Consider the following 55,143-nt stretch of genomic DNA (forward strand, 5'->3'; position numbering starts at 1 on the left):
GCCGCGGGCCTCGTCTTCGGCATCCTGGGCCTGCGGAGGGAGCCGACCGGCCGCACGCTCTCGATCTGGGGCATCGTGCTCAACTCCGTCATGCTCGGCCTCGTCCTGCTCTTCGCGATCGCCGTGCTCGTCGTGGTCGTGCTCGTGCCGCTCGCGGCCCTCGCGTCGGGCAGCGACTACCGCTGATCCGCCGCTTCCCGCGTCCCGCGCCTCCTGTCCGCTCCGGCGGCGGGAGGCGCGGTCGTTCCGCGCCCGCCGAGCGGACGCTCCGCGCCCGCGTCCGCCGCCGCCCCGCGCCCCGGCGATAGGCTGGCCGCGCAGTTCGCGAGCCCCCTGCACCCTCCGGGGCCGCACGACGACAGCAACGGAGCTGGACGTGACCCTCGCACCGAGCACCCTCCCCGACCGCGACCCGGAAGGCAGAGCCCTGGACGACACCGAGACCCCCGAAACGCGCACCGAGAGCGACTCCCTCGGCTCGATGGAGATCCCCGCCGAGGCCTACTGGGGCATCCACACGGCGCGGGCCCTCGACAACTTCCCGATCTCGAAGCGCCCCATCTCGATCTACCCCGATCTCGTCCGGTCCCTCGCCACGGTCAAGCTCGCGGCCGCCCGGGCGAACACCGAGCTCGGCAGCCTCGCCCCCGCCAAGGCCGAGCTGATCGACGCCGCGTGCCGCCGCATCATCGACGGCGAGTTCCACGACCAGTTCGTGGTCGGCGTGATCCAGGGCGGCGCCGGCACCTCGACGAACATGAACGCGAACGAGGTCGTCGCCAACGTCGCACTCGAGATCGGCGGCTTCGAGCGGGGCGACTACGCGCACCTGCACCCGCTCGACGACGTCAACCGCAGCCAGTCCACCAACGACGTCTACCCGACCGCGATCAAGATCGCGATGACCTGGTCGCTGCGCCGCCTGCTCGACGAGCTGGCGCTGCTGCGCGAGTCGTTCTCCCGCAAGGCGGTCGAGTTCGGAAGCGTCCTGAAGGTCGGCCGCACGCAGCTGCAGGACGCGGTGCCGATGACGCTCGGCCAGGAGTTCCACGGCTTCGCGACGACCCTCGGCGAGGACCACGCCCGTCTCTCCGAGACCATCTGGCTGCTCGCCGAGGTCAACATCGGAGCCACCGCGATCGGCACAGGCATCACCGCCGATCCGCGCTACGGCGCGGCCGCTGTCCGCCACCTCAACGAGATCACCGACCTCGACCTCGAGATGGCGCAGGACCTCGTCGAGGCGACGAGCGACACCGGCGTCTTCATGTCGTTCTCGAGCGCGCTCAAGCGCTCCGCGATCAAGCTGTCCAAGATCTGCAACGACCTGAGGCTCCTCTCCTCGGGCCCGCAGGCCGGCTTCGGCGAGATCAACCTGCCTCCGCGCCAGGCGGGATCCAGCATCATGCCCGGCAAGGTGAACCCGGTCATCCCCGAGGTGGTCAACCAGGTCGCCTACTCGGTGGCCGGGGCCGACGTCACGGTCACGATGGCGGCCGAGGCGGGTCAGCTCCAGCTCAACGCCTTCGAGCCGGTGATCGCGCACTCGCTGCTGCAGAGCATCACCTGGATGACGCAGGCCTGCAGGACGCTCCGCGAGAACTGCATCGACGGCATCACCGCGAACGTCGACCGGCTCGAGGCCATGGTCGCCTCCTCGGTCGGGGTCGTGACGGCGCTCACGCCGAGCATCGGGTACACCGCGTCCGCCGCCCTCGCGAAGGCCGCCCTCGCGACCGGCCGCAACATCGCCGACCTGGTGGTCGAGGCGGGGTTGATGTCGCGCGAAGAGGTCATGAGGCTCATCTCGCCGGCCCGACTCTCGGGCATCGAGGCGATGACCGCGGCGCTCCCGATCATCGACCCCGCGCCGGAGGCGTGACCGCGGCCGCGAGGCGCGCCCCGGCGTAGCTGCGCCAGGGCGCCCAGCGGCGCCCGGCCTCGGCCAGCCCGCGTTCGCCGGCGGGCAGGCCGAGCGCCGCCGCGCCCCGCCGGAGCACGGGATCCCCTGTGAGCAGGACGTCCGGATCTCCGGTCGCCCGCTGCGCCACCTCGGCCGCCGTGGCCGCGTCGATCCCGGGGACCGCCAGCAGCTGCTCGGCGAGCTCCTCCCGGTCGGCGTCGAGCCGCAGGGCTCCCTCGGCGAGCAGCGTGCAGGTCCGCACCAGCACGTCGGCGGATCCGCGGAGCACGTCGGCGGCGTGCTCGGCGATCACCGCGGGGGAGGGGAAGGCGCGTGCGATCGATCCGCTCGCCACGGACTCCGGGAGCGTCGCGCCGAGCGCCGCGACCAGCCGTGCGGCCTCCCGCCGGCCGAGCAGCGCGCGCACCAGCGTCTCGGCCGGATCGACGGAGCCGGGCACGCGGACACCGGGGCGGGCGGCGACGCTCGGAGCGAGTGCGGGATCGGCCGCGAGGGCCTCGTCCACGGCGCGGGCGTCCGCGTCCAGGTCGAGCAGCCGCCTCACCCGGGCGACCAGCGGCCCGACGTCGGCGACGGAGACGAGCGTCGCGCTGCAGCGGACGCTCTCCCCGTCCGCCGCCAGCCGGATCAGCGCCGCGCCCCCGGGCAGGACGAGCGAGCGCGCGTAGCCGCCGGGGGACGCCTCCTCGATGCCCGGGAGCGCGGTGCCGCCGAGCACGTCGAGCACCCCGGGATCGAACGGAGCCCGCACTGCCAGCCGGAGCTCCAGCGTGGTCGCGCCGTCGTGGACGCTCGCCTCGGAGCGCGTGCCGCGGGCCGAGGCGCGCAGGGCCGTCGGGGTCCGCTCGTACACCTCCGCCAGGGTCGCGTTGAACTGCCGGATGCTCGTGAAGCCGGCGGCGAAGGCGACGTCGGACACGGGCAGGTCGGTGCTCGTGAGCAGGAGCCGGGCGGTCTGGGCGCGCTGGGCGCGAGCGAGGGCCAGCGGAGGCGCGCCCAGCTCCTCGCGCAGGATGCGGCCGAGGTGGCGCGCGCCGTAGCCGAGCCGGGCGGCCAGCCCCTCGACCCCCTCGCGGTCGACCACTCCGTCGGCGATCAAACGCATGGCGCGCGCCGCCGTGTCGTCGCGCAGGTTCCACTCGGGGGAGCCGGGGACGGCGTCCGGCAGGCAGCGCTTGCAGGCGCGGAGCCCCGCCTCGTGCGCGGCGGCGGCCGTCGGGTAGAAGCGCACGTTCGCGCGCCGCGGCGTGATGGCGGGGCAGCTCGGACGGCAGTAGATGCCGGTGGAGTGCACGCCGGTCAGGAACCGCCCGTCGAACCGGGAGTCGCGGGAGGCGACGGCGCGGTAGCGCTCCTCGAAGAGCGGATCGGAGTCGGGCACGCCTCGAGCCTCGCACGCGGCGACGTCGAGCAGGAGCGGGAATCGGACACGGGCGTCCGCACCCCGGCCCTCCTCCACGCGCCCGGCGCGTGTCAACCGCCGACAGCGCACCCCGCCCGTGCCCTACTGTCGGCCCCATGAGCGCCTATCCGCCGCCCGCACCGCCCGCCACCGCCCGCCCCTCCGTCGTGCCGACCGTGCTCGGCTCGATCGGCGTGGCGCTCCTCGGGATCCTGCTGCTGCTCGTGCTCGCCTACGTGGTCCTCGGACTCGGCGTCAGCGCCGCGGGGATCTGCGCGGTCATCGCCCTCGTCCCGCTGACCGTGGTTCTGCTGGGCGTCCGCTGGGTCGACCGGTGGGAGCCGGAGCCCGCGCTGGGCCTGTGGTTCGCGTTCCTCTGGGGTGCGGCCGGATCCGTCGCGATCGCGCTCCTGGTCGACCTCGGCGTGCAGATCGCCGTCTACGCGTCCGGGCAGCAGCCGAGCGGATCCGACTTCGTCGGCGCCGTGATCCAGGCGCCGCTGGTCGAGGAGACGGCCAAGGGGATCGGCGTCCTCCTCGTCCTGCTGATCTGGCGCCGGACCTTCGACGGACCCGTCGACGGCATCGTCTACGCGGCCGTCGTCGCCTCCGGGTTCGCCTTCGTCGAGAACATCCTCTACTTCGGCAGCGCGCTGGTGGAGGGCGGTCTCGGCTCGCTCGCCGTGACCTTCTTCCTCCGTGGGGTGCTCTCGCCCTTCGCGCACGTGCTCTTCACCGCCTGCACGGGCGCGGCCCTCGGCTTCGCCTCGAACCGGCCCGCCGTTGCGCGGCTGCCCATCGCCCTGCTCGGGCTGGCGCTCGCCGCGTTCCTGCACGCGCTCTGGAACGGCTCGTCGTTCCTGGTGTCCGACTGGTTCGGCTTCTACGGCGTGGTCCAGGTGCCGCTGTTCGCGGTCGCCGTGGTCGTGGTGGTGCTGCTGCGCCGGCAGGAGCGGCGCGTGACGCTCCAGCGGCTCGACGACTACGCCGTCGCCGGCTGGCTCTCGCCGGCCGAGGTGCGGATGATCGGCACCGCGGAGGGGCGCCGCACCGCCGCCCGCTGGGCCCGGAGCGCGGGAGGGGACCGGCCGCGGGCGATGCGGGACTTCCTCCGCTCGGCGACGCGGCTCGCGCACCACCGGCAGCACCTCCTGCTCGGCCGCGGCGGACGCACCGGAGCGGTCGACGAGCAGGTCCTGCTCGACGAGCTCGTCGCCCGCCGGGCGGTGCTCACCCGCTGAGCCGGGGCCGCCCCCGCTCAGCCCCGGCGCGCTAGGCGGAGGCGCTGCGCACGCGGCGCTCGCCGGCCGTCACGGGCACGCCGAGCCGGTTCTGCGCGGGCGGCAGCGGGCAGTTGTAGTGGGGCGAGAAGCCGCACGGCGGGATGTAGGCCCGGTTGAAGTCCAGGAGCACCGGACCGGGGGTGCCCGCGTCGGCCGCGCCGCCGATCCGCTGCACGACGAGGAAGCGGCCGACGGGGTAGCTCGCGAGCTCCGGGTCGTCGCTGCGGTTGGTCGGATCGCCGAACGGGACGAGGAGCGTGCCGCCGTCGTCGAACGCCGCGACCGTGTACTCGCGGGCGCGCCCGTCGTCCACGAGCGAGAAGGTGATGTCGCCGGGCACGACGAGCTCGCGGGTGGCGCCGTTGTCGCGCAGGTGCTCGAACGGGACGGTGCGGTCCTCGGCGACCGGCTCGAACCACGCCTCGAGCACCCAGGCGGCGTCGAACGGGAAGGTCTCGATGGCGTCGAAGGAGCGGATGCCGTCGGAGGCCGCGTCCCAGACGCGGTAGCCGTACTCCGGCTCGCCGGTGTCGAGGTTCTCGCGGCGCATCCGCGTCAGGGTCGCCGAGGGGCCGTAGCCGGCCAGCGCCTGCTCGTCGTCGATGCTCTCGGCGGGCTCGAGCCAGCGCGTCTCGACGAGGGCGAGATCGCCCCGGGGTCCGGTGACGCGCTCGACGCGTCGGGCGAGCCACGACTCCCAGCCGGCGCGCGCCGACTCCGTGAGGTCGATCGAGGCGCGGGAGGGGGCGGTGACGCTGCTGCTCGGAGTGGCCATGGAGCGTGCAACGCGGGGCCGTCCGGTTCTCTTCCCGGTCGATGACCGGACGGCGGACGGCTCCCGCGAGAAAGAGCTCGACGCCCTGCGGCAGCGGCAGGGCCGGCTGCTCGGACGGGGCGTCGAGCTCTTCGTGAGAGAGAGGATGCTCCTCCGCGGCGCCGAGCGCAAGAGGCATCCGGATCCCGCTGTCGGGACGGGCCGCTTCGGATCGCTCGGTAGACTGGACCGCCTGTTTTCCCGCGGCCCCCGGAGCGCATCCCGCGCCTCCCGGCCCGCGGCGGCGGACCCTCGGAAGGCGGACGATGACGGACGGCAGCACTGTGCAGGCCACCGAGCTCTCTCGGGAGCGCGACTACGTGGCGGCGCTCTACGCCCGCCTCGACGAGCTGATCGCCCAGGCCCGCGAGGCTCTGGACACCGTTCGCATCGAGAGCGTCGGCGGCAACCACCAGAGCCGCTCCGAGCGCGACGCGTACGCGCGGCTCTACGAGGACCGCATCCGCTCGCTCACCGGCGCCGACGACCGGCTCGCCTTCGGCCGGCTGACGCTCGCGGACGCCGACGCCGAGCACCGCTACATCGGCCGGATCGGCCTGAGGGACGAGGAGCAGGACACGCTGCTGCTCGACTGGCGCGCCCCGCAGTCGGCCGCGTTCTACCAGGCCACCGCCGCCCGGCCGATGGGGACGCGCGCCCGGCGCCACCTCACCACTCGGGGCCGCGAGGTCCTCCGCTTCGAGGACGAGGTCTTCGACGAGGAGCTGCTGCGCGAGGGCACCGTGCTGCAGGGCGAGGGCGCGCTCATGGCGGCCCTCGGTGCGCAGCGCACCGGCCGGATGCACGACATCGTCGCGACCATCCAGAGCGAGCAGGACCGCATCATCCGGTCCGAGCTGCGCGGCGTGCTCGTCGTGCAGGGCGGGCCGGGCACCGGCAAGACCGCCGTCGCCCTGCACCGGGCCGCCTACCTCCTGTACTCCTACCGAGACCGCATCGCCTCCTCCGGCGTGCTCGTGGTCGGCCCCTCACGCTCCTTCCTCCGCTACATCGAGGCGGTGCTGCCCTCGCTCGGTGAGACGGGCGTCGTCCTCTCGACGCTCGGCCAGCTCTACCCGGGCCTCGACCTCGTCGAGGAGGACGTGCCCGCGGTCGCCCGCGTGAAGGGCTCGGCGCGGATGGCGGAGCTGCTCAAGCGCGCGGTCCGCTCCCGCCAGACCGTCCCGGCCGAGACCCAGGTGCTCGACGTCAACGGCGAGAAGCTCCGTCTGGAGCCGCAGGACGTGGAGCGCGCGATCACCCGGGCGCGCGACACCCGCAAGCCGCACAACGAGGCGCGCGTCTCCTTCGTCAAGACGCTGCTCTCGCAGCTCACCCGCCAGCTCGCCGATCAGCTGCGGAGCCACGGCAGCACGGTCGACGAGGCCGACGAGGCGGTGCTGCGCGAGGACGTGCGGACCGCCCACGACGTCCGCGTCGCTCTCAACACCGCGTGGATCCCGCTGACCCCCGAGAAGCTGCTGCAGGACCTCTACGCCCGTCCGAACTGGTTCGCGACGCTCACGCCGCGCTGGAACGCCGCGCAGCGCTCCCTCCTCCGCCGCGACCGCGACGCTCCGTTCACGGTCTCCGACGTACCGCTGCTCGACGAGGCCGCGGAGCTGCTCGGCGCCTACGACGACCACGCCGACGCCTCGAAGAAGGCCGAGAAGGAGCAGCGCAAGCGCGACGTCGAGAACGCGGAGGCCGCCATCCGCAACATGGGCGTCGACGGCCTCGTCAATGCCAAGGACCTCGCGGCCGGCTTCGCCGAGCGCTCGGTGCTCGGCACCACCGCCGAGCGGGCCGCGGCCGACCGCACCTGGACCTACGGGCACGTCGTGGTCGACGAGGCGCAGGAGCTCTCGCCGATGCAGTGGCGGGTGCTGCTGCGCCGCTGCCCGATGCGCTCGTTCACGATCGTGGGCGACGTCGCGCAGGCGTCCGGCGCCTCCGCCGCCTCGAGCTGGGACGCCGCGCTCCGCGACACCTTCGGCCGCCAGGGCCGGGGAGTGGAGGCGGCGCCGTGGCGCCTGGAGGAGCTGACGGTCAACTACCGCACGCCCGCGCAGATCGTCGCCTTCGCCGAGCGGACGGCGCGCGAGAACGGGCTGGAGATCACGCCGGGGGAGGCCGTGCGCTCCACCGAGTGGCCGGTGCAGACGATCCGCGACCGCGGCGACGCGAGCCTCGCCGAGCGGGTGCTGGGGGCCGTCGTCGAGGACCGGGCGATCGAGGCGGAGGGGACGCTCGCGGTCATCGCGCCCGACGACGACCTCGCCCCGATCGCCGAGCGCCTCGAGGAGCGGTTCGGCCGGGAGGTGGGCCGCGGAGCGACCGGGCTCGACCGCGCGATCGCCGTGCTGTCGACGAACGACGCCAAGGGGCTCGAGTTCGACTCCGTGATCATCGCCCGGCCGCGCCTCATCGCGCAGACCGGCGAGCGCGGCGCCGCATCGCTTTACGTCGCGATGACCCGGCCGACGCAGCGCCTCACGCTCGTGGAGTGAGTGCTCGCAGCCCGCTCCCAGACTCCGCTCCCGAGCGCCGTAGGATCGAGGCATGAGCAGCGAGAACCTGACCAAGCCCGAGGTCGACGCCCCTGAGGGCCCGGCCCCCGACACCCTCGTCGTCGAGGACATCGTCGTCGGCGACGGCGCCGAGGCGCAGCCCGGCTCGACCGTCGAGGTCCACTACCTCGGCGTCGAGTACGACACCGGCGAGGAGTTCGACTCCTCCTGGAGCCGCGACCAGTCGATCAACTTCCCCCTCAACAACCTCATCCGCGCCTGGCAGCAGGGCATCCCGGGGATGAAGGTCGGCGGCCGCCGCAAGCTGATCTGCCCGCCCGCGCTGGCGTACGGCCCGGCCGGTGGAGGGCACCCGCTCTCCGGCAAGACCCTGATCTTCGTGATCGACCTGCTCGGCACCGAGTAGCTCCGAGCACACGACGAAGGCGCAGCTCCTAACGGGGCTGCGCCTTCTTCACGCGGTCGACCAGCTCGCGCCAGGCTCCGTCGAGCTCGGTCTCGCCGAGGCGGACATGGTGCGTCTGCACACGGATCTCGTAGACGAAGCGGTCGGCCCGGCCGGGGGACTCGCCGTCGGCGGCGTCCCAGGGGAGCGAGCCGAGCAGGTCGCGCCAGGCGCGCTCGTCGGGCTGCTGCTCGACGTCGACCCGCCACACCCGGCGGAGGCCGGCGACTCCGCCGCTGCGCGACACGATGACGTCCATGCGCGCGATGCTACCCGCCTCCGCCCTCGAGCGGACCGGCTCAGGCGGACAGCGTCACGCCGACCGTCGTCCAGCCGGTGCGCACGGCGGCCTCGACCTCGGAGCCGGATCCGTAGCGCTCGGCGGCGGCCCGCACGGTGAGCGCCGCGAACGCCTCGAAGTCGGCCGTCGCGGTGAGGACGCCCCCGGTCAGCACGTCGTACCAGACCTGCCCAGCGCGCTCCCACGCCTTCCCGCCGAGGGTCGTCGCCGCCACGGCGAACGCGCGGTTGGGGATCCCCGAGTTGATGTGCACTCCGCCGTTGTCGTCGTCGGTCTCGACGTAGTCGGCCATCGAGCCCGGCTGCGGGTCGGAGCCGAGGACGTCGTCGTCGTAGGCGGTGCCGGGGGCGATCATCGACCGCAGGGCCGTGCCCTGCACCTCGTCGGTGAAGAGCCCCTCGCCGATCAGCCAGCTCGCCTCGTCGGCGCTCTGGCCCGCGCCGTACTGCTCCAGCAGGGCTCCGAACACGTCCGAGACCGACTCGTTGAGCGCTCCGGACTGGCCGCGGTAGACGAGGTTCGCCGTGTACTCGGTGATGCCGTGGGCGAGCTCGTGGCCGATCACGCTCTGCGAGACGGTGAAGCGGCGGAACACCTGGCCGTCCCCGTCGCCGAAGACCATCCGCGAGCCGTCCCAGAAGGCGTTGTCGTAGTCGTCGCCGAAGTGCACGGTCGCGTCGAGCGGGAGCCAGGCGTCGTCGATCGAGTCGCGGCCGTACGCACCCTGCAGGAAGGCCGACATCGCGCCGAGGCCGTCGTACGCCTCGTCGACGGCCGCGTCCCCCGTGGCCGCCTCGCCCTCGCGGCGGACGACCGTGCCGGGCAGGGTCTCCTCGGTCCGCGCGTCCGCGATGGTGCGCTGGAGGGACTGCACGCGGGTGCGCGGCGAGGACGTCGCGGCGGCGGTCGGCGCCCCGCGGTCGGGCGCGGGCTCTCCGGGCCGGACGCGCCGGAACGGCACGTCCTGCTCGAGCGAGCGGCTCGCGGCCCGCGCGGCCCGGGCGAAGGCCGGATCGTCGAGGCGGGCGATGCGGACGAGGAGGTACGGCGGCACGACGGTTCGTCTCATGCCCCGATCCTGGCACCGACGTCCGACACGGTCCCGGGCTCGCCCGGCGGGCCCGCATGCGGTAGCGCCGAGCGGTAGCGTGAGCGCGACGAGCGGTTTCCAGCGATCCGGGGCCAGGCCCCGAGGACGACGAGGGCGGACATGGGCATCATCACGCGGGGCTTCTTCGGCAAGAGGGAGACGGACCCGGACCTCCCGCCGGGCCAGCACCTCGAGAACGGCTTCCCCGTCCTCTCGATCGGGCCCACCCCGAACATCCACGAGTGGGCCTTCTCCATCGACGGCGGCCCCGCGGGCGTCCGCCGCTGGAACCGGGAGGAGTTCGACGCGCTTCCGCACGAGGACGTGCACACCGACATCCACTGCGTGACCCGGTGGTCGAAGCTCGGCACCAGCTGGCGCGGCGTCTCGGTCGACACGCTGCTGGAGGGCCTGGAGACGGACGCCGGCTTCGTCATGGCGCAGAGCTTCGGCGGCTACACGACGAACCTCCCGCTCGCCGAGATCCGAGGCGGCAGGGCCTGGGTCGTCACCGAGTTCGAGGGGAAGCCCCTCGCGGCCGAGCACGGCGGCCCCGCCCGGCTCCTGGTGCCGCACCTCTACTTCTGGAAGAGCGCGAAGTGGGTGCGGACGCTCCTTCTGATGCCCGGCGACGAGCCCGGCTTCTGGGAGCAGAACGGCTACCACATGCACGGGGACCCCTGGAAAGAGGAGCGCTACTGGTGATGTGGACGGAGGCGGTGGCCGAGTCGGTCGCGCCGCTCACGCCCACGTCGCGCCTCCTGGTGCTCCGCGTGCCCGGGTGGCCGGGCCACCTGGCGGGGCAGCACCTCGACGTGCGCCTCACCGCGCCAGACGGCTACCAGGCGAGCCGCTCCTACTCGATCGGCGCCCCGGCCGACGGGGAGCGGGTCGAGCTCGCGGTCGAGCGGCTGGACGACGGGGAGGTCTCCCCGTACCTGGTCGACGGCCTCGAAGCGGGCGACCGGCTCGAGATCCGCGGTCCGATCGGCGGCTGGTTCGTCTGGCGTCCGGAGCAGGCGGAGCCGGTGCAGCTGATCGCGGGCGGGAGCGGCGTGGTGCCGCTGATGGCGATGGCGCGCGAGCACGCCCGGTCCGGGAGCGCGGCGCGGATGCAGCTGCTCTACTCGGTCCGCTCGCCCGTCTTCGCCTACTACCGCGAGGAGCTGGCGGCGCTCGCCGAGCTGCCGGCCGCGACGGGCGGAGTCGCGGTGGACCACGTCTTCACCCGGGTGGCGCCGGCGGGAGCGGCGCGTCCGGCCGGCCGCGTCACTCCGGAGCTGCTCGCCGAGGCGGCTCTGCCGGCCTCGCTCGAGCCGACCGTCTACGTGTGCGGCCCGACCTCGTTCGTCGAGGCCGTCGCCACCGCCCTGGTCGAGCAGGGCCACGCGCCCGAGCGCGTCCGCACCGAGCGCTTCGGCGGCGCCTGACGCCATTCCCCGCGAGGCGCCGCGCCCCGGCGGCGCCCCGGGGGGAGGGATCACTCGAAGGAGACGGTGCGGTTCTCGCCGATGTCGGGCTGTCCGCCGGTGACGGCGGCCTTGAGGACCTTGAACAGCACGACCGGACGCGGCTCGTCGGTCGCCCACAGCTCGACGGTCTCGGCCTCGACGCGGATCAGCGCGACGGTCGGGTCGTCCTTGCCGTCGGGGAACCAGCCGGCGACGGCCGGGGACCACAGCTCGTCCACCTTCGCCGGGTCGTGCACGACGGTCGCCGAGCCGGCCACCGACAGGTAGCCCTTCTTCGACTCGAACGCGACGTTGACGCTCGGGTTCGCGCGGATGTCGTCGACCTTGGGCGACGGGTCCTGCGTGAAGAACCACAGTTCGCCGTCGAAGTCGATGTCCTGGGCCTTGAGCGGACGGCTGACGAGCTGCCCGGTGGCGTTGACGGTGGTGAGGAGCCCGATCCCGGCGCTCTTCACCATCTCGGTGATCTGCTCGCGGTCGTCGGAGTCGGCGGGAGTGATGTCGGTGTCGGTCATGGTGCCGACGCTACGCGGACCGTGCGCCGCCGCAAGGGGTGGCGACGCCTCCCCGCGCGTGTCTAGCGTCGAGGCATGGACACCGAATCGACGTACACCGCCATCCTCGACAGCGGAGCGGAGCAGGAGAGCATCCGCCTCGAGATGATCGACGGCTCCCCGCAGCGCTCCTTCACCCGCCTGGCCGACATCGACGGCGAGGAGGTCGAGGTGGTCTGGGAGCTGGAGCCCGACGACGACGGCTTCCACGTCTACCGCCCGGTGCGGGTCGAGGGCCGCGACGACGACAGCGGACTGGTCTCGGACGACCGGCTGACCGACGGCGGCGGCGCCGACGCGGCCTCCGGCGACTGATCCCCGGCGCGCCCGTCCGCCGGCCTGAGCCGAGCGGGCGGGCGCGCTGTCCCATCCGGCTCGAGGGAGACGCCCCTCCGCTCAGGCCGTCGGGTGCAGGGCGTCGTACCCACGGAACCCCGGTCGGAGTCGCAGCACCGCGGCGAGGATCGCGATGATCGCGAGCCCGCCCGCGAGCGGCGGCAGCCAGAGCAGCGCGAGCGAGGCGAGCAGTCCCGTGTAGAGGTCGCCGACCCGCGGGCCGCCCGTCACCACGACGATGAACACGCCCTGGAGCCGACCCCGCATGTTGTCGGGGACCGCGGTCTGCAGCATCGTCTGCCGGAAGATCGAGCTGACGTTGTCGGAGGCGCCCGCGCCGGCCAGGGCGACCGCCGCCAGCGCGATGAGCACCGCGTTCGGCGCCGACGCGTCGTGCTGCACGAATGCGGCACCGAGCAGGACCGCGCCGAACGCGACCACGAACGCTCCGTACACCTGGATCGAGCGGCCGATCGCGAGGCCCTGTCGGCGGACCCCGGTGAGCCGGCCGGAGAAGACGCCGCTGATCAGCGCCCCGACCGCGAACGCGGCCGTGAGGGCGCCCACCGTCACCGCGCCTCCGCCGAGCAGCACGGCGGCGGCGGCCGGGAAGACCACGCGCGGCTGTCCGAAGGTCATGGCCACGATGTCGACCAGGAAGGACATCCGGATGTTCGGGGCGCCCTTCAGGAAGCCCAGGCCGTAGCGGAGGGACTCCAGCCCCGGCCGCTGCCGCTCGCCCTCGGGCACGAGCGCCGGCAGCCCCGCGATGCCGAGAAACGCGGCGAGGAACAGCACGACGTCGATCGTGTACGTGATCGCGAAGCCGGAGGAGGCGACCAGCACGCCGGCGAGGGCGGGCCCCACGGTCACCTCGACTCCGCTCGCGATGCCGCCCAGCGCGGCGGCGGCGGGGACCAGCTCGGTGCGGAGCAGCCGCGGAGCCAGCGTCATCCGGATGGTCACGATCACCGTCGTCGCCACCGCGTTCACGGCGGTGAGCACGTAGAGGGAGAGCGGGGTCTCGGCGCCGAGCCAGGCGAGGGCCGCGATCCCCGCGGTCGAGCCCCAGGCCACGACCGCGGCGAGCAGGAGCACCAGGCGGCGGTCGAACGCGTCGGCGAGCATCCCGCCGTAGAGGCCGGCGATCACGGTCGGGACCAGCGCCACCACGCCGACCAGCGCGACCGCGAGGGTCGATCCGGTGAGCTCGTAGATGTGCAGGCCGACCGCGACGATCGTCATCTGGCCGCCGATGCCCGAGACCACGTTGCCGGCCCAGAGCCGGGCGAAAGCCGGGGACTCGCGGAGGGGGGAGACGTCGAGGACGTGGCTGCGCCGGGGGGCGCGGGGGGTCTGGCTCACTCGCTCCATTCTGCTGACTCCGCCGCCCCGGCGGGCCGCGTCGCGCCGATCCGGGGGCTCAGGGGTCATCCCCTAGGGTGAGAGGCATGAGCACGTCATCCGACGGCGCGCCCGGGCGTCAGGGTCCTCCTGCCCCGCGAGCAGCCGGAGCCGCCCCCTCGCGACGCTCGATCCGCACCGCCGCCGAGGCGGGCGCGCGTCGCGCGGCGGCCGCCACGGGCGGTCGGCGCAGCTCCACGGGCGGCGTCCGCGCCGGAGCCGCTCGGACCGGTGCCACGGCCTCGGGAGCTCGCGGGTTCCTCCGCCGCTACGGAGCCGGGATCGTCTCGGTCCTCCTGGCCGTCCTCGCGGTCCCGCTGTCGTTCTTCGTCTGGTACGCCCTGATCTCGCTCGGCGCCTACCCGGGCGACCAGGCCGTCAGCGACCTGCTGGTCGGCGTGCTCTACACCGCGCTCGTGCACGCGGTCCTGCTCGCCGGGATCCTGCTCGCCGTCTCCACCCTCCGCGCCCGGCGTCGCGAGAAGCGTCCGCCGATCGCCGGCTGGATCGGCGTGGTCCTCAACGTCCTCGTGCTCGTCTACTGGCAGCTGCTGGTCTCGCCGTGGCTCGTCGTACTCTGGAACCGGGCCACCGGCTCCTGATACCGCCCTCCCTCTGGTAGAGTCGTCCGGTTGCCGTTCGACGGCCGCGGATCAAGAGAGCCCACGCATCAGGCGCCGGGCACCGCGCAACGAGAGAGAGGGGATCCCATATATGGCACTCGAAGCAGATGTCAAGAAGGCGATCATCGAAGAGTACGCGACCCACCCCGGTGACACCGGATCCCCCGAGGTGCAGGTGGCCGTCCTGACCAAGCGGATCAAGGACCTCACCGAGCACCTCAAGGAGCACAAGCACGACCACCACTCGCGTCGTGGTCTGCTGCTGCTCGTGGGTCAGCGTCGTCGACTCCTCGGCTACCTGTCGGATGTGGACATCAACCGCTACCGCTCGCTGATCGAGCGTCTCGGTCTGCGCCGCTAGCTCCTCCCGGAGCAGGGCGCGGTCTCGATGACACCGCGAACTTCTTGCCGAACGGGCCGTCCTCCTCGCGGAGGGCGGCCCGTTCGCGTTCCCGGGCGGACGAGGCGCGCGGCGCCGGTCAGGGCAGGGGAGCGGGGCGGTCGACCCCGCCCCACGAGTAGCCGCTCGAGGCCGAGAACCAGTCGGCCGCGGCCCGCTGGAGCGCCGTGTCCTCCTCGGGGCGGCCGGGAGCCTCCACGGCGTCGACGAGCCCGGGCAGGGCGATCCGCCAGGCCGCCGCGCTGCGCTGGGCGCGGCCCCAGTCGCGCGCGCACACCGGGTCCTCGGCCGCCGCGGCGAGAGCCCGCGGCGAGGTCACCCGCCAGCCGGTGTCCGACTCCGCGACCACGACCGCGCAGGTGAGCGCGGCGCCGCGGATGATGCTGTCGGGACCGGCGGAGGGGCCGATCGCCTGATCCTGAGCCGCGACCACCGCGGTGAGCGCGAGCTGCAGCCGGGTCGAGGGCTCGTCGGGCCGCGGTCGGATCCTCCCCTCGCCGGCGGAGACCGAGGCCGCCGATCCGGGTGCGAGGAGCAGCCCGGAGGAGGACTGCGACGCGTGCAGGCTCAGCAGACCCGTCACTCCGTCCGTCCCGCTCGTCACGCCCCGCACCGAGGAGTCGCCGAGACTCCAGACGACGGGGGTGCGGTTGTGGATCGTGAGGCGCCGGTGGTCCTCGTCGAGGCAGGCCACGAGGTGGCCGGCCGGCACGCCCGCTCCGCCCTCGAAGGCGGACGAGGCGGCCAGCAGCTCCCGGGCGTCGTCGCACTGGGCGGGGGCGTCAAAGGCGGCGGCGGCCTGGTCGGCGACCGGCGCCCAGGGGGCGAGGGAGCCGTGCACGCCCGCGACCGCCGCCGTGGTGAGCGCCGCGGCGGCGAGGAGGAGGACCACGCCGCGCCTGCCCATCCTCCGCACCTCCTGGTCGGAGGCTAGCCCGGCACGGGCGCTCGGGCCAGCGCCGCGAGGGGCCCTCGAAGCGTCCGGCAGGAATTCTTTCGAGGAATCTCAGACCGGGTGCATCCGAGGAGGCGCCTCGGGCGGAAGTAGTGGTGAAGGCCCTTCTCGACCACCCCCCGACCCCTCGCGGGTCCCATCGTGAAAGAGGAACACCGTGACCACCTCCCGCTTCTCCCGCAGCCTGCTCGCCGGTGCCTGCATCGGAACCCTGGCCGTCGTCGGCATCGCCGCCACGCCCGCCGCCGCCGCCGACGCCGACTCGGCCGACCTCTCGGTCCTGCACGCCGTCCCCGACACCCCGGTCGACGTCTACGTCGACGGCAAGCTGACGCTCGACGACTTCACCCCCGGCTCGCTCGCCGGCCCGCTCGACCTCCCCACCGGCACCTACAAGGTCGCCATCACGGCCTCCACCGCCGCGGACGCCAGCGCCCCCGTGATCGGCCCGATCGACATCAGCCTCGAGGCGGGGAAGAGCTACACCGTCGCGGCGCACCTCAAGCCCGACAACACCCCCACCGCGACCCTCTTCACCAACGACATCTCGAAGACCGCCGCGGGCGAGGGCCGGCTCACGGTCCGCCACATCGCCGCCGCTCCGGCCGTGGACATCCTCGCCGGAGGGTCGCCCGTCCTGACGAACGTGACGAACCCGAACGAGGGCGTGCTGAACCTCGCCCCGGCCACGATCTCGACCGTGGTCGCCGCGACCGGGACCACCGCGCCGGTCATCGGCCCGGCCGACGTGCAGGTCCAGGAGGGCGTGAACACGATCGTCTACGCCTGGGGCAGCCTGGAGAAGGGCAACCTCGCTCTCGCGACGCAGACCATCGACGGACTGCACTCCTCGCCGTCGGGCGTCCCCGCCGGTGAGGCCGGCCTCGCCGCGGACAACCGCCCCGACGCCGCCGCGGGCTGGTGGGGCGGAGCACTGCTCGCCGCCCTCGCCGCCGCCGGCGCCGTGCTGATCGGCCGCCGCACCGCCGCCTCGCGTCGCTGACCCGAGGAACCGACCGCCGGGTCGGCCGTGCTGGAGCGCGGCCGTCCCGGCACCCCCGACCACGACCCAGGAGGACGCCATGAGCCGGAGCCCCTTCCCTCTGCGCGTCCTCGCCGTGGTCGGGCTGATCGTGGCCGGTGCCGGTCTCGCCGGATGCGCGGCGCAGGAGTCCCGGGTGGAGCCCGCTCCCGCCGCCGTCTCCTCGGCGCCCCAGCAGCCGGTGCCGGCCACGGTCCCCTCCTCGCCCACGGCGGCCCCGCCGGAAGCGGTGCCGTCCGTCCCGGTGGCGGACGCCCGGCTCGGCGCGACCCCCGCCCCCACCGCGCTCGCTCCCGAGCGGCTCGTCGTCGAGGGGCTCCCCGTCGACATGGCCGTCGAGCCGGTCGGAGTCGCGGACGACGGCACGATGGAGCTCGTGCCCGACACGCAGGTCGCCGGCTGGTACCGCTTCGGCGCCGGCCTCGACGAGCCGGAGGGCACGGTCGTGATCGCCGCGCACGTCGACTCCCTCGCCTACGGCCTCGGGCCGTTCGTCGAGCTGAAGAAGGCGGTCCCGGGCCAGACCGTGACCCTCACCGGCGCGGACGGCGCGGAGAGCGCGTACACCGTCTCGACGGTGGAGACCACGGAGAAGACCACGGTCGACCTCTCGGCCGTGTTCGCCGCCGACGGACCGCCGCGGCTGGTCCTGATCACCTGCGGCGGCGACTTCGACTACGACACCCGCCACTACCTCAGCAACGTGGTGGTCACGGCCGTCCCGGCCGGCTGATCCGCCCGCCCGAGCCTCAGCGACGTACGATGAGCCTCGCAGCGCCGCACGCCCCCGGGCGGCAGCGCTCCCCGCAGCCCTGGAGGGATCCCCTGATCGAGACCATCGAGCCCGCCGACGGCGCCGAGGCCGACAGCGCTCTCGTGGCCCGGCTCGGCCGCCGCTTCGCCGCAGGGGAGGAGGCGGCGCTCGCCGAGGCGTACTCGCGCTGGTCGCCGCTGGTCTTCACGCTGGCGCTGCGCTCGCTCGGCGACCGCGGCGACGCGGAGGACGTGGTGCAGCGCGTGTTCGTCTCGGCCTGGACCTCGCGCTCGGGCTTCGACCCCGGACGGGCGGCTCTCGGAGCCTGGCTGGTCGGGATCTCCCGGAGGAGGATCGCGGACGCGCACGAGGCCCGGGCGCGCGAGCGGAGGCTCACCGAGGCCCTCGTCGCCGTCACCCCGGTCGAGGAGGGGGAGGCCCCTGTCGACCTCGAGGCGCGGATCCTGATCGCCGACGAGCTGGCCCGCCTGGATCCCGTCCCCCGGCGGGTGATCGGCCTCGCCTTCTACGAGGACCTCACCCACACCGAGATCGCCGAGCGCACCGGCCTGCCGCTCGGTACCGTCAAGAGCCACATCCGCCGCAGCCTCGACCGGCTCCGCTCCCGCCTGGAGGTGAGCAGCACATGACCCACCTCGATCCCGACGAGCTCGCCCTGCTCGCCCTCGGCGAGCACTCGAGCGACGCCGAGCAGGCCCACCTGCGCGACTGCCCCGACTGCGCCCGGCAGCTGGTCGAGCTCGGCCACGCCGCGGGCCTGGGCCGTGCGAGCCGTGCTGTCGAGCTGGAGGCGCCGCCCGCGATCGTCTGGGACCGCATCCGCGAGGAGCTCGCCCTCGGCGACCTCGGGCCCGGCGCCCTTCCGTCGTCGGCGGCTGCCGTGCCGCCTCCGCTCGCACTTCCCCGGGGACGGCACCGTCCCGCGCGCCGCCGCCGGCCCCGCGCTCTGAGCGCCGTTCTGGCAGCTCTCGGCGCGCTCGTCATCGGGGTCGCGGGCGGAGCCTGGTGGCAGGCCTCGCGGAGCGACGACACCGCCGCCGTCGTGGCGCGCGCTGATCTCGCCGCTTTCCCCGACTGGCAGGGAGCGAGCGGAACCGCCGAGCTGGAGGACGCCGACGGCACCCGCCGCCTGCACGTGCACCTCGATGCGCAGAGCGCGGACGACTCGTACCGGGAGGTCTGGCTCCTCGCCGCCGACGCCTCCGGGCTGGTCGGGCTCGGCGTGCTCGACGGGACCGACGGCGTCTTCGCCGTGCCCGATGACGTCGACCTCGCCGAGTTCCCGCTCGTGGACGTCTCCCAGGAGCCGTTCGACGACGACCCGGAGCACTCCGGCGACTCGATCGTCCGCGGCCCCCTGCGCGAGGGCTGAGGCCTAGGCCGAGCGCTCCGCCAGCACGGCCGTGAGCGCCTGCACCGCGGCGGAGGGGCGCGGCGCCGTGCAGACCGAGAGCTCCCAGACCAGCCCCGGCCAGTCGAGCGCGAGGGCCGTGACGCCCTCCAGCGGCTCGACGCCCGCGCGCGGCACGATCGCCGGACCCAGCCCCGCCTGCACGAAGCGGGGGATCCCCGGCAGATCGGCGACCTCGGTGGCCACCCGGCGCGACGCCCCGGCCTCGCGGAAGGCGAGGTCGACGGCGACCCTGTTGCCGAAGCCGGCGGGCGTGTCCACGAAGGTGAGCCCGTCGAGGTCCTGCGGGGAGGGCGGTCCCGCCGCGGCGAGCGGATGCGCGCTCGCCACCAGCAGGACGTAGTCGCTGCGCACGAGCCGCGTCACCGCCAGGCCCCGCAGCTGCGTCGCCGGCAGTGCCAGCAGAGCGGCGTCGAGCAGGCCGCGGCGCAGGTCCTCGGCGAGACCGGTGGAGCCGGTGGTCGAGGTGCGCAGGAGCAGGTCCACCAGCGGGTGCCGAGTGCGGAAGACGCCGAGCGCGCCGGGCAGGTCGACGAGGTCGAGGGCGGAGAAGGTGCCCACCCGCACCCGCCCGCGGAGCCCCGCCGCGTCGTCGGCCGCGAGCGAGCGCATCCGGTCGAGGCTGTCGATCGCCGATCGGGCCGAGGGCAGGAGCGCCTCGCCGACCGCGGTGAGCGCCACCCGCCGGGTCGAGCGGGCGAACAGCGGCGAGCCGAGCTCCTGCTCGAGCGAGCGGATGCTCGCCGAGAGGGTCGACTGCACGACGAACAGGCGCGCGGCCGCCCGAGTGAAGCTGAGCTCCTCGGCGACGGCGACGAAGGCGGCGAGCTGGCGGTCGTCCATCCGCCCATTATCCAGCAGGGACGATCAATCCAACCGAGATCCTCCGTTGGACACGGATGATGGGGCGGAGCACTGTGGACACCGTGACCACCACCGAGCGCTCCCTCCCGTCCGTCCACCGCCGCGAGCTCCCGCACCGCCACGGCTTCTGGGTGATCGCCGTCGCCTTCCTCACGGTGATGGCGTTCTCGACCGTGCCGACACCGCTCTACGCGATCTACCAGCAGCGCGACGGGTTCCCGGCCTTCGTCGTCACCGTGGTCTTCGCCGCGTACGCGGTCGGAGTCGTGGCGAGCCTCTTCCTCGCCGGGCACGTCAGCGACTGGCTCGGCCGCCGCCGGATCCTGCTCGCGTCGATCCTCGTCGAGGTCCTGGCGGCCGCCGTGTTCCTGCTCTGGCCGGACGTGCCCGGGCTGATCCTCGCCCGCCTGCTGACCGGGCTCGGCGTCGGCGCGCTCACCGCGACGGCCGCCGCCCACCTCTCGGAGCTGCGCGCCGTCGCCCGCCCGGAGGAGGGCCCCGGCACCTCCCGCGCCGTCTCCGCCCTCGTCAACATGGGCGGGCTGGCGCTCGGCCCGCTCGTCGGCGGGGTGTTCGCCGTGACGGTGCGCGAGCCCCTGGTCGTCCCGTACGCCGTGTTCCTCGTCCTCCTGGTCGTCCTCGGGATCGGCGTCGCGCTCGTCCCCGAGACGGTCGAGCGGCGCGAGGTCCTCCCGGCCTACCGTCCGCAGCGCCTGGCCGTGCGGGCCGCCTCCCGCGGCGTCTTCCTCTCGGCCGCGGTCGGCGCGTTCGCCGGGTTCGCCGTGTTCGGCCTCTTCACCTCGCTGGCGCCGACCTTCCTCGCCGGGCGCTTCGGCGAGACCTCCCACCTCGAGGCGGGCGCGGTCTCCTTCGGGGTCTTCGCCGCCGGAGCCGTCGCGCAGCTGGTCTCGATCCGGCTGTCCTCGCAGACGGCGCTCCGCCTCGCGGCCGTGGCGCTGACGGCCGGGCTGCTGCTGGTCGCGACCGGCGCCGTGATCGTCTCGGTGTCCGCCTTCATCATCGGCGGGGTGCTCGCGGGAGCGGGCGTGGGCCTGCTCTTCCGCCTGGCGCTCGGAGTCGCCGGCTCGCTCGCCACCGACGAGACCCGCGGCGAGGTGCTCGCGGCCGTGTTCCTCGCCGCCTATCTCGGCCTCGCGGTGCCGGTCCTGGCGATCGGTGCCGCGCTCGCGCTCCTGCCGGCCGTCCCGGTCCTGCTCGGCTTCGTCGCCGTCGTGCTCGTCCTGGTGCTCGCGGCGATCGCCCGGATGCGGCGCACCGCCTGACGCGAGCGGGGGAGGGGCCGCGCGCTGGACAATGGAGGCATGAAGCTCTTCCCGTTCGGACGCGGCGACGCGAACCCCCTCCCCTCCGACGACCGCGGCTCGGGCAAGCTCGACGACTACGACTACGAGCTGCGTCCGAAGTCGCGGCGCGGCGACACCCTCCTCCGCCTCGCCGACTCCCGGCCGCACCAGGACGAGATCGCGCGGGTGCTCGCCCTCGGCGAGGACGAGGTCACGGCCGTGATCCCGCGCCGCACCGCGGAGGAGGAGCGCGTGGACGCTCCGATGCCGGTCCGCCTGTTCGCGGCCCAGCGCCCCTCGGGGCTCGTCGGCCAGGTGCCGCGCGGTCTCGAGAACGTGGTCGAGGCCGCCCTCGCCCGGCTCTCGGAGGCGGGGAGGTCGCCCCGCGTGCCGGCCCGCATCGTGACGGTGAGGGGCGGGCTGCGCGTCGAGCTGCTGATGCACGAGACGCGGGGCTGACGGGCGGAGGGCCCGCCGGGTCGGCGCGGTCCATGGAGGAACCGCACCGCGGCTGATAGCATGAACCGGTTCCGAATCCGAAAGCGACCGCCGGTCGACCCAGGATTCGAGCCACGGAGCAGGCCGGCAGGAAGCTGGTCCTCGGTGGTGGAGTCCCGGACGGCGGCAGCGTGCGACAGAGCGCGGGCCGCCGCGGCACGAGTCGCAGGCGGCACGTCCCGCTCGCGGCACAGGTCGCGACAGCCCGGAGCTCTTCTACTGGTGGCCAGCACGAACGCCCTCCACACGACGGCACGGCGCGAAGCCCTGCCGTGGGATCGTCTCGATTCCTGACCGGACCGCTGCTCCGACGAACGCCGGCGCCCAGAAGGGGCGCCGCTGCAGACGTTAAGGAGACAGACCTCTTGGAAGGTCCTGAAATCACATTCGCCGAAGCCGTTCTCGACAACGGCTCGTACGGCACCCGCACCGTCCGCTTCGAGACCGGCCGCCTCGCGCAGCAGGCTCAGGGCGCCGTCGCCGCCTACCTCGACGAGGACACCATGCTCCTCTCGGCCACGTCGGCCTCGAAGAACCCGAAGGACAACTTCGACTTCTTCCCGCTGACCGTCGACGTCGAGGAGCGCTCCTACGCCGCCGGCAAGATCCCCGGCTCGTTCTTCCGCCGCGAGGGCCGCCCCTCCACCGAGGCGATCCTGGTCTGCCGTCTGATCGACCGGCCGCTGCGCCCCTCGTTCGTCGAGGGCCTGCGCAACGAGGTCCAGATCGTCATCACGGTCCTCAGCATCGCGCCGGACGAGTTCTACGACGCCCTCGCGATCAACGCCGCGAGCGCGTCCACGCAGATCTCCGGCCTGCCGTTCTCCGGCCCGGTCGCCGGCGTCCGCCTGGCGCTCATGTCCGACGGCTCCGGCAACGACCAGTGGGTCGCCTTCCCCAAGGCCTCCCAGCTGGAGAACGCCGTCTTCGACCTCACCGTCGCGGGCCGCGTCGTCACCAACGAGGACGGCTCCTCGGACGTCGCCATCATGATGGTCGAGGCCGAGGCCACGGAGTCCTCCTGGAACCTCATCAAGGCGGGTGCGACCAAGCCCAGCGAGGACGTCGTCGCCGAGGGCCTCGAGGCCGCCAAGCCCTTCCTCCGCGCACTCGTCGAGGCGCAGGCGAAGCTCGCCGCCGAGACCGCGAAGCCGGTCAAGGACTACCCGGTGTTCCTGCCCTACGCGCAGGAGACCTACGACAACGTCGCCGAGCTCAGCTACGACGAGCTCGTCCGCGTGTACCAGATCGCCGACAAGGTCGAGCGGCAGGACGCCGACGACGCCCTCAAGGCGCGCGTCAAGGAGCAGATCGCCGAGCGCATCGCCTCGGGTCAGCTGTCGGCCGAGGCCTACAACCAGGTCGGAGCGGCGTACAAGTCCGTCACGAAGGTGGTCGTCCGCGGCCGCATCCTTCGCGACGGCGTGCGCATCGACGGACGCGGCCTCGCCGACATCCGCCCGCTCGACGCCGAGGTGCAGGTCATCCCGCGCGTCCACGGCTCGGCCATCTTCCAGCGCGGCGAGACCCAGATCCTGGGCGTCACCACGCTGAACATGCTCAAGATGGAGCAGCAGATCGACTCGCTGTCGCCCGTCACCAAGAAGCGGTACCTGCACCACTACAACTTCCCGCCCTACTCGACCGGTGAGACCGGCCGCGTCGGATCGCCGAAGCGTCGCGAGATCGGGCACGGCTTCCTCGCCGAGCGCGCCCTCGTGCCGGTGCTGCCGAGCCGCGAGGAGTTCCCCTACGCGATCCGCCAGGTCTCCGAGGCGCTGAGCTCCAACGGCTCGACCTCGATGGGCTCGGTCTGCGCGTCGACCCTGTCGCTCCTCAACGCCGGAGTGCCGCTGCGCGCCCCGGTCGCGGGCATCGCGATGGGCCTCGTGTCCGACGTCGTCGACGGCCAGACCCGCTACGCGGCGCTGACCGACATCCTGGGCGCCGAGGACGCGCTCGGCGACATGGACTTCAAGGTCGCCGGAACCGCCGAGTTCGTCACGGCCATCCAGCTCGACACCAAGCTCGACGGCATCCCGTCGTCGGTGCTCGACGCCGCGCTCAAGCAGGCCAAGGACGCCCGCACCACGATCCTCGCGGTGCTCACGGCGGCCATCGACCAGCCCGACGAGATGGCCCCGACCGCGCCCCGCGTGATCTCGGTGCAGATCCCCGTCGACAAGATCGGCGAGCTGATCGGCCCCAAGGGCAAGACGATCAACGCGATCCAGGACGAGACCGGCGCCGACATCTCCATCGAGGAGGACGGCACCGTCTACATCGGGGCCGTCGACGGTCCGTCGGCCGAGGCCGCGCGTGCGCAGGTCAACGCCATCGCGAACCCGACCAACCCCGAGGTCGGCGAGCAGTTCCTCGGAACCGTCGTCAAGCTCGCGACCTTCGGCGCGTTCGTCTCGCTCCTCCCCGGCAAGGACGGACTGCTGCACATCAGCGAGGTCCGCAAGCTCGCCGGCGGCAAGCGCGTCGAGAACGTCGAGGACGTCCTCGGAGTCGGCCAGAAGCTGCTCGTCCAGATCACCAAGATCGACGACCGCGGCAAGCTGTCCCTCGCGCCCGTCGTGGCCGAGGAGGCCGAGGCCGAGGCTCCCGCCGAGAGCTGATCCCTCCTGCACGACCGTGACGCCCGTCCCACTCCGGTGGGGCGGGCGTCCGTCGTCGGCGGGGGCATGGGGTACGGTGGCGGGACCGCGCCGCACCGCCACGACCGGAGGACTCCGTGACCGACCCGACGCCGCTGGCCACCGAGCCGGAGACGCCCCTCCTCTCGCGCACCCTGGGTCGGACCGGCCTCCCCGTGCATCCGCTCGCCCTCGACGGCTCCGTCTTCGGCTGGGCCGCCGGGATCGACGACACCACCGAGGTGCTCGACGCGTTCGGCCGCCTCGGCGGCACCCTGATCTCGACCGCGGACCACTACGCGACCGGTCGGAGCGAGTACATGATCGGCCGCTGGCTCGAGCAGAGCGGGCTGCGCGAGCGGATGCTGGTCGCGACGAAGGTCGGCCGGCACCCGGACGCGCCGGGACTCGCCCCGGAGGACGTCCGCATCGCGATCGAGGGGAGCCTCGAGCGGCTCGGCACCCGGATCGACCTGCTCTCGTTCGACAGCGAGGACCCCGGGATCCCCATCGCCGACAGCCTGGCGGCGGTCGCGCCGTTCCTGGCGGACGGCTCGGTCGGCGCCCTGGGCGCCGCGCACTTCAGCGGAGCCGCGATCACGGCGCTGCACGAGACGGCGACCGCGTTCGCGCTGCCGTCGCTCTCGGCCGTCGTGTCGGAGTACAGCCTGATGGAGCGCCGGACCTACGAGACCGACGTCGCCCCCGAGGTGGTGCGGCTAGAGCTCGGCACCCTCGCGCGGCTGCCCCTGGCGAGCGGCTACCTCACCGGCGCCCTGCGCAGCCGCACGGACGAGCCGGAGTCGGCCCTGTTCGAGGCGGGCCTGGACTACGTCGGCCGCCACGGCTCCCGCGTGCTCGCTGCCCTCGACGAGATCGCCGGCGCCCACGGCACGGAGCCCGGCGTGGTCGCGCTCGCCTGGGTGCTCTCGCACCAGGAGGTCTCGGCGGCGATCGTCCGGGCCCGGAACGCCGCGGAGCTCGAGTCGCTGTTCGCGGCGGCCGCGCTCCCACTGACCCGGAGCGACATCGCCCAGCTGGACCGCGTCTCCGCCTGAGGCTCTCGCCGGCTGGTCCGCCGCCGTCGGGCGCCGCGCCCCGCGCCGGGCTCGGAGCGGGGCGCGGCGAGGTTCAGCGGCGCAGGATGCGCGCCTCCCACGGGCCGAGCGTCGACCCGGTCGCACCGGCGACGTTGCCGAGGACCGTCTCGGCAGCCGCCCACTCCTCGAGCAGCGGCACCTCGAGCGGCTCACCGGACACGTTCCCGACGACGAGCAGCTCGCCCGGTCCGGTGCGCGTGAAGGCGAAGAGCGCGGGGTGCTCGGGCTCCAGCAGCGCGAAGCGGCCCAGCTGCACCGTCTCGTCGGCGTGCCGCAGCGCGATCAGCGCCCGGTAGTACTCGAAGACCGACCGCTCGGCGGCCCGATCGGCGGCGACGTTCACCTCGGCGGCGTTAGGGTTGACCGCGATCCACGGCTCGCCGGTCGTGAAGCCGGCCTGGAGGCTGTCGTCCCACTGCACCGGCGTGCGGGCGTTGTCGCGGCTCTGCGCGCGCAGCCCGGCGAGCACGGTCGCCGGGTCCTCGCCGCGCTCGCCGACGGCCTCGGCCCAGTAGTTCAGGGACTCGACGTCGCGGAAGTCCTCGATGCCGGCGAACGGGACGTTCGTCATCCCGATCTCGTCGCCCTGGTAGATGTACGGCGTGCCGCGCTGGAGGTGGAGGAGCGTCGCCCAGAGGGTCGCGGACTCGTAGCGGTGCGCGCCGTCGTCCCCGAAGCGCGAGACGAGACGCGGCTGGTCGTGGTTGCCGAGGTACAGGCTGTTCCAGCCGCGCTCGGCCAGGCCGTCCTGCCAGCGCGCGAGGTTGGCCTTCAAGGCGACCAGGTCCAGCGGCACCGGGTGGAACTTGTCGACTCCGTGGTCGATGCCGACGTGCTCGAACTGGAAGACCATGTCGAGCTCACGCCGCTCGGGATCGGTCACGAGCACCGCCTCCTCGAGGGTGACCCCGGGCATCTCGCCGACGGTGAGGAAGGAGCCCTCGCGGTGCGCGAACACGGCCTCGTGCATCTCGCGGAGGTACTCGTGGAGCCGCGGACCCACCCCTCCGACGATGCCCGCGCCGCCCTGCTCGCCGTCGACGGCTCCGACGTCCTTCGAGACGAGGTTGATCACGTCCATCCGGAAGCCGTCCACTCCGCGGTCGAGCCAGCGGTTCATCATCGCGTGCACCGCGTGCCGCACCTCGGGGTTCTCCCAGTTGAGGTCCGGCTGCTGCACCGCGAAGAGGTGGAGGAAGTACTCGTCCGTCGCCGGGTCGAGCGTCCAGGCAGGGCCGAAGAAGTAGGAGCGCCAGCCGTTCGGCTCGGCGACGTCGAGGCCGGCGCCGGCGGCCGCCTCGAGCTCGCGGCCGGGCTCGGCCGAGCGGCGCCCGCGGCGCCACCAGTACCAGTCGCGCTTCGGGTCCTCCTGCGAGGAGCGGGACTCGACGAACCAGGCGTGCTCGTCGCTCGTGTGGTTGACCACGAGGTCCATCACGATGCGGATGCCGCGCTCGTGGGCCTCCGCGAGGAGCAGGTCGAACTCCTCCAGCGTCCCGAACCGCGGGTCGATGTCCTCGTAGTCCGAGATGTCGTAGCCGTTGTCGTGCTGCGGCGACGGGTAGACCGGCGAGAGCCAGATCACGTCGACCCCCAGGTCGGCGAGGTGGTCGAGCTTCGAGCGGATGCCGCCCAGGTCGCCGATGCCGTCGCCGTTCGAGTCCGCGAACGAGCGCGGGTAGATCTGGTAGACGACGGCGCTCGTCCACCAGGGCGCGGACGTCTCCCGCTCGGGGGAGTCGGAGGTCGGGGCGGCGGTCTCGGAGGGGGTCGGGGCGGCGGAGTCCATGGTCGCGAATCTAGCCCGGACGGCCGACACGGAGGGGCCCGCCGCACCGCTCGCCGGCGCGAGTCGACCCCGCCGGCGGCGCCCGTGTAACGATCTGGTGAACCGTGCGCGACCCGGCGGAGTGGCGGCTCCGGCGCTCGGATACTCTCTCCCCTGGCGGGACCCGAGCCGCCGCAGGGAGAGTGGTGGCGTGCCCAGGGACAGGACCGGCGTCGTCGTGCGGGCTCCCCGTCACAGTGCCGTCCCGCTCCCGCCCGCGGCGTCCCGCGCAGCCTCCTCGAGCGGCGTCCTCGCCGAGACCGGCCCCGTCGAGCCGACCGCCGTCGCACCCTCGCACCGCCGGCCGATGGGCGACTCCGGCCACGACCTCTTCCCCTTCGTGCTCGACGCGGCGGCCCTCGGCCGCGACGACGGTGCCGCGCTGCTCGAGCGCTACGCGGCGTGGGGCGGCAACGGCGTCGTCGTCACCGACTCGAGCGTCGCGGAGGGCGTCGGCGGCTGGCCCGCCGGACACCGCGACCGGGACCGCTTCCTCCTGATCGGCCGCTTCGCCGCTCCGGTCGGCGCCCCCGCGACGCCACGTGCGCTGGTGGACCGTGTCGAGGGGGCGCTGCGCCGCCTCCGCACCGATCGCCTCGATGTGCTGGCGGTCCGCCCCGACGGGGCCGGACGCCTCGACGAGCTCCTCAGCGCTGTCGACGTGCTGCTGGCGCGCGGGCTGGTGCGGTCGGTGGTCGCCTCCGGATTCTCCCCGGAGGAGCTGTTCGAGGCGCGCGTCCTGGCCGCCCACGGGCTGCCCCGCCTCGCCGGCGCGGAGGTCCGCTGGAACCTGCTCGAGCGGCCCGGCTCGGAGGGCGACCTCGGCCTCGTCGCCGCCGGCCAGGGACTCGCCCTGCTCGCGACCGTCCCCCTCGCCCACGGGTTCCTCCGCGGCGCCGAGCGCACCCGCCGCGAGCTCGGCCGCCTGCCCGACGGGGCACTCGCCGCCGCCCACCTCGGGCGCCGCGGACGCCGGGTCCTCGCCGTCCTCGACGCGATCGGCGCCGAGCTCTCGGCCGTTCCCGCCGCCGTCGCCCTGGCCTGGCTGCTCGGCCGGCCGCGCCTGACCGCCGCGACGGTCGCCCCGCGCTCGCCCGCCGACGTGGACGCGCTGGTGCGCGCGGTCTCGCTCGAGCTCGACCCCGGACACCTGGCCGCGCTGGAGCGCGCGCGCCGCTGACCGCGCCCGTCCGCGACGCCCCAGGCACCTCTCCCGCCACGGCGCGACAGCCCGGCTCGGGCCGCCGTCGCGGTGGCCTAGGGTGGGCACGATGAACCACGGAGTCGCACTGCCCCTCGACCAGCCGGAGACGTCAGTCCGGGCCGCAGGCGGATCCACGGTCCGCCGCTCCGTCCTCCCGAGCGGTGTCCGCATCCTCAGCGAATCGGTGCCCGGCGCCCGCAGCGCCACGATCGGCTTCTGGGTCGCCGCGGGTTCGCGCGACGAGCGGCCCGGCCGCCCCGCGACCGCGGGCGAGCCCGCCGTGCCCTCCAACGTCGGCTCGACGCACTTCCTCGAGCACCTGCTGTTCAAGGGCACGCAGAAGCGGTCCGCCCTCGACATCGCCGTGTCCTTCGACTCCGTGGGCGGGGAGCACAACGCTCTCACCGCCAAGGAGTACACCTGCTACTACGCCAAGATCCAGGACCGCGACCTCCCGATGGCGGTCGAGGTGATCGCCGACATGGTGACCTCGAGCCTGATCGATCCGGACGAGTTCGAGACCGAGCGCGGGGTCATCCTCGAGGAGCTGGCGATGGCGGACGACGATCCGGCCGACGTGGCGGGCGAGAAGCTGTTCGAGGCCGTGTTCGGCGACCACCCGCTGGGCCGCCCGATCGGGGGCACCGCCGCGACCATCGGCGAGGCCACCCGGGACGCGGTCTGGGCGCACTACCGCGCCGCCTACCGCCCGCGAGACGTGGTGATCACCGTCGCCGGCGCCGTCGACCACGAGGCGCTCGTCGCGCTGCTCCAGCGGGTCCTCGTCGCCGACGGCTGGGACCTCGGCACGGCGGCCCCGCCCGTCGAGCGGCGCGTCGGCGGCCGTGCGTCCTACACCCGCGGCAGCGCCCTGTCGGTGGTGCACCGCCCCACCGAGCAGGCGAACCTGCTGGTCGGCTTCCCCGGTCTCGCCGCGGGCGACGAGCGGCGGATGACGATGGGCGTCCTCAACTCGATCCTCGGCGGCGGCATGTCCTCGCGGCTGTTCCAGGAGGTGCGCGAGAAGCGCGGCCTGGCCTACTCCGTCTACTCCTTCGCCCCGTCCTACTCGGACGCGGGCCTCTTCGGGCTCTACGCCGCGTGCACCCCGGCGAAGGCGGGGACGGTCGCCGAGCTCCTGCTCACCGAGTTCCACCGCCTCGCCGAGGACGGCGTCACCGACGACGAGCTCGCGCGCGCCCGCGGCCAGCTCTCGGGAGCGGCGGCGCTCGCGCTGGAGGACTCCGACACCCGGATGTCGCGCCTCGGACGCGCCGAGCTGACCTTCGGCGAGTTCGTCGACCTCGACGAGAGCCTGCGCCGACTCGCCCTCGTCGGCGCGGAGGACGTCCAGGCACTCGCGGCAGACTTGGCCCGGGGGCCGTCGTCGATCTCGGCCGTCGGCGCGGTCGACGAGTCGGCCTTCGCCGGGATCGCCGGGATCGAGAGCGCCTCCGCGATCTGATCCGATCGTCGAACGCCCGCTGACCGCGCACCGCCGCGCCGCACCAGGGAGGACCCCGTGTCCCACTACATCTACCTCGTCCGCCACGGCGAGCAGCAGGACGCCGAGCACGGCATGCCGGACGGCCCGCTCTCGGCCCGTGGTGAGCGCCAGGCGAGGCTCATCGCCGAGCGGCTCGGCGGAGTCCCCTTCACCGGAGCGTGGCACTCGCCGCTGCGCCGGGCCGAGGAGACGGCCGCGCGCTTCCAGACGCTTCTGCCGAGCCTGCCGCTCCAGCCGTCCTCGCTGCTGTTCGACTGCATCCCCTCGGGGCCGACCCCGGACATGCCCAAGGCGTTCGAGCCCTTCTTCGGCAGCGTCACCGCGGCCGAGATCGAGGCGGGGCACGCGCAGATGCAGGACGCGGTGGCCGAGTTCCTGGCGCCGTCGCGCGAGGACCGCCACGACCTCCTCATCACCCACAACTTCGTGATCGGCTGGTTCGTCCGCCACGTGTTCGACGCTCCCGACTGGCGGTGGCTGGGCCTCAACCAGGCCAACTGCGGGCTGACGATCATCCGCGTCCGCTCCCGCAAGCCGCCGGTGCTCGTCGTGCACAACGACCTCTCGCACCTGCCCGTGGAGCTGCGCACCGGCCTGCCCGAGGCCCAGCCGTACTGAGCTGCGGGCTACGCTGAGTCGGTGACTACCTCCGTCGCCGTGGTCGGCGCGTCCGGCCGACTCGGCTCGTTCACCTGCTCGCTCATCGAGGCGTCGAGCGAGTTCTCGCTCGTCGCGCGGCTCGGCTCGCGGAGCGATCCCGCCGAGATGCTCGCGGCCGACGTCGTCGTCGACATGACCGCGCCGGCCGTCAGCCAGCAGATCGTCGACTTCGCCGTAGCCAACGGGAGGAAGGTGCTCGTCGGCACCTCCGGCTGGACCGGCGACCGGATCGCGGCCCTCCGGCACAGCGTCGCCGAGCAGCCGGAGGCCGGCGTCGTGATCATCCCCAACTTCTCGCTGGGCTCGGTGCTCGCGACCGCGCTGGCCACCGTGGCCGCGCGCTTCTTCGACGCCGCCGAGATCGTCGAGACCCACGGCGCCCGCAAGGTCGACTCGCCCTCCGGGACCGCGGTCCGCACGGCCGAGCTGCTGCTGCGCGCCCGGGCCGAGCTCGGTCCGGTGCAGGCTCCGCACACCGACCAGCGGGCCCGCGGCCAGCAGGTCGCGAGCGTCCCGGTCCACAGCCTCCGCCTGCCCGGAGTGGAGGCGCGCCAGGAGGTCGTCTTCGGCGGTACCGGCGAGACGGTCACCATCCGGCACGACACCACCTCGCAGGCGTCCTACGAGCAGGGCGTCCTGCGTGCTCTCGACGCGGTCCGGACGACCTCGGGCGTGGTAGTGGGCCTCGACGCGCTGATCGACCTGCGCGCCGCCTTCGACGCCGCGCCTCTCGCCGAGCGGCCGGTCGACGAGCAGCCCGTCGTCGACCGGGCTCCGTCCGGCCAGGCCGCCGCAGCGACGAGCACCCCGTGAGGACCCGCGTCGGCGTCGTCCTGATGGCGGTCCTGCTCGCCCTCTACCTGTTCGTCTGCCTGCAGTACTCCGTCGTCGCCTTCGCCGCGGCGACGGTGCCCGGCATCGTGATGGGCGTCGGCCTGCTGATCCTCGGCGCCGTCGGCGTCTGGGGGCTCGTGCGCGAGCTGCTGTTCGGGCTCCGCGCCGAGAAGCTGGCCCGTCGGCTGGAGGGCGAGAACGCGCTGCCGCAGGAGGTCCTCGACTCGCGGGCCAGCGGGCGTCCGCTCCGGGAGGAGGCGGACGCGCTGTTCCCGCAGTACGCGGAGGAGGTCGACGCGCAGCCCGGGAGCTGGCGCGCCTGGTACCGCCTCGGCCTCGCCTACGACGCCAGCGGCGACCGCAAGCGCGCCCGAGGCGCCATCCGCAGGGCCATCGCGCTGGAGCACGAGGCTCCGGCCTGACCGCTCGGCCGCGACTCGAGCGCGGCTCTCCGGGCGAGAACCGCTCGGGCGCCCGGGATCAGGCGAGCACCCACTCCAGCGCCGCGCCGACCGTGCGGTGGCGGAACTCGAAGCCGTCGTCGAGCAGCCGCTGGGGGACCAGGCGCTGGCTCGAGAGCAGGAGCTCGTGCCCGGCGTCGCGCAGCGCGAGCTCGATGATCTTCTCGGGGACGGCCAGCTTGAACGGGCGGTGCAGCTGCTCGGCGAGGGTGCGCATCACGTCGTTCGCGGTCGCCGGCACCGGTCCGGCGAGGTTCACCGGGCCCGAGAGCGAGGACGTGAGCAGGTGGCGGATCGCCGCGGCCTCGTCGTAGAGGCTGATCCAGGGCCAGGCCTGATTGCCGCTGCCGAGGGGTCCGCTGAGACCGAGCTTCGTCAGGGGCAGGAGCGGCTTGAGCGCGCCGCCGTCGCCGAGGACGAGCCCGGTGCGAGCGGTGACCACCCGCGTGGCCTCGGGCGCGAGGTGGGCGGCCTTCTCCCAGCGGTCGACGACATCGGCGAGGAATCCGTCGCCACGCGAGGACTGCTCGGTGAGCTCCTCGCCCGGGCGGTCTCCGTAGTAGCCGACCGCGGAGGCGTTGATCAGCGTCGTCGGCGGGGTCGAGGACATCCGCATCGCGTCGGTGAGGGTCTGCGTGGACTGGATCCGCGAGTCGAGGATCTCCCGCTTGTAGGACGCGGTCCACGGCAGGCGGCTGATCGAGGCGCCGGAGAGGTTGATCACGGCGTCGACGCGGTCGAGCACGCTGAAGTCGAGCATGTGCGAGGTGGGCGCCCAGTGGAACTCGTCCGGGCTCGACGGCGCGTGGCGCACCAGGCGCAGGATCTCGTGCCCCTCGGCGCGCAGCTGGCGGGTCAGCTCGGAGCCGATCATCCCGCTGGCGCCCGAGATCAGGACGCGGAGCCGGGGAGCGGACGCGTCCGGCCGGGCCGACGGCAGCTCGGACGGCGTCGACACGTGCTCGCCCGGCGTGCGCGCGGCGCGCCGCGGCGAGCCGGAGTCCGTGGTCCCGTCGTGGTCGGAGTGCCGTGCGGATGAGTCGCTCATGGTGCCTCCCGGAGCCGGTCGCGGGCCGCCCGCGAAGCGGACCCAGCCTAGAGCCTCACGCCCGGGAGCCGGCCGAGCGCCCGACCAGGCCTGCCCGCGCGAGCACGAGGTAGAGCTCGCAGCCCAGGCAGAGGCCGAACACGGCGTTGAGGAAGGCGGCGAGGAAGGCGACGGCCGCGGCGACCGGAACCGATCCCGGGACGCCGGCGACGTGCAGGAGGACGCCGGCGCCGGTCACCACCAGGCCGATCAGCTGGGCGAAGCGCGGCGGGCGGGCGTCCTCCCACTCGCGCGGCGGTGCCAGGTGCGGCCGGACCACCCGGCGGAACAGCACCGCCCAGGGGCCGGAGCCGACGCCGCGCGCGGCCGACCAGGCGAAGAGGGCGGCGAGCGCGAGCAGCAGGAGGAAGCCGGGCTGGGAGAGCCGGCCGTCGAGGTCGGCCCGGGCCGCGGCCGCGAGCCCGAGGCCCACGGCCGTGAGGAGGAGTGCGGCGGTGACTCCGGCGGCGACCCTCGGGCCGCGGGGATCGACGGTGCCGGACGGGGGAGTGGCGCCGGTGGTGGAGGGGGAGCGGGTGCTCATCATGTCTCCTGGAGTCGGTCGAGCTCGATGGTCAGGGCGGCCCGGGTCGGAGCGCCGCCGACGCGGCTGCGCGGCACTCCGTCTCGATCGAGCAGGAGGAGCGTGGGCGTCTGCCGGACGCGGAAGCGCGCCGCGAGGTCGGGGCGGTGCGTCAGATCGACGTCGAGGTGCGCCAGCCCGGGCCGCTGCTGGGCGAGCTCCCCGAGCATCCGTCGCACTGCAGGGCACCGCGTGCAGACGTCGGTCGAGAACTGCACGACTGTGGCCCGGGTCCCGAGCACTGCGCCGGGGACGAGCTCGCCGGGGTCGATCGCGGGGTCCTGGCGCGAGGGGGCGCTCGCGACGCGCCCGGAGCGGGCCCGATGGACAGCCCCGAGGACGACGCCCAGCACGACGAGGCCGAGCAGTGCGGCGAGGATCGTCACGGGCTCCATCCGGGAAGCGTAGGTCGGCGCGGGCGCTCCGCGGACGACTGTTTCGGGATGTGACGACGGCCGCGGTCGGAGCGTGGTCTAGGTTCGATCCGTGACCGAACAGAGCAGCCTCAGCGCAGACCCGAGTAGTCCCGTCTTCCGCAGTGATGTCGTCGTCGAGCTGGTCCGCGCGAGCGCCCACGACTCCGACGTGCTGTTCGCGGCCCGCGTCTCGACCCAGGGCGAGAAGACGCTCGCCGAGGCGCTCGACGGCGAGGAGTCCGACGCCGAGCTGCAGCGCAAGCGCGACCGCGGACTGATCAACTACCTGATGCGCGACCGCCACGGCTCGCCGTTCGAGCACAACTCGATGACCTTCTACGTGCAGGCGCCGATCTTCGTCTTCCGCGAGTTCATGCGGCACCGCATCGCCTCCTACAACGAGGAGTCGGGCCGCTACCGCGAGCTCCGCCCGGTCTTCTACGTACCCGGTCCCCGCCGCAACCTCGTGCAGGTCGGCAAGCCCGGCGCCTACTCCTTCGAGCCGGGCACCCCCGAGCAGGCCGAGCTCGTCGCCGAGGAGACGCGCCGCGTCAGCACGCAGGCCTACGAGTCGTACCGGCGGATGCTCGGCGAGGGCGTCGCCCGCGAGGTCGCCCGGATCGTCCTCCCGCTGAACATCTACTCGTCGATGTACGTCACGCTCAACGCCCGCTCGCTGATGAACTTCCTCTCCCTGCGCACCAAGCGCGAGGACTCGACGTTCCCCTCCTTCCCGCAGCGCGAGATCGAGATGGCGGCCGAGCAGATGGAGACGCACTTCCAGGAGCTGATGCCCCTCACGGCCGCCGCCTTCACAGCGAACGGCCGCGTCGCTCCGTAGCCCGCCGCCCGGCGAGGACGAGCGGACCGTCCCGCCCGATCCGCCTGCTGCCGTCCGCGCGGGCGGCTCCGGGAACCTCCTCCCGGCGGCGCGGCGGCGACCCGCTACCCTGGCAGCGTGTCAACTCCGGAGAATCCCTTCGGCCAGGTCCTGGTCGCCCTGGTCACCCCGTTCACCGCCGACGGCGAGGTCGACTGGCCCGGTGTCGAGAAGCACATCGACGACTGCATCGCAGCGGGCGCGGACGGCATCGTGGTCACCGGGACCACGGGTGAGACCAGCACCCTGACCGACCCGGAGAAGATCCGCCTCGTCGAGGTCGGCCGCTCGGTCGCCGGAGGCCGCGCGAAGATCATCACGGGAGGCGGCTCGAACGAGACCGCCCACGCCATGCAGCTCGCCCGTCAGAGCGAGAAGGCCGGCGCCGACGGCAACATGATCGTCACCCCGTACTACAACAAGCCCACGCAGGCGGGCGTGCTCACCCACTTCCGGATGATCGCCGACGCGACGGACCTGCCGGTCATCCTCTACGACATCCCCGGCCGCACCGGCGTGCCGATCCGCTACGAGACGATCCTGCGGGCGGCCAAGCACCCGAACATCCTGGCCGTGAAGGACGCGAAGGGCGATCTCTCCGAGGTCAGCCGCGTGCTCAACCAGACCGACCTGATGTACTTCTGCGGCGACGACGCGAACGTGCTCCCCGAGCTCGCCATCGGCGCCACGGGGCTCATCGGCGTCACCGCGAACATCGCCGCCGCGCCGTACCGCACGATCGTCGACGCGGTGAACGCGGGCGACCTCCACGCGGCCACCCGCGCGCACCAGCAGCTCGAGCCGCTCGTGCGCGCCGTGATGACGCACGTCCCCGGGACCGTCGCCGCGAAGTACATCCTGCACGGCCTCGGCCGCATCTCCTCGCCGCGCGTGCGGCTGCCCCTGGTCGGCCCGGAGGAGTCGGAGGCGGCGCTCATCGAGGACGAGCTCGGCCTGGTCCGCGACATCCCGGGCGTCGACTTCCGCAACTTCCGGCCCGACCGCAACGCCGCGGCCGGCGGCGCCCTCCCGAAGGTCGCCGGCACCACCCGCTGAGCCCGAGCGGCACGTCCCGAGAAAGCACCGCTGGAGAAGGAGGGCGCATGCCCGGTCCCGTGATCATCCCCGCCCCGCTCGCTCCGGGAACGCTCCGGATCATCCCCCTCGGCGGCCTCGGCGAGATCGGCCGCAACATGACCGTCTTCGAGATCGACGGCAGGCTCCTGGTCGTCGACTGCGGCGTGCTCTTCCCGGAGGAGGACCAGCCGGGCGTCGACCTGATCCTCCCGGACTTCACGCCCATCCGGGACAGGCTCGACGACATCGTCGGAGTGGTCCTCACCCACGGCCACGAGGACCACATCGGCGCCGTCCCCTACCTGCTCCGCCTGAAGCGCGACATCCCGCTGATCGGGTCCACCCTCACGCTCGCCCTCGTCGAGGCGAAGCTCAAGGAGCACCGGATCACGCCGTACACGCTCACGGTGAAGGAGGGCGACGTCGAGAACCTCGGGCCCTTCGAGCTCGAGTTCGTCGCCGTGAACCACTCGATCCCGGACGCGCTGGCCGTGTCGATCGTCACCGACGCCGGCTCGGTGCTGCACACCGGCGACTTCAAGATGGACCAGCTGCCGCTCGACGGCCGGATCACCGACCTGCGCGCCTTCGCCCGCCTCGGCGAGGAGGGCGTCGACCTGTTCATGGTCGACTCCACCAACGCCGACGTCCCCGGCTTCACGCCGAGCGAGCGCGACATCGGCCCGGTCATCGAGAGCGTCATGGCCAGGGCGACCCGCCGCGTCATCGTCGCGAGCTTCTCCAGCCACGTGCACCGGGTGCAGCAGGTGCTCGACGCGGCCCACGCCACGGGCCGCCGCGTGGCGCTGCTCGGCCGCTCCATGGTCCGCAACATGCGCATCGCCGCGGATCTCGGCTACCTGCACGTCCCTCCGGGAGTCCTGGTCGACATGAAGAAGTCGGGCGACGTCCCCGAGGACAGGATCGTCTACATGTCCACCGGGTCGCAGGGCGAGCCGATGGCCGTCCTCAGCCGGATGGCCAACCTCGATCACCAGATCGAGCCGGGGGAGGGCGACACCGTGATCCTCGCCTCCAGTCTCATCCCCGGCAACGAGAACGCGGTGTACCGGGTCATCAACGGGCTCACGCGGCTCGGAGCGACCGTCGTGCACAAGGGCAACGCGAAGGTGCACGTGTCCGGGCACGCCGCGGCCGGCGAGCTCCTCTACTGCTACAACATCCTCAAGCCGCTGAACGTGATGCCGGTGCACGGCGAGTACCGGCACCTGGTCGCGAACGGGCAGCTCGCGCGTGAGACCGGGATCGCGGAGGAGAACACGATCATCGCCGAGGACGGCACCGTGATCGACCTGCTCGACGGCAGGGCGACCGTCGTCGGACGGCTCGACCTGGGGTTCGTCTACGTCGACGGATCGTCGGTGGGCGAGATCACCGACGCCGACCTCAAGGACCGGCGGATCCTCGGCGAGGAGGGCTTCATCTCGATCATCGTGGTGGTCGAGGCGGGCACGGGGCGGATCGTCGTCGGCCCCGAGATCCACGCGAAGGGCTTCGCGGAGGACGACAGCGTCTTCGACGAGGTCAAGCCGCGGATCGCGGCCGCGCTCGAGGAGGCGGTGCGGAACGGGGCGAGCGATCAGCACGCGCTCTCGCAGGCCGTCCGTCGCGTCGTCGGCCGCTGGGTCAACACCTCCTACCGCCGCCGGCCCATGATCGTGCCGCTCGTCATCGAGGCCTGAGCCTCCCGGCCGGCGGCGGATCGGCGCCTGCCGTCGCGGCGCGGGTCACCGGCCCTGACGGGGGCGGCAGGTACGGTGGCCTCATGGCGACCAGTACCAAGACGACCTCGCGCGGGCGCGGCAGCGCGACTCCGCGCTCCGGCGCGCCGCGATCCGGCCGGGGCTCGGGCAAGGCGGCCGCCGAGACGAAGACGGTGGCCTTCGAGTCCGCCCCGCGCACCAACCCCGCCGTGCGGCTCTGGATGGCGCTGGCCCACCTCGCGGGCGGCGCAGCGCGCGCCCTCGGTCCCGAGCGGCTGGCGAAGGAGGAGCGCCGCGACGGCGTCCCCTTCCTGCTGCTGCTGCTGGCCGTCGCGGGCGCGGTCGTCGAGTGGTTCCTCGCGACCGACCCGGTCGCCCTGGTGCTCGACGCGTGGAGCTTCGGCGGCTTCTTCGGCCGGGTCGCCTACGTGCTGCCGGTCGTCCTTCTCCTCTTCTCCCTCTGGCTCTTCCGGCACCCCCGGTCCGTCGACGACAACGGGCGGATGGGCGTGGGCGTCATCACGCTGCTCGTCGCCTCCGCCGGCATCTGCCACGCGCACCTCGGCCTGCCGCAGCCCGGCCAGGGAATCGAGACCATGGCGGCAGCGGGAGGCGTCCTCGGCTGGCTGGTGGGCGCCCCGCTCGTGGCGATCGCCACCGTCCCCGGCGCGACCGTGCTGCTGTCGCTCGTGATCCTGCTGTCGCTGTTCATCATCACCAAGACCCCGCCGAACCGCATCGGCGCGCGCTCGCGGGAGCTCTACGGCTACCTCTTCGGCGCCCCCGTGCTCGACGACGAGGAGCGCGCCCGCCTCAAGGCCGAGCGGGCCGCCGCCAAGGCCGCGGCGAAGGCGGAGGCCGAGCAGGAGGAGGACGCGCAGCAGGACGGCGGAGAGCTGCCCTGGTGGCGGCGCACCGAGTCCGGGCGCGAGGACGAGCCGACCGTGCAGACCGAGCTCCCGATCGACTCCTTCACCGAGGTGCTCGAGGGCACCGCTCCCGCCCGCGGCCGCGCGAAGGGCTTCGACACCGCGCTCGAGGAGCGCGACGACGAGGCCCACCCGCCGACCCGCTCCTACGCCACCGAGGTGCTGGCCGAGGCCGAGACCGCCGAGGCCGCGCTCGCCCGCTTCGAGCAGACGGGCGCTCCCCGCGGCGCGACCGGTGTGGTCGACGACGACGCGACCGAGGTCATCCGGCTCGACCGCCTCGATGTGGCGCCCGCCGTCCCGATCCCGCCCGTCATCGAGACCGGCCCGATCGCGCCCCTCGCCGAGGAGGATCCGACCGCCGGCTTCGACTCCTCGTTCGAGGACGACGCGCCGTACCGCCTCCCCTCGGCGGCCGCCCTCTCGACGGGCACGCCCTCCAAGGCGCGCTCGGCGGCCAACGACGAGATGGTCCGCGCCATCACCGAGGTGCTGCAGCAGTTCAACGTGGATGCGACGGTCACCGGCTTCTCCCGCGGCCCGACCGTCACCCGCTACGAGATCGAGCTCGGCCCCGGCGTCAAGGTCGAGCGCGTCACCGCGCTCAGCAAGAACCTCTCCTACGCCGTCGCCAGCAACGAGGTCCGGATCCTCTCCCCGATCCCGGGCAAGAGCGCGATCGGCGTCGAGATCCCCAACACGGACCGCGAGATCGTCTCGCTGGGCGACGTCCTCCGCTCGCCGGCCTCGACGACGTCCACGCACCCGATGACCATCGGCGTCGGCAAGGACGTCGAGGGCGGCTACGTCGTGGCGAACCTCGCCAAGATGCCGCACCTCCTGGTCGCCGGCTCCACCGGCTCCGGCAAGTCCAGCTTCGTCAACTCGATGATCACGAGCCTGCTGATGCGCGCGCGCCCGCAGGACGTGCGGATGGTCCTGATCGACCCCAAGCGCGTGGAGCTCACCATCTACGGCGGAGTGCCGCACCTGATCACTCCGATCATCACGAACCCCAAGAAGGCCGCCGAGGCGCTGCAGTGGGTCGTGAAGGAGATGGACATGCGCTACGACGACCTGGCTTCGTTCGGGTTCCGTCACATCGACGACTTCAACGCGGCCGTCCGCGCGGACGAGATCACGCTCCCGGCGGGCAGCAGCCGCGTCCTCAAGCCGTACCCGTACCTCCTCGTGGTGGTCGACGAGCTCGCCGACCTGATGATGGTCGCCCCGCGCGACGTCGAGGACTCGATCGTGCGGATCACCCAGCTCGCGCGCGCCTCGGGCATCCACCTCGTGCTTGCCACGCAGCGGCCGAGCGTCGACGTGGTGACCGGCCTCATCAAGGCGAACGTGCCCAGCCGCCTCGCCTTCGCGGTGACCAGCGTGACGGACTCGCGGGTCATCCTCGACCAGCCGGGAGCCGACAAGCTCATCGGGCAGGGCGACGGCCTCTTCCTCCCCATGGGCACCAACAAGCCGATGCGCGTCCAGGGCGCCTGGGTCCGCGAGGACGAGATCGCGAAGGTCGTCGAGCACGTCACCCGTCAGGCGCAGCCCGAGTACCGCCAGGACATCACCGTGCAGGCGCAGCGCAAGGAGATCGACTCCGACATCGGGGACGACCTCGAGCTGCTGGTCGCGGCGGCCGAGCTCGTCGTCAGCACGCAGTTCGGCTCGACCTCGATGCTGCAGCGCAAGCTCCGCGTCGGCTTCGCCAAGGCCGGCCGGCTGATGGACCTGCTCGAGTCGCGCGAGGTCGTCGGCCCCTCCGAGGGGTCGAAGGCTCGCGACGTGCTGGTCACCGCCGAGCAGCTGCCGGGCGTCCTCGCGCGGATGCGCGGCGAGGACCCGGGCGAGGGGCCGGCCGCGCCGTCCTCGGTCGCCCCGGACCCGTACGCGGATCCGCTGGCCGAGCCGACCGGGCCCGCCGCCACCGACTACCACGACGACGACGAGGGGTCCGGCGAGGACGCCTGGACGCTGACGGGACGCGAGTGACCGTCCCGGTCGCCCGCACTGCGAGGAACGGCGGAGCACGATGACGAACCCCACCGCACCGGCTCCGGCCGCGTCGGGCAACTGGAACCTGCCGAACGCGATCACGGTCCTCCGGATCCTGCTGGCGCCCGTCTTCTTCTGGCTCCTGCTGGCCGACGGGGGGCAGGACAGCGGGATCCGGATCGCCGCGGCGCTCCTCTTCATCGTCGCGATCGCCACGGACGGCATCGACGGGCACATCGCCCGGAGCCGGGGCCTCGTGACCGATCTCGGCAAGCTCCTGGATCCGATCGCCGACAAGGTGCTGACCGGTGCGGCGCTCGTCGGGCTCTCGATCCTCGCGGAGCTGCCGTGGTGGGTGACGATCGTCATCCTGGTGCGCGAGATCGGCATCACCGTCTTCCGGATGGCCGTGCTCTCGGACCGGGTGATCCCGGCGTCACGGGGCGGCAAGCTCAAGACGATCGTGCAGTCGATCGCGATCTCCCTCGCTCTGCTGCCGCTCTGGGCCGTCCTCGGCGAGTGGGTCCACTGGCTGAACGGGATCACGATGACGGCCGCGGTGGTGCTCACGGTCGCCACCGGGATCGACTACCTCGCCGACGCCGCCCGCCAGAGCCGGGCCGCCCGGTCCACGCGGTGACGGCCGCGCAGCTGATCGCCGAGCTCCGGCGGCGGGGTGTCGACCTCGCCGTCGCGGAGTCGCTCACCGGCGGCGCGCTCAGCTCCGCCCTCGTGGAGGTGCCCGGCGCCTCCGCCGTGTACCGCGGGGGAGTGGTGAGCTATGCCACCGACCTCAAGGACCGGCTCCTCGGGGTCGACGCGCGCGTCCTCGGCGAGCGGGGTCCCGTCGATCCCGGGGTTGCCGTGCAGATGGCGCGCGGAGCGTCCTCGCGGCTCGCAGCCGACGGGCGTCCGACGCTCGGCCTGGCGACGACGGGGGTCGCCGGTCCGGATCCGCAGGGGGATGCGGCCGTCGGCACCGTCTTCGTGGCGGCCGTCCTCGGCGAAGACGAGCTGGTCCGCGAGCACCGGTTCGACGGCGACCGCGCCGCGATCCGCGCCGCCTCGGTCGACGCGGCCCTCGCCCTCGGTGCGGAGCTGATCTCCCGCGGCGCATGAGGCGGATACCCAGCGAGGGCCCTCCGGGAATCGGAATGCGCCGCATTGCGGCCCGGTTACAACTGGTGTCGCTCACACGCAAAGTCCAGTCATCCGGTATTAGAGTCGACACCATACGAACCGGGTAGTGAACAGCTATCCGGTTCTCTTGTCCCAGCCCCCCGATCATCCGCTCCGGAATCTCCGGCGCTCGTGTTCGCGGTGCAGGTGCACGACATGCGGTTGACGTGGAGAAGGAGGGTCCAGTGGTTCTAGTTCGTCAGGAGATCGGCGATGTCCTCAGGGACTTTCGCCTGCAGAAAGGTCGTACGCTCCGTCAGGTGGCGAGCAAGGCGAGCGTTGCGCTCGGCTACCTGAGCGAGGTCGAACGCGGTCAGAAGGAGGCCTCCTCGGAGATCCTCGCCTCTGTCGCCGACGCCCTCGACACCCCCATCTCGGTGATCATGCGCGAGGTCGGCGATCGTCTCGCCGTCATCGAGGGCATCGACACCATCCCCGACACCATCCCGGCCGACATGGTCGCCGGCTTCGACGCGGACCTCGTCACGCAGTAGTCGGATTCCGTCCCCTCCACTCACCGCACCCGTTCCACGCGAAGGGCGCCCAGGCTCCGGCCGGGCGCCCTTCGGCGTTCCCGGGGAGTGCGGCCTCCGGGCAGCGGCTACCGTGGACGCATGCGCTTGAGCGAGTTCCGGCAGCTGGTGGACGACGAGTTCGGCGGCGCGTACGCCCGTGTCCTGGTCTCGGACCTCGTGCTGACCGAGCTCGGGGGCCGCACCGCCGAGCGCGCCCTCGCGGACGGAGCGGAGCCGCGCGAGGTCTGGCTCGCCCTCTGCCGCGCCAACGACGTCCCGGAGGCCCGCTGGCACGGCGTGGATGCGCGGAAGCGCCACCGCTGACGCTCCCGTCGCCGAAGCCGTGTTCGACACGCCGAAGGCTCTTGCTCGAATCCGTGTTCGAACGGGTCTAAGCTCCTCCACAGAAGCAGGATCGGCCCCGTCTCCACGGAGTCGCTCTCGCTCGGCCCCGATGTCGGTGGTCGGGCGTACCGTCGGAGACACCTGAACGGACCTGCTTCACCGCCTTGTCGCAGCCGGCCGGCACTGTCACTCCGACAGCCGCCAGCATGTCGCGACAGCCTGTAGGCGACACCACCACGAACACGAGAGCGAGACGGCCATGCCCAGTTCCTCCGACCGCGAGAAGTCCCTCGAGACCGCACTCGCCCAGATCGACCGCCAGTTCGGCAAGGGCGCCGTCATGCGCCTCGGAAGCGACGACCGCGCTCCCGTCGAGGTGATCCAGACCGGTTCGATCGCGCTCGACGTCGCGCTCGGGATCGGCGGGCTCCCGCGTGGCCGCATCGTCGAGATCTACGGCCCCGAGTCCTCCGGAAAGACCACCCTCACGTTGCACGCGATCGCGAACGCGCAGCGCAACGGCGGCATCGCCGCCTTCATCGACGCGGAGCACGCGCTCGACCCCGAGTACGCCAAGAAGCTCGGCGTCGACATCGACTCCCTCCTCGTGTCGCAGCCCGACACCGGAGAGCAGGCGCTCGAGATCGCCGACATGCTCGTGCGCTCGGGCTCGATCGACCTCATCGTGATCGACTCCGTCGCGGCCCTCGTGCCGCGTGCCGAGATCGAGGGCGAGATGGGCGACTCCCACGTCGGCCTGCAGGCGCGCCTCATGTCCCAGGCGCTGCGCAAGCTGACCGGCGGACTGAACACCACGAACACCACGATGATCTTCATCAACCAGCTGCGCGAGAAGATCGGCGTCTTCTTCGGAAGCCCCGAGACCACGGCGGGCGGCAAGGCGCTCAAGTTCTACGCGTCGGTCCGCCTCGACATCCGCCGCATCGAGACGCTGAAGGACGGCACCGACGCGGTCGGCAACCGCACCCGCGTCAAGGTCGTGAAGAACAAGATGGCCCCGCCCTTCAAGCAGGCCGAGTTCGACATCCTCTACGGCGTCGGCATCTCCCGCGAGGGCAGCCTGATCGACTTCGGTGTCGAGCACGAGATCGTCCGCAAGTCGGGCGCCTGGTACACCTACGACGGCGACCAGCTCGGCCAGGGCAAGGAGAAGGCGCGCCAGTTCCTCATCGACAACCCCGATGTGGCCGCCGAGATCGAGAAGCGCATCCTGGTCAAGCTCGGCGTGATCGTCGACCCCAACGCGGCCGTCGAGGCCGCGCCGGTCGCGATCGAGACCAAGCAGCCCGTGCGCAAGGGCGCCTAGCCCGTGGCGGAGAAGGCCGCGGAGGGGGCGAAGGGCCGCCCCGTGGCCTTCCTGCCCTGGGTCGACCGGGGTGCGGCGGGCGACGAGGGCTGGGCTCCGGCGGCGCCGGACGCCGACGGGGCCGGGTCGCTTCCGGATCCGTCCGGAGCCGGAACGCCGCGTACCAGTGCTCCCGGGGCGGCCGCAGGCGAGTCGGAAGGCTCCGCCGTCGGGGGCGCCGCGTCTCCGGCCTCCGAGCGGATCGCCGAGCTCTCGGCTCATGTCGCCCGGCGCGCGCCGGCGTTCGTCGAGAACGCGGAGGACGAGGACGACGACGACGCGATCGAGATCCCGGAGGAGATCGATCCCGAGCAGGTCGCGGATCGGATCGTACGGGGGCTCTCCCGCAAGAGCCTCTCGGTCGCCGAGGTCGAGGCGCGCCTCTACACGGAGGGCGTCGCCGAGAAGGACGCCCTCGAGATCCTCGAGCGCTTCACGCGCTTCGGCTACCTCGACGACCTCCGCATGGCGGAGCAGCTGGTCGTCTCGCTCCGTGACCGCAAGAAGCTCGGCCGCTCCTCCATCCAGCAGGAGCTGCGCGCGCGGAAGATCGACCCCGAGGCGATCGCGTCAGCGCTCGACGAGCTGGACGGCGACGACGAGTACCGCACGGCGCTCGAGCTCGCGCGCAAGCGCCTGCCGAGCCTGCGCTCGCTCTCCGACGAGGTCGCCGAGCGCCGGCTCACGGGATTCCTCGCGCGCCGCGGCTACGCCGGCGGACTCGTGCAGCGCGTCGTCCGCGAGACGATCCGCAAGCCGGGGTCGAGCGTCCGCTTCCGCTGACACGGCGGGCCGGGAGCGGTCCGACCGGAGCGTAGAATCCCACACCATGAGCACGCTCGGTACCGCCCCGTCGCCCGTCGCCGAGACCCGGCCGAGGACCTACGAGGTCCGTACGTTCGGGTGCCAGATGAACGTGCACGACTCCGAGCGGCTGAGCGGTTCGCTCGAGGCGGCGGGCTACGTGTCCGCCGATGGAGCCGAGGCCGACGTCGTCGTGATCAACACCTGCGCGGTGCGCGAGAACGCCGACAACAAGCTCTACGGCAACCTCGGCCACCTCGCGTCGGTGAAGCGCCGACACGAGGGGATGCAGATCGCGGTCGGCGGCTGTCTCGCGCAGAAGGACAAGAACGTCATCCTCGACCGTGCCCCGTGGGTCGACGTGGTCTTCGGCACGCACAACATGGGCGCCCTCCCGAGCCTGCTCGAGCGCGCCCGCCACAACGACGAGGCGCAGCTCGAGATCCTCGAATCGCTCGATGTCTTCCCCTCCACGCTCCCCACGAAGCGCGACTCGACCTACAGCGGCTGGGTCTCGATCTCGGTCGGCTGCAACAACACCTGCACCTTCTGCATCGTCCCCTCGCTCCGCGGCAAGGAGAAGGACCGGCGCCCCGGCGACGTGCTCGCCGAGATCCAGGCGCTCGTGGACGACGGCGCGATCGAGGTCACCCTTCTCGGCCAGAACGTGAACTCCTACGGCGTCGAGTTCGGCGATCGCCAGGCGTTCTCGAAGCTGCTCCGCGCGGCGGGCACCATCGACGGGCTCGAGCGGATCCGCTTCACGAGCCCCCATCCCGCGGCCTTCACCGACGACGTGATCGACGCCATGGCCGAGACGCCGGCGGTGATGCCGCAGCTGCACATGCCGCTCCAGTCCGGCTCCGACCGCGTCCTCAAAGCGATGCGCCGCTCCTACCGCTCCGAGAAGTTCCTCGGGATCCTCGACCGGGTGCGCGATCGCATCCCGCACGCGGCGATCAGCACCGACATCATCGTTGGCTTCCCCGGCGAGACGGAGGCCGACTTCCAGGAGACCCTGCGGGTGGTCGAGGCGGCCCGCTTCGCCTCCGCCTTCACCTTCCAGTACTCCGTCCGGCCCGGCACCCCGGCCGCGACGCTGCCCGACCAGATCCCCAAGGCGGTCGTCCAGGAGCGCTACGAGCGGCTCGTCGCCCTGCAGGACGCGATCAGCGAGCAGGAGAATCGCACGGTCGTCGGCCGAGAGGTCGAGGTCCTCGTCGCGACCGGCGAGGGCCGCCGCGACACGGAGACGCACCGGCTGAGCGGACGCGCCGAGGACAGCCGTCTGGTGCACTTCGACGTGCCCGAGGGCTCCGAGCAGCCGCGTCCCGGAGACGTGGTCTCCGTCCGGGTCACCCGTGCCGCCCCCTTCTACCTCCTGGCGGATTCGCCCGACGGCGCGCCGCTCCGCATCCGCCGCACCCGCGCGGGCGACGCCTGGGACCGGGCGCAGACCGAGTCCTGCGGAGTTCCGGCCGCCCCGGGCGCGAGCGGGGCGCCCCGGGTCTCGCTGGGCCTGCCGTTGCTGCGCGTGCGCGACGCCGGCACGCTGACGACGCCGATCTACGACGCCCTCGATGGCGAGCGCTGAGACCGGAGCCCCCGATACCGCGCCGGAGCTCATCGCGGTCGTCGGCGCGACCGGCACGGGCAAGTCCGACCTCTCGCTCGAGCTCGCCGAGGCGATCCGGCAGGACGGCGGCGCCGCTGAGATCGTGAACGCCGACGCGATGCAGCTCTACCGCGGGATGGACATCGGCACCGCGAAGCTGCCCGCCGACGAGCGTCGGGGCGTCCCGCACCACCTGCTCGACGTCCTCGACGTGACGGAGGAGGCGTCGGTTGCCCGCTACCAGAGCGAGGCGCGGCGCGTGATCGAGAGCGTGCTGGCGCGCGGGGCGACGCCGATCCTCGTCGGGGGCTCCGGTCTGTACGTCTCCAGCGTCGTCTTCGAGTTCTCGTTCGCGGGCACCGACCCGGCCGTCCGGCGCCGGCTCGAGGAGACCGCCGAGCGGGAGGGCCTGGGCGCCCTCGTCGAGCGGTTGCGCCGGATCGACGCCGGAGTGGCCGAGCGGATCGGTCCGCACAACGCCCGGCGCATCGTCCGCGCGCTCGAGATCGCGGAGCTCACCGGCGGGAGCACGCACAGCGCGCTGATGTCCGACGAGCCGGTTCGGTGGCGCCCCGCCTCGATCCTGTTCCTCGAGGCTCCGCGGGAGGAGCTGGTGCAGCGCCTCGACCGGCGGGTGGAGCGGATGTGGGCGGCCGGGATGCTCGACGAGGTCGAGCGGCTCGTCCCCCTCGGCCTGGAGCGCGGCGTCACAGCCGGGCGGGCCATCGGGTACGCCCAGGCGCTCGCCCAGCGTGCCGGCGTCCTCCGCGAGGAGGAGGCGATCGCGGCGACGCAGGCGCTCACGCGCCGCTACGCACGTCGGCAGAACAGCTGGTTCCGGCGCTACGGCGGCGCCCACCGGCTCCCGTACGACGCGCCGGACCTGGTGTCGCGGGCGCACGCCGCCGCCCAGGCCGCCGCTCCCGCTCCTCGCTAGGCTGTGCGCCATGACGATCGAGCTGCACTTCACCAAGGGCCAGGGCACCGGCAACGACTTCGTGCTCTTCAGCGACCCGGACGGTGAGGTCGACCTCTCGCCCGCGCAGATCGCGATGATCTGCGACCGCCACTTCGGCGTCGGCGCCGACGGCGTCATCCGTGCCGTCCGCTCCCGCGCGATCCCGGAGGGCGCCGCGGCTCTGGCCGAGGAGAGCGAGGCGGAGTGGTTCATGGACTACCGCAACGCCGACGGCTCGATCGCCGAGATGTGCGGCAACGGCATCCGCGTCTACGCCGCGTTCCTGCTCGCGGGCGGCCTCGCGGCGCTCGAGCCCGGCGACACCCTGCCGATCGGCACCCGCGCCGGCGTCCGCGACGTCACCCGCAGCGGTGCCGGGTTCCAGGTCGACCTCGGCCGCTGGGAGCTGGCGGGCGGCGAGCCCCTGGTGCGGGCGAAGGAGCTCAAGGTCGCGCGCCCCGGTCTCGGGATCGACCTCGGCAATCCGCACGTGGTCGTCGCCCTCAGCAACGACGAGGAGCTCGACTCCGCCGACCTCTCCTACATCCCGCAGCTCGACCCGGAGCCCGAGGACGGCGCGAACGTCGAGTTCGTGGTTCCCGGCGAGCCCCTGGTCCACGACGGGATCGGGCGGATCCGGATGCGCGTGCACGAGCGCGGCAGCGGCGAGACCCTGAGCTGCGGCACGGGTGCCGCGGCGGCGGCACTGGCGGTGCGCTACTGGGCGGGAGCGCGCGCTCCGCAGGCCTGGCGCGTGGAGGTCCCGGGCGGCACGCTCGGCGTGACGATGTTCGCGGCGGAGGAGGGCGAGCACGTCGGGCTCTCCGGCCCGGCCGACCTCGTCTTCACCGGGACGATCCGGATCGACTGAGGACCCGGTCAGGCCCGGCGGGTCGTCCGGAGCACGCGGAAGCCCTTCGCCGAGGAGACGCGCTCCACGTCGAGCCACCCGGCGAACGCGGCGCCGAGCCAGGTCTGGAGCGAGTCGGAGCCGAGGTTGCGCTGCACGACGAGCCAGGCGTCCGCGCCCTCCTCGAGCCGCGGCAGCCAGCGCTCGAGCAGGAGGTGCAGCTCCTCCTTGCCGATGCGGATCGGCGGGTTCGACCACACGGTGCGGAAGCGGACGTCGTCGGGAACATCCTCGGGCAGCACGGCGTTGACATTGAGGACGCCGAGTTCCTCGCAGTTGCGACGGACCAGCTCGAGCGCCCGCTGGTTGACGTCGACCGCCCACACCCGGGCGTCGGGGGAGGCGAGGGCGAGCGCGAGGGCGACCGGGCCCCAGCCGCAGCCGAGGTCCAGCAGGTCCCCGTCAGCGGGGGCGTCGGGCACCGCGTCCAGCAGGACGCGCGTGCCGAGATCGACGTGACCGGGGCTGAACACCCCTCCTGCCGTCGTGACCTCGAGGTCGCGGCCGGCCAGGCGGGCCTGGATCCTGCGGGGCCGGAGGTCGCCGTCGGGAGTACTCGAGAAGTAGTGCTCGGCGGCCATGAGAAGTGAACCTATCAAGACCTGAGGAGTTAGTGTTATCCGGATGACGGAAGACCTGAACGAGACCGACACGACCGAGGCCGTGGACGTCGTCTCGAGGGTCCTGGCGAACGCGCAGTCGCGTTCGGCAGGGTACTCGCGCTTCGTCGCGGGTGGAGCCCAGGCGCTGCAGAGCGCCGGCCACGAGGGCGAGAACAGCGACGGCGAGCAGTTCGACCGCGACGACCGGCAGGCGCTGCGACGCGTCGCCGGCCTCTCGACCGAGCTCGAGGACGTCACGGAGGTCGAGTACCGCCAGCTGCGCCTGGAGAACGTCGTGCTCATCGGCGTGTACTCGCAGAATTCGCTGGAGGACGCGGAGAACTCGCTGCACGAGCTCGCCGCGCTCGCGGAGACGGCGGGAGCGACGGTCCTCGACGGCCTGCTCCAGCGCCGCCCGCACCCCGATCCGAGCACCTACCTCGGCAAGGGCAAGGCCCAGGAGCTCGCGGGGCTCGTCGCGGCCCTCGGCGCGGACACGGTCGTCGCCGACACCGAGCTCGCACCGAGCCAGCGGCGTGCGCTGGAGGACGTGGTGAAGGTCAAGGTGATCGACCGCACCGCGGTGATCCTCGACATCTTCAGCCAGCACGCGAAGAGCCGCGAGGGCAAGGCGCAGGTCGAGCTCGCGCAGCTCGAGTACCTGCTCCCGCGACTGCGCGGCTGGGGCGAGTCCATGTCCCGCCAGGCTGGCGGACAGGTGGGCGCGGGAGCCGGAATGGGCTCGCGCGGTCCGGGTGAGACGAAGATCGAGCTCGATCGTCGCCGCATCCACACCCGCATGGCGCGCCTGCGCAAGCAGATCACGGCGATGAAGCCCGCCCGCGAGGCCAAGCGCGCGAACCGCAAGCGCAACGCCGTCCCCTCGGTGGCGATCGCGGGGTACACGAACGCCGGCAAGTCGAGCCTGCTGAACCGGATGACGCACGCGGGCGTCCTCGTCGAGAACTCGCTCTTCGCGACCCTCGACGCCACCGTCCGCAAGGCCCAGACGAAGGACGGGCGCCTCTACACGCTCGCCGACACGGTCGGCTTCGTCCGAGCGCTTCCGCACCAGCTCGTCGAGGCCTTCCGGTCGACGCTCGAGGAGGTCGCGGACTCCGATGTGATCGTCCACGTCGTGGACGCCTCCCACCCCGATCCGGCCGGGCAGATCGCCACCGTGCGCGACGTGATCGGCGAGGTGGGCGCCCGCAGCATCCCCGAGATCATCGCCTTCAACAAGGCCGATCTGGTGGACGAGGGCGCGCGGCTGGTGCTGCGCGGTCTCGCTCCCGACGCGGTCTTCGTGTCGGCGCGCAGCGGCGAGGGCATCGACGAGCTGGAGGCGCGGATCGCCGAGATCCTGCCCGAGCCGGACGTCGAGATCGACCTGCTCGTGCCCTACGACCGGGGCGACGTGATCTCGCATCTGCACCGCAGCGGCCGGATCCTGTCGACGCAGTACGTCGAGGGCGGCACCCACGTGGTCGCCCTCGTGCACGCCGACCTGGCGGGCTCGCTCACCGAGTTCGCGGTTCCGCGCGCGGCCGTCCAGGCCTGATCGCCACCACCCGAGCGCCCGTCTCCCCGTCCGGGAGGCGGGCGCTCGGCGCATCCGGGAGGGGGTGCGGCGTCCCGCACCATCGACCCGCTCCGGCGGCCGGAGGGTTCGGCGATCTCGTGTCGGCGGCCCTCCTCCGCCTTCCCGTGACCGCGACGGAGGGGCGCGCGCCCCGATCGCCGGTGCCCGTCGAACGCAGGAGGGGCCCGGCCGGCTGCACGCCGGTCGGGCCCCTCCTGCGTTCCCGGTGTCAGACCGAGCGGAGGACCGCCACGATCTTCCCGAGCACCTCGGCCTCGTCGCCGAGGATCGGCTCGAAGTTGGAGTTGCGGGGCAGCAGCCAGGTGTGGCCGTCGCGCTGGCGCAGCACCTTGACGGTGGCCTCGCCGTCGAGCATGGCCGCTACGATCTCGCCGTTCTCGGCGGTGCGCTGCGAGCGGACCACGACCCAGTCGCCGTCGCAGATCGCGGCGTCGATCATCGACTCGCCGACGACCTTGAGCATGAAGAGCTCGCCCTTGCCGACGAGCTGCCGGGGAAGCGGGAACACCTCGTCGATCTGCTGGTCCGCCATGATCGGCACGCCCGCCGCGATCCGGCCGACGAGGGGGACCATCGCCGCGTCGCCGACCGTCGCGGTCGACTCGAACGACCCGTCGTCCTCCGTCGAGCTGGGGACGTCGATGAGGATCTCGAGGGCGCGGGGCCGGTTCGGGTCGCGGCGCAGGTAGCCGCTGAGCTCGAGCTGGTTGAGCTGGTGGGTGACGCTCGACAGCGAGGCGAGGCCGACCGCGTCGCCGATCTCGCGCATGCTCGGCGGGTAGCCGCGGCTCGACACCGAGCGCTGGATCGCGTCGAGGATCGCGAGCTGCTTGGCGCTCAGGCTCTTCCGGCGGCGGCCTGCGGCCGCCTTCGTCTTGGCGGCCGGGGTCCCGGCCCTCTGCGCGTCGCTCACGATGCTCCCTCTTCCCGGTGCGCACGCCGCGTGCGCGCCCGCCCGGTCGCGACCCGACAAGGAATGTCGGTGGTCGCTGCTCTACTACGACCAGGCTCTCGAAACTGTATCCGCCGGAACTCACGACTCGGAACATTCGTTCGAGTGTGTCGCGCGCGAGTCCGCCCGCGGATCAGCCGGAACGGTCCCTTGACCGCTCCGTCGTTCGAAGATATGTTCGGTACAGGCGTTCGGGGCGGCCCTCCCGGCCGAGGGCCTCCCCGAATCCCTGTTGAAAGGAGCGATCCCATGACCGCACAGCTCACCTCCCGCCCGCTCCAGCGCTCGTCCGCGGCTCGGCACGTCGAGGTACTGCCGTCCGCTCCCGAGCCGATGAGCGCGTTCGGCGAAGCGCGGATCGTTCGCACCCGTCTGCGCCTCACGCGCCGCGGCCGCGCCGTGGTGGCCGCTCTGGGGGCCCTGCCGATCGTGGCGGGCGCCTTCGCCTTCGGGCTCAACGGCGGTGGAGCGGTCGCGTCGAGCGACGCCGCTGCGGTCGAGTTCCAGTACGTCACCGTTCACGCGGGCGAGTCGCTCTGGTCGCTCGCCGAGGAGCTCGCCCCGCAGGCGGACCCGCGCGACGTGGTCGACGACATCCTCTCCCTCAACCAGCTCTCGAGCGCGGGCGTCGAGCCCGGGCAGCGCCTCGCGGTCCCGGCCGAGTACGACACCGCTCGCTGAGCCGGGCTGCCCGGACGTCCGCGCCGGGTGCTTCGCTACCATTCCCTGGTGACGACTTTCGATGACCTACCCCTCCGCGACGACCTCCGAGGCAGGCACCCGTACGGTGCACCCCAGGCGGTCGTGCCCGTCGCCCTCAACGTCAACGAGAACACCCACCCGGTCCCGGACGACGTGATCGCCGACATCGTCGGGCGGGTCACGGAGGCGCTGCGCACCGTCAACCGGTACCCCGACCGCGAGTTCCGAGAGCTGCGCGACTCCCTCGCCGGCTACCTCGGTCACGGGCTCACCGCGGACGGCGTGTGGGCTGCGAACGGATCGAACGAGGTGCTCCAGCACGTCCTTCAGGCGTTCGGCGGTCCCGGGCGCTCGCTGCTGGGGTTCGCGCCCACCTATTCGATGTACTCGATCCTCGCGTCGGGGAGCGGAACGGAGTGGATCCCCGCTCCGCGCGAGGCGGAATTCGAGATCGGAGCCGAGTACGCCGCGGAGCAGGTGCGCCGGGCCCGGCCCGACATCGTCTTCCTCTGCGCTCCGAACAACCCGACCGGGACGCCGCTCGACCTCGCCGTGATCGAGGCTGTCTACGACGCGACCGACGGCATCGTCGTCGTCGACGAGGCGTACGCCGAGTTCGCCGGCAGGGGCGCGCCCACCGCGCTGAGCCTCCTCCCCGGGCGACCGCGCCTGCTCGTGTCCCGCACCATGAGCAAGGCCTTCGCCTTCGCCGGTGTCCGCCTGGGCTACCTCGCCGCCGACCCCGCGGTGATCGACGCGCTCCGCCTAGTCCGCCTCCCGTACCACCTGTCGGCCCTCACCCAGGCCGCCGCGACCGCCGCCCTCGCTCACGCCGACGAGATGCTCGCCATGGTCGGCGAGATCATCGTGCAGCGCGACCGGATGATCGACGGACTGCGCGCCCTCGGCTACCGCCCGTACACGACCGGCAGCAACTTCGTCCTCTTCGGCGGCGTCGCGGATCCGGCCGCGATGTTCGAGGGCCTGCTCGCCCACGGCGTCCTCATCCGCGACGTCGGCATCCCGAACCACCTCCGTGTCAGCGCCGGCACCGAGGAGGAGACGACCGCGTTCCTCGAGGCGCTCGCCTACATCCCCGCACCGTCGGCCGACGCCACGGTGGCGCTCTCGCGCGAGTGAGCTCCGCCCGGGGGCGGCGACGCGGCGCGAATAGACTGGGAGGCATGACCTCCCCGAGCGCCGCACCCGGGCGCACCGCCTCCCTCAGCCGTGCCACCAGCGAGTCGAGCATCGAGCTCTCCCTCGACCTCGACGGCACGGGCGTCGCCGATCTCGAGACCGGCGTGCCCTTCTTCGACCACCTGCTGACGGCGTTCGCGAAGCACTCGCTCACGGACCTGCACGTCCGGGCCCGCGGCGACATCGAGATCGACATCCACCACACCGCGGAGGACATCGGCATCGTGCTCGGCACGGCCATCCGTCAGGCGCTCGGCGACAAGGCCGGGATCTCCCGCTTCGGCGACGCGCTCGTCCCCCTCGACGAGGCGCTCGTGCAGGCCGTCGTCGACATCTCGGGGCGCCCCTACCTCGTGCACACCGGCGAGCCGGAGGGCTTCGCGCTGCACCTGATCGGCGGCCACTTCACCGGGTCGATGGTGCGCCACGTCTTCGAGGCGATCGCGTTCAACGCCGGCCTCACCGTGCACGTCACGGTGCTCGGCGGCAGGGACCCGCACCACATCGCCGAAGCGGAGTTCAAGGCGTTCGCCCGCGCCTTCCGTCAGGCCAAGGCCCTCGACCCGCTCGTCTCCGGCGTGCCGTCGACGAAGGGCGCGCTGTGAGCTCGGCCCGCCCCTCCGTCGTGGTCTACGACTACGGCTCGGGGAACGTGCACTCCGCCGTCAAGGCGCTCGAGCTCGCCGGGGCCGACGTCGAGCTGACGGGGGACCGGCAGCGGGCGCTGGAGGCGGACGGCCTCCTCGTGCCCGGCGTCGGCGCCTTCGACGCCGTGATGTCGGCGCTGACCCGCGCCCGCGGCGGCGAGATCATCGAGAAGCGCCTCGCCGGCGGGCGCCCCGTCCTGGGCATCTGCGTCGGGATGCAGGTGCTCTTCGAGCGCGGCGTCGAGCGCGGGGTCGAGAGCGAGGGCCTGGGCGAGTGGCCGGGGACGGTGGACCTCCTCCCGGCCGAGGTCGTCCCGCACATGGGCTGGAACACCGTCTCCGCTCCCGAGGGCTCGGTGCTCTTCGACGGCATCGCCGAGGAGCGCTTCTACTTCGTGCACTCCTACGGCGCCCGCGAGTGGTCGCTCGATGTCATGCCCCCGTTCCCGCGTCCCGCGGTCACCTGGGCCGATCACGGAGGCCCCTTCATCGCCGCGGTCGAGAACGGGCCGCTCTCGGCCACGCAGTTCCACCCCGAGAAGTCGGGGGCCGCCGGGCTCCGGCTGCTGGCCAATTGGCTGGGCACCCTCCGCACGAACTAGGATCGGCCGGTGGTCGGCGCCTCCAGGGGCCGGCACCGGCTCCGAGACTGAGGATGACGATGAGCGAGTTCACCAAGGCCCCGGGCCTGGTCCTCCTGCCTGCGATCGACGTGGCGGGCGGCAGGGCCGTGCGGCTCACGCAGGGCGAGGCCGGGACCGAGACCAACTACGGCGACCCGATCGACGCCGCGGGCGACTGGGCCGACCAGGGCGCGGAGTGGATCCACCTCGTCGACCTCGACGCCGCCTTCGGCCGCGGCGACAACCACGGCATCATGAAGAAGGTCATTCGGCAGGTGAAGGGCGTCAACGTCGAGCTCTCCGGCGGGATCCGCGACGACCGCAGCCTCGAGTCCGCGCTGAGCGCCGGCGCGAAGCGCATCAACCTCGGCACCGCGGCGCTCGAGAACCCCGAGTGGGCCGCGAGCGTCATCGCGCAGTACGGCGACCAGATCGCCGTCGGGCTCGACGTCCGGGGCACCACGCTCGCCGCGCGCGGCTGGACCAAGGAGGGCGGCGACCTCTGGCAGGTCCTCGACCGCCTGGAGGAGGCCGGCTGCACCCGCTACGTCGTCACCGACGTCACGAAGGACGGCACGCTCAAGGGCCCGAACCTCGAGCTCCTCGAGCAGGTCATGGCCCGCACCCACCGCCCCGTGATCGCCTCGGGCGGCATCTCGAACCTCGACGACATCGCCGCTCTGCGCGACCTCGTGCCCCAGGGGCTCGAGGGCGCGATCGTCGGCAAGGCGCTGTACGCGGGCGCGTTCACGCTCGCG

55 protein-coding genes and 1 pseudogene (1 of these 56 only partly in view) are annotated in these 55,143 nt (G+C 73.0%); 42 read left to right on the forward strand and 14 right to left on the reverse strand.

The genetic code is table 11. The annotated features are described in order from the left end of the window. A pseudogene (locus C5C63_RS17075) lies at positions 1–186 on the forward strand (hypothetical protein); the annotation flags it as partial. 241 nt (positions 187–427) lie between these two features. Then, positions 428–1,882: an aspartate ammonia-lyase gene (locus C5C63_RS11410; RefSeq protein WP_258065447.1), complete on the forward strand. Its 1,455-nt coding sequence runs from the start codon at positions 428–430 to the stop codon at positions 1,880–1,882. Here C5C63_RS11410 and C5C63_RS11415 read toward each other — a convergent pair. Further along, positions 1,857–3,305 (reverse strand): DNA-3-methyladenine glycosylase 2 family protein, encoded by a 1,449-nt coding sequence (locus C5C63_RS11415; RefSeq protein ID WP_181067784.1) that lies wholly within the window; start codon positions 3,303–3,305, stop codon positions 1,857–1,859. The two genes, C5C63_RS11410 and C5C63_RS11415, sit on opposite strands and share 26 nt — an antisense overlap. 137 nt (positions 3,306–3,442) lie before the next feature. Between C5C63_RS11415 and C5C63_RS11420 the strand changes: the two genes are divergently transcribed. Next, positions 3,443–4,567, forward strand: coding sequence for a PrsW family intramembrane metalloprotease (locus C5C63_RS11420; protein ID WP_104233243.1), 1,125 nt, complete (start codon positions 3,443–3,445; stop codon positions 4,565–4,567). A gap of 31 nt (positions 4,568–4,598) precedes the next feature. On the opposite strand, the gene C5C63_RS11425 is transcribed toward C5C63_RS11420, so the two are convergent. Then, on the reverse strand, positions 4,599–5,384 hold the full coding sequence (locus C5C63_RS11425; protein WP_104292034.1) for a DUF1684 domain-containing protein: 786 nt from the start codon (positions 5,382–5,384) through the stop codon (positions 4,599–4,601). Between the two features lie 305 nt (positions 5,385–5,689). On the opposite strand from C5C63_RS11425, the gene C5C63_RS11430 reads away from it, so the two are divergent. Together C5C63_RS11430 and C5C63_RS11435 are read left to right on the forward strand one after the other, a co-directional pair. Then, entirely contained in the window at positions 5,690–7,933 is a 2,244-nt protein-coding gene (locus C5C63_RS11430) for a UvrD-helicase domain-containing protein (RefSeq protein ID WP_104292035.1), read from the forward strand. Positions 7,934–7,985: 52 nt separating this feature from the next. Next, complete coding sequence (locus C5C63_RS11435; protein ID WP_104224823.1) at positions 7,986–8,360, forward strand: FKBP-type peptidyl-prolyl cis-trans isomerase; 375 nt, start codon at positions 7,986–7,988, stop codon at positions 8,358–8,360. A 28-nt stretch (positions 8,361–8,388) separates the two neighbouring features. Here the strand turns inward: C5C63_RS11435 and C5C63_RS11440 are convergent, their stop codons facing one another. Together C5C63_RS11440 and C5C63_RS11445 are read right to left on the reverse strand one after the other, a co-directional pair. Continuing rightward, complete coding sequence (locus tag C5C63_RS11440) at positions 8,389–8,658, reverse strand: protealysin inhibitor emfourin (protein ID WP_104233246.1); 270 nt, start codon at positions 8,656–8,658, stop codon at positions 8,389–8,391. Between the two features lie 40 nt (positions 8,659–8,698). Continuing rightward, entirely contained in the window at positions 8,699–9,769 is a 1,071-nt protein-coding gene (locus C5C63_RS11445) for a M4 family metallopeptidase (protein ID WP_104260613.1), read from the reverse strand. A 141-nt stretch (positions 9,770–9,910) separates the two neighbouring features. On the opposite strand from C5C63_RS11445, the gene C5C63_RS11450 reads away from it, so the two are divergent. Both C5C63_RS11450 and C5C63_RS11455 read left to right on the forward strand, forming a co-directional pair. After that, positions 9,911–10,495 carry a molybdopterin-dependent oxidoreductase gene (locus tag C5C63_RS11450; RefSeq protein WP_104292036.1) on the forward strand — a complete coding sequence of 195 codons (585 nt, stop codon included), beginning with the start codon at positions 9,911–9,913 and terminating at the stop codon, positions 10,493–10,495. Then, the gene (locus C5C63_RS11455) at positions 10,495–11,220 is read left to right on the forward strand and encodes an FAD-binding oxidoreductase (RefSeq protein ID WP_104292037.1); all 726 of its coding nucleotides are present in this window, start codon (positions 10,495–10,497) and stop codon (positions 11,218–11,220) included. The genes C5C63_RS11450 and C5C63_RS11455 overlap by 1 nt, the downstream gene beginning before the upstream one ends. Before the next feature lie 50 nt (positions 11,221–11,270). Here the strand turns inward: C5C63_RS11455 and C5C63_RS11460 are convergent, their stop codons facing one another. Continuing rightward, positions 11,271–11,777, reverse strand: coding sequence for a pyridoxamine 5'-phosphate oxidase family protein (locus tag C5C63_RS11460; RefSeq protein WP_104224818.1), 507 nt, complete (start codon positions 11,775–11,777; stop codon positions 11,271–11,273). Between the two features lie 75 nt (positions 11,778–11,852). Here C5C63_RS11460 and C5C63_RS11465 point away from each other — a divergent pair, with 75 nt between their 5' ends. Beyond that, positions 11,853–12,131, forward strand: a complete 279-nt coding sequence (locus C5C63_RS11465) for a hypothetical protein (RefSeq protein WP_104224817.1) — start codon at positions 11,853–11,855, stop codon at positions 12,129–12,131. Positions 12,132–12,212: 81 nt separating this feature from the next. On the opposite strand, the gene C5C63_RS11470 is transcribed toward C5C63_RS11465, so the two are convergent. Continuing rightward, positions 12,213–13,517: an MFS transporter gene (locus tag C5C63_RS11470; RefSeq protein WP_258065444.1), complete on the reverse strand. Its 1,305-nt coding sequence runs from the start codon at positions 13,515–13,517 to the stop codon at positions 12,213–12,215. A gap of 86 nt (positions 13,518–13,603) precedes the next feature. Between C5C63_RS11470 and C5C63_RS11475 the strand changes: the two genes are divergently transcribed. Together C5C63_RS11475 and rpsO are read left to right on the forward strand one after the other, a co-directional pair. Beyond that, entirely contained in the window at positions 13,604–14,158 is a 555-nt protein-coding gene (locus C5C63_RS11475) for a hypothetical protein (protein ID WP_104224815.1), read from the forward strand. Positions 14,159–14,270: 112 nt separating this feature from the next. Beyond that, positions 14,271–14,540, forward strand: coding sequence for a 30S ribosomal protein S15 (gene rpsO / locus C5C63_RS11480; RefSeq protein WP_068252328.1), 270 nt, complete (start codon positions 14,271–14,273; stop codon positions 14,538–14,540). A gap of 118 nt (positions 14,541–14,658) precedes the next feature. On the opposite strand, the gene C5C63_RS11485 is transcribed toward rpsO, so the two are convergent. Next, positions 14,659–15,486 (reverse strand): hypothetical protein, encoded by an 828-nt coding sequence (locus tag C5C63_RS11485; RefSeq protein ID WP_104326085.1) that lies wholly within the window; start codon positions 15,484–15,486, stop codon positions 14,659–14,661. 205 nt (positions 15,487–15,691) lie between these two features. Between C5C63_RS11485 and C5C63_RS11490 the strand changes: the two genes are divergently transcribed. The 4 genes from C5C63_RS11490 to C5C63_RS11505 all read left to right on the forward strand — a co-directional run bounded on the left by C5C63_RS11490 (position 15,692) and on the right by C5C63_RS11505 (position 18,723). Beyond that, positions 15,692–16,537 carry a DUF4397 domain-containing protein gene (locus C5C63_RS11490; protein WP_104224813.1) on the forward strand — a complete coding sequence of 282 codons (846 nt, stop codon included), beginning with the start codon at positions 15,692–15,694 and terminating at the stop codon, positions 16,535–16,537. A gap of 79 nt (positions 16,538–16,616) precedes the next feature. Further along, entirely contained in the window at positions 16,617–17,309 is a 693-nt protein-coding gene (locus C5C63_RS11495) for a class F sortase (protein WP_104292040.1), read from the forward strand. 29 nt (positions 17,310–17,338) lie between these two features. Continuing rightward, positions 17,339–17,980, forward strand: coding sequence for an RNA polymerase sigma factor (locus C5C63_RS11500; protein WP_104226288.1), 642 nt, complete (start codon positions 17,339–17,341; stop codon positions 17,978–17,980). After that, a complete protein-coding gene (locus C5C63_RS11505; RefSeq protein ID WP_104326086.1) occupies positions 17,977–18,723 on the forward strand; it encodes an anti-sigma factor in 747 nt (248 codons plus the stop codon). Before C5C63_RS11500 ends, C5C63_RS11505 begins: the two co-directional genes overlap by 4 nt. Positions 18,724–18,726: 3 nt before the next feature. Here the strand turns inward: C5C63_RS11505 and C5C63_RS11510 are convergent, their stop codons facing one another. Continuing rightward, positions 18,727–19,605 (reverse strand): LysR family transcriptional regulator, encoded by an 879-nt coding sequence (locus C5C63_RS11510; protein WP_104292042.1) that lies wholly within the window; start codon positions 19,603–19,605, stop codon positions 18,727–18,729. 83 nt (positions 19,606–19,688) lie between these two features. Between C5C63_RS11510 and C5C63_RS11515 the strand changes: the two genes are divergently transcribed. The 4 genes from C5C63_RS11515 to C5C63_RS11530 all read left to right on the forward strand — a co-directional run bounded on the left by C5C63_RS11515 (position 19,689) and on the right by C5C63_RS11530 (position 25,128). After that, positions 19,689–20,909: an MFS transporter gene (locus C5C63_RS11515; RefSeq protein ID WP_258065445.1), complete on the forward strand. Its 1,221-nt coding sequence runs from the start codon at positions 19,689–19,691 to the stop codon at positions 20,907–20,909. A 39-nt stretch (positions 20,910–20,948) separates the two neighbouring features. Beyond that, positions 20,949–21,389 (forward strand): hypothetical protein, encoded by a 441-nt coding sequence (locus C5C63_RS11520; RefSeq protein WP_104226292.1) that lies wholly within the window; start codon positions 20,949–20,951, stop codon positions 21,387–21,389. Between the two features lie 404 nt (positions 21,390–21,793). Continuing rightward, positions 21,794–24,052, forward strand: coding sequence for a polyribonucleotide nucleotidyltransferase (locus C5C63_RS11525; RefSeq protein WP_104226293.1), 2,259 nt, complete (start codon positions 21,794–21,796; stop codon positions 24,050–24,052). A gap of 116 nt (positions 24,053–24,168) precedes the next feature. Then, positions 24,169–25,128, forward strand: a complete 960-nt coding sequence (locus C5C63_RS11530) for an aldo/keto reductase (protein ID WP_104233259.1) — start codon at positions 24,169–24,171, stop codon at positions 25,126–25,128. A 73-nt stretch (positions 25,129–25,201) separates the two neighbouring features. On the opposite strand, the gene C5C63_RS11535 is transcribed toward C5C63_RS11530, so the two are convergent. Beyond that, positions 25,202–26,959: an alpha-glucosidase gene (locus tag C5C63_RS11535; protein WP_104292044.1), complete on the reverse strand. Its 1,758-nt coding sequence runs from the start codon at positions 26,957–26,959 to the stop codon at positions 25,202–25,204. A 190-nt stretch (positions 26,960–27,149) separates the two neighbouring features. Here C5C63_RS11535 and C5C63_RS11540 point away from each other — a divergent pair, with 190 nt between their 5' ends. The 5 genes from C5C63_RS11540 to C5C63_RS11560 all read left to right on the forward strand — a co-directional run bounded on the left by C5C63_RS11540 (position 27,150) and on the right by C5C63_RS11560 (position 31,625). Continuing rightward, positions 27,150–28,178, forward strand: coding sequence for an aldo/keto reductase (locus C5C63_RS11540; RefSeq protein ID WP_146078453.1), 1,029 nt, complete (start codon positions 27,150–27,152; stop codon positions 28,176–28,178). A gap of 91 nt (positions 28,179–28,269) precedes the next feature. Further along, on the forward strand, positions 28,270–29,667 hold the full coding sequence (locus tag C5C63_RS11545) for a pitrilysin family protein (RefSeq protein WP_104224504.1): 1,398 nt from the start codon (positions 28,270–28,272) through the stop codon (positions 29,665–29,667). 57 nt (positions 29,668–29,724) lie between these two features. Further along, positions 29,725–30,327: a histidine phosphatase family protein gene (locus C5C63_RS11550; RefSeq protein ID WP_104224462.1), complete on the forward strand. Its 603-nt coding sequence runs from the start codon at positions 29,725–29,727 to the stop codon at positions 30,325–30,327. Positions 30,328–30,348: 21 nt separating this feature from the next. Continuing rightward, on the forward strand, positions 30,349–31,182 hold the full coding sequence (gene dapB / locus C5C63_RS11555; protein ID WP_104292046.1) for a 4-hydroxy-tetrahydrodipicolinate reductase: 834 nt from the start codon (positions 30,349–30,351) through the stop codon (positions 31,180–31,182). Further along, the gene (locus C5C63_RS11560) at positions 31,179–31,625 is read left to right on the forward strand and encodes a tetratricopeptide repeat protein (RefSeq protein ID WP_104233263.1); all 447 of its coding nucleotides are present in this window, start codon (positions 31,179–31,181) and stop codon (positions 31,623–31,625) included. Before dapB ends, C5C63_RS11560 begins: the two co-directional genes overlap by 4 nt. 58 nt (positions 31,626–31,683) lie before the next feature. Here C5C63_RS11560 and C5C63_RS11565 read toward each other — a convergent pair whose 3' ends face one another. The 3 genes from C5C63_RS11565 to C5C63_RS11575 are packed head-to-tail and all read right to left on the reverse strand — an operon-like array spanning position 31,684 to position 33,729. After that, positions 31,684–32,712, reverse strand: coding sequence for a TIGR01777 family oxidoreductase (locus C5C63_RS11565; protein ID WP_104238626.1), 1,029 nt, complete (start codon positions 32,710–32,712; stop codon positions 31,684–31,686). Between the two features lie 55 nt (positions 32,713–32,767). Continuing rightward, positions 32,768–33,295 (reverse strand): DUF4395 domain-containing protein, encoded by a 528-nt coding sequence (locus C5C63_RS11570; protein ID WP_104233265.1) that lies wholly within the window; start codon positions 33,293–33,295, stop codon positions 32,768–32,770. Beyond that, complete coding sequence (locus tag C5C63_RS11575; RefSeq protein ID WP_104233266.1) at positions 33,295–33,729, reverse strand: thioredoxin family protein; 435 nt, start codon at positions 33,727–33,729, stop codon at positions 33,295–33,297. Before C5C63_RS11575 ends, C5C63_RS11570 begins: the two co-directional genes overlap by 1 nt. Before the next feature lie 91 nt (positions 33,730–33,820). On the opposite strand from C5C63_RS11575, the gene thyX reads away from it, so the two are divergent. From thyX to dapF, 13 genes are all read left to right on the forward strand, one after another. Further along, positions 33,821–34,591 carry an FAD-dependent thymidylate synthase gene (gene thyX / locus C5C63_RS11580; RefSeq protein ID WP_104224468.1) on the forward strand — a complete coding sequence of 257 codons (771 nt, stop codon included), beginning with the start codon at positions 33,821–33,823 and terminating at the stop codon, positions 34,589–34,591. 117 nt (positions 34,592–34,708) lie between these two features. Continuing rightward, complete coding sequence (gene dapA, locus C5C63_RS11585) at positions 34,709–35,686, forward strand: 4-hydroxy-tetrahydrodipicolinate synthase (protein ID WP_104224469.1); 978 nt, start codon at positions 34,709–34,711, stop codon at positions 35,684–35,686. 47 nt (positions 35,687–35,733) lie between these two features. Then, complete coding sequence (locus tag C5C63_RS11590) at positions 35,734–37,410, forward strand: ribonuclease J (protein WP_104326088.1); 1,677 nt, start codon at positions 35,734–35,736, stop codon at positions 37,408–37,410. Positions 37,411–37,493: 83 nt separating this feature from the next. Next, on the forward strand, positions 37,494–40,361 hold the full coding sequence (locus C5C63_RS11595) for a DNA translocase FtsK (protein ID WP_104295169.1): 2,868 nt from the start codon (positions 37,494–37,496) through the stop codon (positions 40,359–40,361). Between the two features lie 40 nt (positions 40,362–40,401). Beyond that, entirely contained in the window at positions 40,402–41,004 is a 603-nt protein-coding gene (gene pgsA / locus C5C63_RS11600) for a CDP-diacylglycerol--glycerol-3-phosphate 3-phosphatidyltransferase (protein ID WP_104295168.1), read from the forward strand. Further along, a complete protein-coding gene (locus C5C63_RS11605) occupies positions 41,001–41,483 on the forward strand; it encodes a CinA family protein (protein WP_104224473.1) in 483 nt (160 codons plus the stop codon). The genes pgsA and C5C63_RS11605 overlap by 4 nt, the downstream gene beginning before the upstream one ends. Positions 41,484–41,728: 245 nt before the next feature. Next, entirely contained in the window at positions 41,729–42,037 is a 309-nt protein-coding gene (locus tag C5C63_RS11610) for a helix-turn-helix domain-containing protein (RefSeq protein ID WP_068207524.1), read from the forward strand. Between the two features lie 120 nt (positions 42,038–42,157). After that, positions 42,158–42,382 carry a DUF3046 domain-containing protein gene (locus tag C5C63_RS11615; protein ID WP_104295167.1) on the forward strand — a complete coding sequence of 75 codons (225 nt, stop codon included), beginning with the start codon at positions 42,158–42,160 and terminating at the stop codon, positions 42,380–42,382. Between the two features lie 280 nt (positions 42,383–42,662). Next, positions 42,663–43,730, forward strand: coding sequence for a recombinase RecA (gene recA, locus C5C63_RS11620; protein ID WP_104224475.1), 1,068 nt, complete (start codon positions 42,663–42,665; stop codon positions 43,728–43,730). A gap of 42 nt (positions 43,731–43,772) precedes the next feature. Continuing rightward, positions 43,773–44,552 carry a regulatory protein RecX gene (locus C5C63_RS11625; RefSeq protein ID WP_181110609.1) on the forward strand — a complete coding sequence of 260 codons (780 nt, stop codon included), beginning with the start codon at positions 43,773–43,775 and terminating at the stop codon, positions 44,550–44,552. Between the two features lie 46 nt (positions 44,553–44,598). After that, on the forward strand, positions 44,599–46,167 hold the full coding sequence (miaB, locus tag C5C63_RS11630) for a tRNA (N6-isopentenyl adenosine(37)-C2)-methylthiotransferase MiaB (RefSeq protein ID WP_104326090.1): 1,569 nt from the start codon (positions 44,599–44,601) through the stop codon (positions 46,165–46,167). Then, a complete protein-coding gene (miaA, locus tag C5C63_RS11635) occupies positions 46,154–47,125 on the forward strand; it encodes a tRNA (adenosine(37)-N6)-dimethylallyltransferase MiaA (protein WP_104292050.1) in 972 nt (323 codons plus the stop codon). The genes miaB and miaA overlap by 14 nt, the downstream gene beginning before the upstream one ends. 10 nt (positions 47,126–47,135) lie before the next feature. Beyond that, positions 47,136–48,017, forward strand: a complete 882-nt coding sequence (gene dapF / locus C5C63_RS11640) for a diaminopimelate epimerase (RefSeq protein ID WP_104226308.1) — start codon at positions 47,136–47,138, stop codon at positions 48,015–48,017. A gap of 8 nt (positions 48,018–48,025) precedes the next feature. Here dapF and C5C63_RS11645 read toward each other — a convergent pair whose 3' ends face one another. Further along, the gene (locus tag C5C63_RS11645) at positions 48,026–48,637 is read right to left on the reverse strand and encodes a class I SAM-dependent methyltransferase (protein ID WP_104233274.1); all 612 of its coding nucleotides are present in this window, start codon (positions 48,635–48,637) and stop codon (positions 48,026–48,028) included. Between the two features lie 43 nt (positions 48,638–48,680). On the opposite strand from C5C63_RS11645, the gene hflX reads away from it, so the two are divergent. Next, positions 48,681–50,219 carry a GTPase HflX gene (hflX, locus tag C5C63_RS11650; RefSeq protein ID WP_104326091.1) on the forward strand — a complete coding sequence of 513 codons (1,539 nt, stop codon included), beginning with the start codon at positions 48,681–48,683 and terminating at the stop codon, positions 50,217–50,219. Between the two features lie 250 nt (positions 50,220–50,469). On the opposite strand, the gene lexA is transcribed toward hflX, so the two are convergent. After that, entirely contained in the window at positions 50,470–51,174 is a 705-nt protein-coding gene (gene lexA, locus C5C63_RS11655) for a transcriptional repressor LexA (RefSeq protein WP_104224482.1), read from the reverse strand. Between the two features lie 288 nt (positions 51,175–51,462). Between lexA and C5C63_RS11660 the strand changes: the two genes are divergently transcribed. The 5 genes in view from C5C63_RS11660 to priA are tightly spaced (at most 59 nt apart) and all read left to right on the forward strand, a layout consistent with a single transcriptional unit that may run on beyond the window. Then, positions 51,463–51,894, forward strand: a complete 432-nt coding sequence (locus C5C63_RS11660) for a LysM peptidoglycan-binding domain-containing protein (protein ID WP_308471249.1) — start codon at positions 51,463–51,465, stop codon at positions 51,892–51,894. 48 nt (positions 51,895–51,942) lie between these two features. Continuing rightward, complete coding sequence (locus tag C5C63_RS11665; protein ID WP_181068346.1) at positions 51,943–53,055, forward strand: histidinol-phosphate transaminase; 1,113 nt, start codon at positions 51,943–51,945, stop codon at positions 53,053–53,055. Positions 53,056–53,099: 44 nt separating this feature from the next. Beyond that, positions 53,100–53,720 (forward strand): imidazoleglycerol-phosphate dehydratase HisB, encoded by a 621-nt coding sequence (gene hisB, locus C5C63_RS11670; protein WP_104233277.1) that lies wholly within the window; start codon positions 53,100–53,102, stop codon positions 53,718–53,720. Then, entirely contained in the window at positions 53,717–54,364 is a 648-nt protein-coding gene (gene hisH / locus C5C63_RS11675) for an imidazole glycerol phosphate synthase subunit HisH (RefSeq protein ID WP_104224485.1), read from the forward strand. Before hisB ends, hisH begins: the two co-directional genes overlap by 4 nt. Positions 54,365–54,423: 59 nt before the next feature. Further along, positions 54,424–55,143, forward strand: partial view of a bifunctional 1-(5-phosphoribosyl)-5-((5-phosphoribosylamino)methylideneamino)imidazole-4-carboxamide isomerase/phosphoribosylanthranilate isomerase PriA gene (gene priA / locus C5C63_RS11680; protein WP_104224506.1) — the 5' portion only. It continues 27 nt past the right edge of the window; only the first 720 of its 747 coding nucleotides appear in the window; its start codon is at positions 54,424–54,426; its stop codon lies off the right edge, out of view.

Origin of the sequence: Rathayibacter sp. AY1B8 (assembly GCF_002932775.1) — a bacterium.
Lineage (GTDB): Bacteria > Actinomycetota > Actinomycetes > Actinomycetales > Microbacteriaceae > Rathayibacter.

What these genes read in the sequence shown, in the direction of transcription:
- C5C63_RS11445 (WP_104260613.1), bottom strand. Translation starts at nt 9,769, where the DNA reads ATGAGACGAACCGTCGTGCCGCCGTACCTCCTCGTCCGCATCGCCCGC.
- C5C63_RS11440 (WP_104233246.1), bottom strand. Translation starts at nt 8,658, where the DNA reads ATGGACGTCATCGTGTCGCGCAGCGGCGGAGTCGCCGGCCTCCGCCGG.
- C5C63_RS11575 (WP_104233266.1), bottom strand. Translation starts at nt 33,729, where the DNA reads ATGGAGCCCGTGACGATCCTCGCCGCACTGCTCGGCCTCGTCGTGCTG.
- hflX (WP_104326091.1), top strand. Translation starts at nt 48,681, where the DNA reads ATGACGGAAGACCTGAACGAGACCGACACGACCGAGGCCGTGGACGTC.
- C5C63_RS11590 (WP_104326088.1), top strand. Translation starts at nt 35,734, where the DNA reads ATGCCCGGTCCCGTGATCATCCCCGCCCCGCTCGCTCCGGGAACGCTC.
- C5C63_RS11465 (WP_104224817.1), top strand. Translation starts at nt 11,853, where the DNA reads ATGGACACCGAATCGACGTACACCGCCATCCTCGACAGCGGAGCGGAG.
- C5C63_RS11520 (WP_104226292.1), top strand. Translation starts at nt 20,949, where the DNA reads ATGAAGCTCTTCCCGTTCGGACGCGGCGACGCGAACCCCCTCCCCTCC.
- C5C63_RS11430 (WP_104292035.1), top strand. Translation starts at nt 5,690, where the DNA reads ATGACGGACGGCAGCACTGTGCAGGCCACCGAGCTCTCTCGGGAGCGC.
- C5C63_RS11595 (WP_104295169.1), top strand. Translation starts at nt 37,494, where the DNA reads ATGGCGACCAGTACCAAGACGACCTCGCGCGGGCGCGGCAGCGCGACT.
- C5C63_RS11505 (WP_104326086.1), top strand. Translation starts at nt 17,977, where the DNA reads ATGACCCACCTCGATCCCGACGAGCTCGCCCTGCTCGCCCTCGGCGAG.
- C5C63_RS11535 (WP_104292044.1), bottom strand. Translation starts at nt 26,959, where the DNA reads ATGGACTCCGCCGCCCCGACCCCCTCCGAGACCGCCGCCCCGACCTCC.
- C5C63_RS11450 (WP_104292036.1), top strand. Translation starts at nt 9,911, where the DNA reads ATGGGCATCATCACGCGGGGCTTCTTCGGCAAGAGGGAGACGGACCCG.
- C5C63_RS11495 (WP_104292040.1), top strand. Translation starts at nt 16,617, where the DNA reads ATGAGCCGGAGCCCCTTCCCTCTGCGCGTCCTCGCCGTGGTCGGGCTG.
- pgsA (WP_104295168.1), top strand. Translation starts at nt 40,402, where the DNA reads ATGACGAACCCCACCGCACCGGCTCCGGCCGCGTCGGGCAACTGGAAC.
- miaB (WP_104326090.1), top strand. Translation starts at nt 44,599, where the DNA reads ATGAGCACGCTCGGTACCGCCCCGTCGCCCGTCGCCGAGACCCGGCCG.
- rpsO (WP_068252328.1), top strand. Translation starts at nt 14,271, where the DNA reads ATGGCACTCGAAGCAGATGTCAAGAAGGCGATCATCGAAGAGTACGCG.
- C5C63_RS11645 (WP_104233274.1), bottom strand. Translation starts at nt 48,637, where the DNA reads ATGGCCGCCGAGCACTACTTCTCGAGTACTCCCGACGGCGACCTCCGG.
- C5C63_RS11570 (WP_104233265.1), bottom strand. Translation starts at nt 33,295, where the DNA reads ATGAGCACCCGCTCCCCCTCCACCACCGGCGCCACTCCCCCGTCCGGC.
- C5C63_RS11475 (WP_104224815.1), top strand. Translation starts at nt 13,604, where the DNA reads ATGAGCACGTCATCCGACGGCGCGCCCGGGCGTCAGGGTCCTCCTGCC.
- C5C63_RS11545 (WP_104224504.1), top strand. Translation starts at nt 28,270, where the DNA reads ATGAACCACGGAGTCGCACTGCCCCTCGACCAGCCGGAGACGTCAGTC.
- C5C63_RS11565 (WP_104238626.1), bottom strand. Translation starts at nt 32,712, where the DNA reads ATGAGCGACTCATCCGCACGGCACTCCGACCACGACGGGACCACGGAC.
- C5C63_RS11500 (WP_104226288.1), top strand. Translation starts at nt 17,339, where the DNA reads ATGAGCCTCGCAGCGCCGCACGCCCCCGGGCGGCAGCGCTCCCCGCAG.
- C5C63_RS11615 (WP_104295167.1), top strand. Translation starts at nt 42,158, where the DNA reads ATGCGCTTGAGCGAGTTCCGGCAGCTGGTGGACGACGAGTTCGGCGGC.
- C5C63_RS11435 (WP_104224823.1), top strand. Translation starts at nt 7,986, where the DNA reads ATGAGCAGCGAGAACCTGACCAAGCCCGAGGTCGACGCCCCTGAGGGC.
- C5C63_RS11455 (WP_104292037.1), top strand. Translation starts at nt 10,495, where the DNA reads ATGTGGACGGAGGCGGTGGCCGAGTCGGTCGCGCCGCTCACGCCCACG.
- C5C63_RS11460 (WP_104224818.1), bottom strand. Translation starts at nt 11,777, where the DNA reads ATGACCGACACCGACATCACTCCCGCCGACTCCGACGACCGCGAGCAG.
- miaA (WP_104292050.1), top strand. Translation starts at nt 46,154, where the DNA reads ATGGCGAGCGCTGAGACCGGAGCCCCCGATACCGCGCCGGAGCTCATC.
- recA (WP_104224475.1), top strand. Translation starts at nt 42,663, where the DNA reads ATGCCCAGTTCCTCCGACCGCGAGAAGTCCCTCGAGACCGCACTCGCC.
- C5C63_RS11425 (WP_104292034.1), bottom strand. Translation starts at nt 5,384, where the DNA reads ATGGCCACTCCGAGCAGCAGCGTCACCGCCCCCTCCCGCGCCTCGATC.
- C5C63_RS11510 (WP_104292042.1), bottom strand. Translation starts at nt 19,605, where the DNA reads ATGGACGACCGCCAGCTCGCCGCCTTCGTCGCCGTCGCCGAGGAGCTC.
- C5C63_RS11420 (WP_104233243.1), top strand. Translation starts at nt 3,443, where the DNA reads ATGAGCGCCTATCCGCCGCCCGCACCGCCCGCCACCGCCCGCCCCTCC.
- hisB (WP_104233277.1), top strand. Translation starts at nt 53,100, where the DNA reads ATGACCTCCCCGAGCGCCGCACCCGGGCGCACCGCCTCCCTCAGCCGT.
- dapF (WP_104226308.1), top strand. Translation starts at nt 47,136, where the DNA reads ATGACGATCGAGCTGCACTTCACCAAGGGCCAGGGCACCGGCAACGAC.
- C5C63_RS11660 (WP_308471249.1), top strand. Translation starts at nt 51,463, where the DNA reads ATGACCGCACAGCTCACCTCCCGCCCGCTCCAGCGCTCGTCCGCGGCT.
- C5C63_RS11485 (WP_104326085.1), bottom strand. Translation starts at nt 15,486, where the DNA reads ATGGGCAGGCGCGGCGTGGTCCTCCTCCTCGCCGCCGCGGCGCTCACC.